Genomic DNA, 45,853 nt, shown 5'->3' with positions numbered 1-45,853 from the left:
AACCCAATTGAGCGGGTTTGGCTACATTTGAAGCAAGGGTTGAGATTTTCTTTACCCAAAAATATGGATGAGTTGCGGCTTTTGGTCAAGAATCGTCTCTCTGAAATGACTAAATCTGTAATTGCTTCTCTTGTCGGTAGAGATTCCATACTGGATGCCCTATCTGTTGCCTCTCTTTTGTGATTTGGTATTACAGAATCTATCAGCTCTATTGCGATAGATAGGTTTGTAATCTTAGGCTTTTTGAAAAGGCGATCGCTGTAGTTTGATATTTGCTAATTAAGATTTAGGCGATCGCTTTGTTTTAGCAGACTTGGGTGATTGAGCCTTTTTGGCTGAGAGTTTTTGGAGCTTTTGAACTTGTTTGAGGGTAAGTCCTGTAAATTGGGCGATTAGTTCTACAGAAATGTTGGAACGCATCATGTTTAGCGCGATCTGATTCGCTGTTTCAGCTTTGCCTTCAGCTTTGCCTTCAGCTTTGCCTTCAGCTTTACCTTTGGCAATACCTCTAGCCTCACCTTTGGCAATACCCTTAGCCTCGCCCTCAAGCAAGATTTCTTGATAAATAACTGATTCTTTCATGATTTCGCTCCTCAAAAGTCTTTGGATGATTTCTTTATTCAGGGCTATACCCGATATTATAGCGGTCGATGCGGCGACGTTACTTTGTACTTGTTTGTCTGTAATATTTTCAATTTGTCTTGCAACTTGTCTTAGGGTTTCTTCAGGATCTAAGGTTTTAGTTAGCACTGCAAAGGGGAAGAGTCCTTGGTATTGCTGAAATATTTCTGTAGGCTGTTCCCATAGTCTGATGACGTTAAATTCATGGTTGAGTTTACCAATCTTAAATATCGTTTCATGAACTATAGGGGATTGACTGGGGGTGAGGTAAATAACGACTTGATGTATCTGTCTTTCTGGAAATTTACGATATAACCTGAGTCGATAGTCAGCCATGCGAAAGGGAATATTTTTATTTGGCTCAGTCTGAAATTCGATGTGCAGGATGATTTCGGTTGATTCGAGAAATATCACGGAGTCGGCGCGGATTGGTTCGACGGACAATTCCGATGGTTCGATTTTGGTTAGGGCGATCGCTTCTCCTAATATCCAACTGGCAAAGTCTCTGGAAAAGCTTTCTGCTAAAAACTTACAGATGTTATCAATCATTGCGGGATTCTATCATTTACCCATTGCTCTCAAACTAAATCCTGTACTTTGCTGCTGATCGCTACAGGCTCAAAAAAATTTGGTATAAACTAGTGATTAGATGTTACTTAGGAGCTAAAACTATGATTGTTAAAACTATTTCTCTAACTGCGGTAAGTCTTGTGTCCGCTACGATGTTTGCATCGGCTGGCGCGATCGCCCAGATAACACCTGCACCAACTCTATCTGAGCAAACCTTACGTGAAGCGCAACAACAAGAAAGAAGCTCACTTAGCGTCGGTGGCAGTAACCTCAACTTATTGCAACTAATTAATAATATCAACCTTGCGGGTGGCAAATCCCCTGAGCAGTTTCGCGCAAATCAAGCTGAATCCCTTGACGAAGCTGTTTCTAATTTTAGAGATCAACAACGTCGTGAAGTGAAGATTTCAATTCCTACAGCAAATACTCAATCCAATTAATATAGCAAAGCAAGTTTTGCTTAGGACATAAAACCCAAAAAGAGAGTGGCGGCGCGAAGCGCCGCCACTCTCTTTTTGGGTTTTGGTTTGTACTAGCTAATTTTTGTTTTGCTATGCCTTTTTTTGTGGCGCGGCAAAGCCCCTTTTTTACTTCAGAGTTAAAAACTTTTCGAGAGCCGTAACCAGTGATGGCGGCCAACGTCGAATATTTTTGACCCAATTAATATCGCGATAGCGTGGATCAAGATTTTCTACAGAGACCCAATTGCTTTCGGCTTCACCTTGCTTATGATCAGCCCAAAGAGCCGCCGTTAAAGCCGCCCGTACATCCGTGAAGTTAGGATATTTGCGTAGAATATTCTTCATCGCCTTAATCGCTTCATCGCTTTTGCCGACCTCATACAAAGCGATCGCCTTATTCCCAAAAGCAGTACTAAAGCGCGAATTAACATTCATCGCCGTTTGATAATCAGCGATCGCTTCTTCCCATTTGCCTAGCCCTGCTTTTGCGTTACCACGATTGTTATAGGCGGCGGCATCTTGAGGATCTATTTCTAAAACGTGATTATAATCAGCGATCGCTTCTTCCCATTTTCCTAAGCTTTCCAAAGCTGCACCACGATTGAGATAGGGATCGGGGAAATTGGGTGCAAGATCCACTGATTTGTTGTAATCTGCAAGCGCCTCTTGAGGACGGTTTTGGCTCATTTTGGAGTTGCCGCGATTGCTCCAACCTGCGGCATTTTCAGGATAGAGCGTGATTAAATCAGTCCAATAGCCTTCTGCGGCTGTAAATTCTCCTGCATCTGTTGCATCAAAAGCTTTTTTGACCAATTCGTCAAGTTGCTTAGATTCAGCTTCGGTAATGTTGAGTTGCGCCTGTGCTGGGGCAGGATTCAAAAGTAAAAATAAGGCAAGAAAAAATGCAAATAGCGATCGCATGGGTATTGAATCCTTAGATAAAGCTTGACTACAGAATACGTAGTTGTTGCCATGATACTCAAAAATAAAAGGCGGTGCGAAGCACCGCCTTTTATAGCTCCATTATAAAACCCAAATAGTGTGAGGCGGCGCGAAGCGCCGCCTCACACTATTTGGGTTTTGATTTGTCCTGATACAGATGGCTATAGCTATATGAATAGGTAATTGCTAAAAATTCTAAGCGATCGCCATGGCTTTAGGTGCGAGAGCCGAAATCACTGCATCCGCATTAGCAGTCCAGCCAATAATGCCACCTTGAGCGCGAAGCATTTCAATGGTTGACGACTTAAATTCTGGGAAATAACTCGCAGTTCCATCTTCGATCAGCAGGCATTCATAGCCGCGATCGTTGGCTTCACGCATGGTTGTCTGTACACAAACTTCCGTAGTTACACCTGTAAATAGAAGATGGGTAATATTTTCCTTTTGTAAAATCTCTTCTAGATTTGTCCGACAAAAAGCACCTTTTCCAGGCTTAATGATTACAATTTCATTCTCTAAAGGTGTAAGTTCAGGAATAGGGTTATTCCCATCTTCACCAGCGATTAAGATTCGACCCATGGAGCCTTGATCGCCAATCTTGAGATGATCACCTTGACCACGATTGAGCTTAGAGGGAGGACAATCGGACAGATCAGGTGAGTGCGCCTCAATTGTATGAATGACTGGAAAATTTAGCGATCGGAAAGTTTCTAAAAGTTGTTTGACAGTTGGCACAATGCTTTGCAGTTGAGTGACATCATTGCCTAGGGCTTCACCAAATCCGCCATGCTCTAGAAAATCACGTTGCATATCGATAATCACGAGCGCAACCTTACTATCAGTTGGTAGCTCGTATTCATAGGGCTGAGCAGCGATCGCAGGCATAAGTTTTTCCTCAATAATTTGAGTACAGGGCTTGCAGCGCGTGGCCTGTACTAATGGATAAATACAAAAACACAAATACGTTATTTTATGTTTTTAAAACCCTGACTGGGATTGGTTTTCAATTCACAAAAGTGTCATCACACTTTTGTGAATTGGTATAAATTACTCGTGAATAATTACAGGCTTTTCCCAGACAATGAGAACTACACATCCTTCTTCACTAGAGACTTGGTGGCTAGTATCGGGAGGATTGATGATTACGGAACCTTTGGTATATTTGCCATTGGCATCGGCTTGCGAACCCGACAATACAAATATATGTTCGTAACCTGAATGGGAATGATGGGGAACCTTGGCTCCAGCTTCATAGCGGAGTAGAGCCGCACTTGCTCCCGTATCACTCTTATATAAAGGATAGATTTCGACTCCTTGGCGAAATGGCTCCCACAGTAGATCATCATAGCTAGGACGAGTAAGCAATTCGGGAAAGATCCGAACTTGTTGATTGATGATCATCGTTAATGTCCCGCCATCTTCTGCCCGATTTCCGCGAGATTGACTTCAGCACTGGTGCTTTCATAAACGAATTGACCATCACTCATCACTAAAATGCGATCGCTTAGTGTCAAAATCTCATCGAGATCTTCACTGACTAGGAGGACAGCAACGCCACGATTTCTCGCTTCGACAATTTGATTGTGAATATATTCAACCGCCGCAAAGTCCAAGCCGAATACAGGATTTGCCACAATCAATAATTTGATCTGCTCCGCAGATAGCTCTCTAGCGAGAACGGTACGCTGCACATTACCACCTGAGAGATTACCCACAGGAGTCTCAGGGGATGGAGTTTTAATGGAGAAGACCTTGATCAAATTCTTCGCAGTTTCGCGAATTGCTTTGAATAGTAGCAAAACTCCTGCCTTAGCTTGGGGAGGACGATCAAAGGTGCGTAAAGCCAAATTTTCGGCGACACTCATATGTGGCACACAGGCATTTCGCAGAGGTTCTTCAGGTAGTGAAAACACTTGATGGCTATACATTTCCTTGCGGGTAGCAGTATAGCGATCGCCATTAACAAAAATCTCACCAGCCGTGAGGATGCGCTGACCAGATAGAACTTCTACTAACTCCTTCTGACCATTGCCTGAGACACCAGCGACACCAACGATTTCGCCACTCTTGATTTGTAAGTTCACACCAGAGACTGCTTCTAAACCATTGTCGCGATCGGCATGGAGATTACGCGCATCGAGAACCAGATTATCTAGGGAAACTTCTGTTTTGACAACTTGACGAGCTTCCTTGGCTTCACCTAACATCATCGCAGCCATATCAGAAACTGATAGTTCTTTTGTAGAACCTGTTCCTGCGAATTTGCCTTTACGTAGCACTGTGACATCATCTGCAAAGGCTGTAATTTCGCGAAACTTGTGACTGATCATCAGTACGCTCAATCGACCTGCGGTCACTTCTTCCCGCAACAGCCCTAATACTTCATCAGCTTCTTGAGGAGTTAACACCGATGTGGGTTCATCAAGAATGAGGATGCGACTTTTGAGATAAAGCTGTTTGAGAATTTCTAACTTTTGCTTTTGACCAGCAGCCAGTTGTGAGATTGGGGTATTGAGATCGATTTTGAAAGGAGCCGAAGCCATAAATGCTTCCAGCTTTTCTAATTCATCTTTCCAATTGATGATCGTTGGTGTGTCAGGTCGCACCAGCAAAAGGTTTTCTGCAACAGTCATTGCAGGCACAACAGTAAAATGTTGATAAACCATGCCAATACCATAGTTATAAGCATCGCGGGGACTATGGATATCGCGGGAATGTTTATTAATCAAAATATCGCCATGAGTGGCACTATGGAAGCCCATAATGCACTTGACTAAAGTACTCTTGCCTGCACCATTTTCACCAAGTAAGGCATGAAAAGTTCCTGGGGCAAGCTTAAGTGATACGTTATCAACTGCCACGAAAGAACCAAATCTCTTAGAGATATTTACTAGTTCTAGTTCAGGCGGTAGGTGCGATCGCAGAGCATCAGCGGAGACACTAGATGGAATAGTCAAGGTTGGTATCGACTCTTTCATAGATTCTTCTTCAACCAGATTAGCAGCAAGATCGCTTTCAAGATCGTCAGGCATCGGTTTTTCCATAGCGCCGTATACTTATATGCATTTTTATAATTTAACTAGAAATTTTGCGCGATCGCTGTAGTCAATGTTTCAGAATCACTGACTGCACCGAATACGCCGCCTTGCATTTCGATCATTTTTAGCGCGGCAAGGTGGTTGCCATAGTCCGTTGCACCTGTGCAGTCTGACAACATTAGGCATTCATAGCCGCGATCGTTGGCATCACGCATGGTTGTATGGACGCAAACGTCGGTAGTAATCCCTGACAAAATAATATTTTGAATGCCATTGCGTTTCAAAAGTAGGTCGAGATCGGTGGCATAAAATGAGCCTTTCCCTGGTTTGTCGATAATCGGTTCACCTGCGATCGGGTAAAGCTCTGGAATGATGTCCCAACCTTTTTCGCCACGGACTAAGATTTTGCCACAGGGACCTTCATCGCCAATTCCTGCTCCAATTCTTTGCGATCGCCAGCGCTTGTTTTCAGGTAAATCTGATAAGTCGGGTCGATGCCCTTCGCGGGTATGAATGATTAAAAAGCCTTTTTCGCGAAATAGGGTCAGGACTTTTTTGATTGGCTCAATTGGGGCGCGGGTGAGTGAGAGGTCATAGCCCATTTTGTCTACATAGCCGCCGACACCGCAAAAGTCTGTCTGCATATCGATGATGATCAGAGCCGTATTCTCTGGTCTGAGGTCGCCGTTGTAGGGGTAGGGATAGGGCGTAGAGTTAATATGCATAAGTGATTTTTTTAAGATTAATACAAATTGCATTGTAGATTTGTATTAATTGTTGAGGATCTGGTTAGCCCAGACTGTTACTCAGAAACTTATAGCGATCGCAGCTTTCATCTGCCAAACAAAAATGAACACTTTTTATCCCGAAAATCGACAACAGTGGCGAGAGTGGTTAGATAAAAATCATGATATTGAAAGTTCTGTTTGGTTAATCTATTACAAAAAAGGCTGTGGCAAGCCTTCCATAACTTACAGTGATGCGGTAGACGAAGCGCTCTGTTTTGGATGGATCGATAGCAAGGTAAAGTCTATTGATGCAGAAAAGTATATGCAATTTTTTTGTGTCAGAAAGCCGAATAGTGTTTGGTCTAAGGTCAATAAAGAGAAAGTCGCTAGTCTGATCGAGAAGGGATTGATGACAAGCGCAGGATTGGAAGCGATCGCGATCGCTAAAAGTAATAGTTCTTGGAATGTTCTTGATGCAGTTGAAGCTTTAATCATTCCCGATGACTTGATGACAGCATTATCTTCCAATCTAGTGGCAAAAGAATATTTTTTGAATTTAAGTCGAACTGACAAGCGCAATCTTTTGCAATGGATAACCTTGGCTAAAAGGGAAGAGACGAGGCAAAAACGCATTAGAGAAATTGTATTTTCCGCTGAAAATCAAAGAAATCCCAAGCAGTTTTGAGGGTAAACACCAGTAAAACATCACTTATTCGTCACATATAGCCTAAAATTTTAATCACATTCGCAATTGGTTATCTCGCTCATGTCAGAAATAATTTCAGAAATTAAATTCGCGATCGAAGGTGATGGCGCGATCGCAGCGACGGAAGAATTATTAGCAATGGATGGAATTGAAGGTTCCTATGATGTGGATGAAGAGATTCAGCGCGAAGGTGTGATGGCGGTAATCGCTTCCATTGTCGGGATTGCGTCAGGAGCTTTAGCTATTGCTGAACAAATCCGTAAGTGGTATCAGGAATATAAACAAGGTAAGTCAGGCAAGAGGATCGCCAAGGTGTTGATTGTCGGGCGCAATGGCGATCGCCTCTTGCTAGAAAATGCGACAATCGAACAAATCCGTAAGGTTTTGGAGAGTTAAGTTTATGACTCAAGCAATTACGAAGTTGTCACTTTACGATCGCGATCAGCATTTATGGCTTGAAGAGGAGATCGCTAAGTTGCGGGTAAAGGATTTTCAGGGTTTAGATTTGGTTCATTTAATCGAGGAGTTGGAGATTGTGGCGGGTCGCGATCGGGCGGAGATTGAAAGCCGTTTAGGAGTGTTGTTGGCACATTTACTGAAGCGGTTGTATGTCCAGAGTGAATATGACTATCGAGGCTGGGAAATTACGATTCGGGAGCAGCGCCGCCATTTGAAAATTGCTTTGCAGCAGTCGCCGAGTTTGAAACGTTTTTTTGTGGAGGCTTTTGATCGCGCTTGGCAAGATGCTCTAATTGAAGTGCGCGAAGATTATCCTCAAGTTGCGTTTCCCGATCAATGGCAGTTTAGCCAAGATGTTGAGATTTTGCTTACTCAAAGGTTTTGGGAATAGTATATATAGATTAGCGTATCGCCTCTAAACCAGAAATATATGACTACGATCACGCCAGATTTACCTCAAGAGCAATACATTGTTGATGGCAACGGTAATAAAACAGCCGTGATTTTAAGTATTGAGCTATATGAGCAAATGTTAGAAGATATTCATGACTTGGCGATCGTGGCTGAGCGCAGATCTGAGACAGCGATTAGTTTGGCTGAGATGAAAAAGATGCTAAGTTCCCATGAACCTCTATCAAACTTACAAAGGTAAACGCCTTAATCGAATGGAAGCTTCATTTACTGAGATAACTGCACCGCTTTCTAATTCTGTTGCATAGTTCTCTAAGACAGATAATAAATAGGTATTAACTACTTCTCTACTGACATTGCCCAAGCGAAATAAAATTACGCTAGGTAAGCTTTCTCCGCTAATTGCTAGCAGTTGAGTAAAATCTAAATCCACTGTAAGCAGTATTCGCCCTTCTTGCCGAGCTTTTTCTAAAATATTTGGATCTGGCATCCGCTCTAGTTTTTGCTCGACCAGATGAATTGCATCATAACCGCTCTCACGTAAAAGTGCGATCGTGCGGGGAGAGATGCCCATATCACCTAAAAACTTCATACAGCTTGGGCGGTTTGTGGAAAGAAAATCACCCGTTCTTGAGTTAGCCATGCGGCATATTTTAGGGATTGTTGAATATCTTCGGGTTCGAGATATGGATAGTCGTTAATAATTTCTGTGATCGATAAACCATTGGCAATCAGGTTGATAACTAGAGAAATGGGTATCCTCATCCCACGGATGCAAGCCTGTCCAGCCATAATCTGTGGATCAAAGGTGATGCGATCTAGCCCAGTTAGAGTGGTCACGAGGTTAACCTCCTATGAATTTGGTTAAGAAGGTGAAAGGCAAAAAATAAAAGAAATGCTTTAATGAAATATAGCTTGCTCTAGCTTACCAGCAAAAAATTTTGCAAACAAATTGGGAGTGATTTGTGCAAATTCTTTATATCGAGTTGCATCCTAGCAGTGAGACTAAGGTTGAGTTGCGGTATCTAAAGCTGAATGGTCAGGGCTATGAAAAGCAGATCTTGCGGATTAGTGATATTGAGGATGCGATCGCTTTAGCTGAGCGGGATATTTATGTGTCTATGCCCGATCCTGTGGTGATCGGGAAGAAATTGTTTGGCTGGTTGGATGGGGATGGGCGATGGTTGAGTCGCGCTTTGGCGGATTGTCAGGGGGATTTGTTGGTATTGGCGATCGCTAATCTTGCCAAGTTACCGCATTTGCCTTGGGAGGTGCTGCACGATCGCGAGGGATTTTTGATCGATCGCACTTTTCCTAAAGTTGTGCCTGTGCGCTGGACTAAGGGAGAAGTGGCGGCATGTGAGCCAGCCGATCGCCCTTTGCGGGTGATGTTTATGGCGACTGATCCTGAAGGGGTGGAGCCGCGCTTGAATTTTGAGGGTGAAGAGGGGCGGATCTTGGATGCGACTCGTGATGTGGCGCTGACCTTGCGGGTGGAGGAGAGTGGCTGTGTGAGTGAGTTGCAAAAGACTTGGCGGCGCTATGGTGACAATCATTTTGATGTGTTTCATTTGACGGGTCATGCTTCGATAAATGATAAAGGAGAGCCGTTTTTTATTACGGAAACGGAGACGGGCGATCGCTATGATGCGAAGGCGGGTGAGATTGTTGATGCGTTGCGGTTTCGGTTGCCGCGTTTGGTATTTTTGTCTGGCTGTCGGACGGGTCAGGCGGGAGAGCAGGGTGCTACGCCTTCGATGGCGGAGGCTTTGTTAAATTTGGGATTAACGGCGGTGTTGGGTTGGGGTCGTCCGATTGGGGATGATGTGGCGACTCTGGCGGCGGCTTGTTTGTATGAGTCTTTGGCTTCGGCTAATAGTTTGGTAGAGGCGATCGCGGCGACCTATCAGAAGTTGCGAGAGAAGAATATTTCTAATTGGTATTTGTTGCGGTTGTATGGGCGCGGCAAGTTGGATGTGAGTTTGGCGGCGTTGGTGTTGCCGTTGGGCGATCGCCTGTTGCCATTGAGTTCGGAGATCGAGCAGTTATTTCTCGATCCTGATGATGCGACTACGCCGAGGGTGGTGCGGCGTGAGGATTTTGTGGGACGGCGGCGGATCTTGCAATCAAGTTTGCGGCGATTGCAGGGGAACGATCTGGGTGTGTTGTTGCATGGGATGGGTGGTTTGGGTAAGACGACGGTGGCGAAGCGGTTGTTGGAACGGATTGCCGATCCGCAAAACTCGAACTATGACACGATTTTTAATTTCAAGCAGTTTGATGAAGGGAAGCTGTTGCAGGATTTGGCGAGAAATTGCATTTCTGAGGCGGGGCATGAGATTCTCAATGGTAAGTTACCGCTAATGCAGAAGCTGACGAGGTTTCTCAAGGAGGGCATGAACGATAAGGATCGCTGTTTGATGTTTGTGTTGGATGATTTTGAGGTGAATCTGGAAGAGAATGCGTTTGGGGCATGGGTGCTGAAGTATGAGGTGGTGGAGCCTTTGATGGCTTTGGTGAGTGCGATCGCCCGTTCTGGTTTGCGCCATCGGTTGATTGTGACCTGTCGCTATGATTTTAATTTGCCCGACGTTGCGCTAAATGCAAGGCTGTTTCGCGTACCGTTGTTTTCGTTGCGGGGTGTGGATCTCAAGAAGAAGTGCGATCGCCTTGCGGGGTTTCAGTTGCCGATGTTGTCGCGTGAGGATGCGGAACCTTTGGTGGCGTTGCAAAAACAGGCGATCGCGGTGGCGGATGGGAATCCGAGGTTGTTGGAGTGGTTGGCGGCGATTTTGCCGAACGATCTGTTGACGGAGGGGCAAAAGCAGGAAGTTTTGGATCGGATGAATGCCAAGCAAATTGAGTTTCGCGAACATATTCTCGCGGAGACGTTACTGGCTCAGCAAAGTCCAGATTTGCAGGAAATGTTAAGGCTGGGTTTGGTGTTCGATTTGCCTGTGCCTGAGTTGGTGTTTGCGAAGGTATGTGAGGGAGTTGAGAATCTCAAGGTGCATCAAGTTCGGGCAAAGGCGATCGGTTTGTTAGAAGTGAATGGCGATCTCTATCGTGTGCCGAAGATTTTGGTGGAGTTGTTAAGTCCTGAGTTTACGCAGGAGATTTATGCAACAGCAGTAAGGGAACTCTATCGAGTTTGGCATCAAGAAGCTGAGTCTTTTACTGAAGAACAAGGTTTAGAAATTCATCGGTTGGCTTTGTTGGGTGATGAGAAAGAAATTGCTGTTGGTATCAATAAATCGTTAGCAGTTGATTGGATTAGCAAAAGTCGTTATCGAGAAGTTGTAAATATCTGCAAATCAACTTTTTCTATTATAGAAAGCTATAAAGTCTTACATGGTCTTGCTTATGCTGAAAAGAATCTTGGAATGATGGAAGATTGTATTCAGCATTATCAAAGAGCTTTGGAACTATGTCCTGATGATGATGAAGCTATCAAAGAAAAAGCAACGATAATTCATAACTTTGCAATTGTAAAAGCCCAACAGGGACAGGTAGACCAAGCGATCACCCTCTATCAGCAGTCCTTGGAAATCACAGATCGCATCGGTGAGGTGCGGGGAAAAGCCGCCACATTGGGAGCAATGGCAAACATTTATGCATCTCAAGGATTAGTTGAGAAAGCATTTGAACAATATCAGCAGGTTTTAGAAATTGCTCGGCAAATTGGTCATGTTCAATACGAAGCAACTGCATTGCACAACATGGCAGAAATCTATGTCCAACAGGGACAGGTAGAGCAAGCGATCGCCCTCTATCAGCAGTCCTCGGAAATCACAGATCGCATCGGTGACGTGCAAACCAAAGCCGCCACATTGCATAACATGGCAGGAATCTATGCCCGACAGGGACAGGTAGAGCAAGCGATCGCCCTCTATCAGCAGTCCTTGGAAATCACAGATCGCATCGGTGAGGTGCGGGGAAAAGCCGCCACATTGGGAGCAATGGCAAACATTTATGCATCTCAAGGATTAGTTGAGAAAGCATTTGAACAATATCAGCAGGTTTTAGAAATTGCTCGGCAAATTGGTCATGTTCAATACGAAGCAACTGCATTGCACAACATGGCAGAAATCTATGTCCAACAGGGACAGGTAGAGCAAGCGATCGCCCTCTATCAGCAGTCCTCGGAAATCACAGATCGCATCGGTTACGTGCAAACCAAAGCCGCCACATTGCATAACATGGCAGGAATCTATGCCCGACAGGGACAGGTAGAGCAAGCGATCGCCCTCTATCAGCAGTCCTTGGAAATCACAGATCGCATCGGTGACGTGCAGGGCAAAGCCGCCACATTGCATCAAATGGCGGGGATCTATACCCAACAGGGACAAATAGACCAAGCGATCTCCCTCTATCAGCAGTCCTTGGAAATCAAAGAAAGCATCGGAGACGTGCAGGGCAAAGCCGCAACCTTACATCAAATGGCAATTATCCATACCCAACTCGGACAGGTAGACCAAGCGATCGCCCTCTATCAGGAGTCCTTAGAAATCAAAGAACGCATCGGTGATCTATATGGCAAAGCCGCAACCCTGCATCAAATAGCAATAATCTATGCCCAACAGGGACAAATAGACCAAGCGATTGCCATCTATCAGCAGTCCTTGGAAATCCAAGAACGCATCGGCAACATTCAGGGCAAAGCCTCGACCTTGATCAAATGGCGGGTATCTATACCCGACAGGGACAAATAGACCAAGCGATCGCCTTCTATCAAAAATCCTTAGAAATCACTGATCGCCTCGACAATGTGCAGATCAAAGCCGTAACCTTGCATAACATGGCAGATATCTATGCCCTACAGGGACAAATAGACCAAGCGATCGCCCTCTATCAGCAATCTTTGGAAATTACCGATCGCCTTGGGGACGTAGAGACCCAAGCCACAACCTTGCATCAAATGGCAATTATCTATACCCAACAGGGACAGATAGACCAAGCGATCGCCATCTATCAGCAAGTCGCAGAAATCGATGAACTCACTGGCAACGTAGATGGCAAAGCCGCGACCTTGCATCAAATAGCAGGTATTTATATGCAACAGGGACAGGTAGACCAAGCGATCGCCATCTATCAGCAGTCCTTAGAAATCAAAGAACGCATCGGTGATCTATATGGCAAAGCCGCGACCCTGCATCAAATAGCAATAATCTATGCCCAACAGGGACAAATAGACCAAGCGATCGCCCTCTATCAGCAGTCCTTGGAAATCCAAGAAAGCATCGGTAACATGCAGGGCCAAGCCTCGACCTTGCATCAAATGGCGGGGATCTATACCCAACAGGGACAAATAGACAAAGCGATCGCCCTCTATCAGCAGTCCTTGGAAATCAAAGAAAGCATCGGAGACGTGCAGGGCAAAGCCGCAACCTTGCATCAAATGGCAATTATCCATACCCAACACGGACAGGTAGATCAAGCGATCGCCCTCTATCAGCAAGTCGCAGAAATCGATGAACTCACTGGCAACATGCAGGGCAAAGCCTATACCCTTGCAAATATGGGAGATTTACTAGCAAACAATGGTGATTTTCAAAGTGCGATTTCCTATCTCCAAGAATCTCTCACCATTCTGCAACACCTCAAATCCCCCGACGCAGCCACAGTTCAGAGTTGGTTAGAAGAAGTGAGAGCGATGTAAGGAAAAAGTAGAATTATTTTTAGCTTTTCTGAAGAAGAGAAACTGCTAGAAATGGTGATTTTGCTAGTAGATATTGACAGCCATGAAGAAGTCTATGAGAGCTTTGGGTGACTTAAGTAACTTCATAAAGGCATAATATAAAACTATACAAAAATCACAAAAAGATTAACTCATCCATCATGGCTACCGTTAACGACAACTATCTCAAACTCAAGGCAGGCTACCTATTCCCCGAAATTGCAAGACGGGTAAATGCCTTTATCGAGGCAAATCCTGACGCAAAAGTAATCCGTCTTGGCATTGGCGATGTCACCGAACCCTTGCCCCAAGCATGTCGTGAGGCTATGATCAAAGCCGTTGAAGATATGGGTGATCGCAATTCATTTAAGGGATATGGTCCCGAGCAAGGCTACGCATGGTTGCGTGAAAAGATTGCCGCAAATGATTTCCAATCTAGAGGCTGTGATATTGACGCTTCCGAGATTTTCATCTCCGACGGCTCTAAGTGCGACTGCGGCAATATTCTCGATATTTTTGGCGATGACAATATCATTGCCGTTACCGATCCTGTCTATCCCGTGTATGTCGATACTAATGTGATGGCAGGTCACACAGGCGACATCAACGAGAAAGGCGAATACGAAGGCTTAGTTTATTTACCAGTCACCGCCGAAAACAATTTCACCGCCGAGATTCCTACTCAAAAAGTCGATCTGATCTATCTCTGCTTCCCCAACAATCCTACAGGCGCGACTGCTACCAAGGAACATTTGCAAGCATGGGTCGATTATGCGCGGGCAAATGGTTCGATTATCTTCTTTGATGCTGCCTACGAAGCATTTATCACCGATCCTAGTCTTCCTCACTCTATTTATGAAATTGAAGGCGCTAAGGAATGTGCGATTGAGTTCCGTTCTTTCTCCAAGAATGCAGGATTTACAGGTACTCGTTGCGCCTTAACCGTTGTTCCTAAGAACTTGATTGGCAAGGCGAAGGATGGCTCTAACGTAGAACTATGGAAGCTCTGGAATCGTCGTCAATCTACGAAGTTTAATGGTGTTTCCTACATCGTCCAACGTGGTGCTGAGGCAGTCTATTCTGAAGAAGGTCAAACGCAAACTAGAGCCTTGATTGACTTCTATATGGAAAATGCCAAGATTATCCGCGAGAAATTGACCGAAGCAGGTTTAGCAGTTTATGGTGGTGAGAATGCTCCCTATGTATGGGTGCAGACTCCCGCAGGGCTAACCAGTTGGGATTTCTTTGATAAGCTCTTGCAAACCTGTAATGTAGTGGGAACCCCAGGTTCTGGTTTTGGTGCAGCAGGTGAAGGTTACTTCCGTATTTCAGCTTTCAACAGTCGCGATAATGTGAATGAAGCTATGCGCCGCATTCTCGACAAGTTCAAATAATCCAAAAGAAAGGTGGCATAAAATGCCACCTTTCTTTTGGAGCGATCGCAAATGTGACAATCAATTGAGCAAGTAGACCATTGCTTAAACCAAGCGTTAAACTGTCATAGAAAAACCTTTGAACTTGAGGGTGATACCTGTGAAAGCGAAGAATAATTTTAAAGCGATCGCCAATTACTTAAAACTGAAACCTCAGATTTGGCGATCTTTGCAGATATTCGTAGCTTTTGTAATTACCTTTCTGATCGCCGTTTCTCCTGCGTTGTTAAATGTCGTCGCACAGGAAAGCCGCTTCTCACTCAGGATTTTGCATACCAACGATCATCACGCCCATTTGGAACCTACCAAATATGGTGATCGCTTACTCGGTGGAATAGCTCGTCGCCGCACGCTCATCGACCAAATTCGTGCTGAGAGTAAGAACAATCAAGAACCTCTGTTGTTATTGGATGCAGGCGATATTTTTCAAGGGACTCTGTATTTTAATCAATATCTAGGACAGGCGGATCTAGATTTCTATAATGCCCTTAACTACGATGCTAGTACGATTGGCAATCATGAGTTTGATCGCGGTCAGCAGGTACTCGCTGACTTCATCGCTAAAGCCAAATTTCCCATCATTTCCTCAAATATAGACATCGCGCCCGAATCTCCTCTCTATGGCAAAGTTCGTCCTTGGCATGTGCTGGATATGCAAGGCGAAAAGATTGGGATGTTTGGTTTGACAACTCCAGACACCGCGATTTTAGCTAGCGTTGGTGATGGCGTGAAGTTTACTGACCCGATCGCCGCAGCAAAAGCTTCAGTGTCATCTCTTAAAAAACAGGGAATTAATAAAATTGTGGCGATAACCCACATCGGCTTTGAGAATGATGTCACCCTAGCGCGAAAAGTCCCTGACATTGATATCATCATCGGTGGTCATAGTCATACATCTGTCGGCAATATTCCCAATGCTAATCATCCCTATCCATTAGTGGAGAAGAATGGCACAAAAGAACCTGTGCTAGTAGTGACAGATTGGGAATGGGGTAAATATTTAGGGGATTTATCAGTGAGTTTTGATCGCGCAGGTAAGTTGATTGCTTGGGCGGGAAAACCCCATGTCCTTGATGCAAGTATCAAACCCAATCCAGAATTTGCCGATAAGCTCAAAGCCTATGCTGCACCAATTGAAGCATTGCGTCAAAAGATTATCGGTAAATCTTTGGTAGCGCTAGATGGCGATCGCGTCAAACTACGCACTAGCGAAACGGCTCTAGGTAACTTGATTGCCGATGCGATCTTGGCAAAAACAAAGGTAGATCAAGTTCAAGTCGTTCTAATTAATGCGGGTGGTATTCGCAATGGGTTCCCTTTAGGCGATATCACGATGGGGAATGTGTTAGAAGCGCTTCCCTTCGGCAATACAATTACGCGGGTGGAGTTAACTGGTAAGCAGTTAACAGAAGCCCTAGAGAGTGGTGTGAGTATGGCAGAGCAAGGAGAAGGACGATTTCCGCAAGTGGCGGGTATTCGCTTTGTTTGGGTTAGCAAACTTCCCGCAGGTAAGCGAGTTACGAAAGTAGAAGTAAAAGATGCTTCAGGCAAGTTCCAATTGTTAAATCCTAATCAAGTTTACAAGGTAGCAACAAATAACTTTCTTGCTTCTGGTGGTGACGGTTATCGCGTTTTTGCGGAAGGCAAAAATCTGCTGGAAACTGGCTATCTGCTATCAGATGCGATCGCTGAATATATCAGTGCTAGTTCACCCTTGCAGATAAAAATCGAGAATCGCATTGTGCGTCAGTAAATGTAATCTGTTGATCACAAACACTGAAGTGTTGCCACACTTTCGTGAATTGGTATTACTGATTGATGAGCGGCGCGATCGCGCCGCCCCTCCCAACCTCTTGTGCACTACCTGTAATCGCAATAGTTTAAAATGCAGACAATCTTAAAAGTCCTTTAACAGTTTTGTTTCGCATGATCGAGCCGCCCCAGTCAGTATTTGAGCAGCCAGAGCTACCCTTCACCAAATTTCGCAAGGCGATCGCCACTAAGGAATTTCTGATTACAGCGGAGGTGTCGCCACCCAAGGGCAGTGACCCCACCCATATGCTCGAACAAACGCGATCGCTTAAAGGACGTGTTCATGCTGTGAATATTACCGATTCCAGTCGGGCGGTGATGAGTATGAGTCCTGTCGCTGCATCAGTATTGATCCAGCAACAAATTGGGATTGAAACTGTATGTCAGCTTGCCTGCCGCGATCGCAATCGGATTGCGCTACAAGGTGATTTATTTGGGGCAGCCGCATTGGGCATCACCAATATTTTGGCTTTGACGGGCGATCCAGTCAAAGCAGGTGACTCTCCCGATGCGCGATCGGTGTTTGACTATGAATCGGTGCGCTTACTGCAATTAATCCAAAAACTAAATCAGGGGCTGGATGCCAATGGGAAAGCTTTGCCCCACCAAGGTACTGACTTTTTAGCAGGAGCCGCCGTCGATCCGCAGTCGCCAAGCTGGTCAGGTTTACAAAAACGCTTTGAGCGTAAGGTTAATGCAGGGGCGCAATTTTTCCAAAGTCAATTGATTACTGACTTTGATCGCCTTGATAAATTTGTGAATCAAATTGCTAATCAATCAGATAAACCGATTTTGGCGGGCATATTTTTGATTAAATCCGCTAAAAATGCTTTGTTTCTGAATAAATTTGTCCCAGGAGTACAGATTCCTGAGCATATTATCGATCGCCTCGCTAAAGCAAAATCTCCGTTACAGGAAGGCATGGCGATCGCTGCCGAACAAATCCAAACTGCACGGCAAATCTGCCAAGGTGTACATATCATGGCGATCAAAGCCGAACACTTGATTCCTGAAATTCTTGATCGTGCAGGTGTCGCCGTTCTCTAACTTTCGAGCGATTTACTAAGCAAATTGCTTAAATCTTCAGCATTTTCGGTTACCCTAGGGAATAACCCTAACTCACATCTATGGCAAGACGTAGATATTCTTCAACTCTGAACCAACCTCCCACTGAACCAAAGTCAAACGGTACAACCACTAAACTCGCGATCGCAGGCGCAATTTTTGCGGTCGGTATTGGTGTTGGTATTGCTTTGTCTACGCTCAATCCTACGCCGCGTACAGTTGATGCGATTCGTTTAGATAACCTTGCGCCTAGCCGTGATTTTTGCAATAACTATGGTGCATCAGCTATGGTGATGAGCAGCCGTGTCTATGTCACACTTAATCCTTTTAATGTGTTCATCAGTCAAGCTGAACCTGTGCCAGGGTGCGTAGTTTTGCCTAACAACTGGAATTTGCTATTACAAAAAAATGTAATTAAAGAAGCCGATATTCGTCAATGCAAAGACAGGATGAACACCTTTGGCTTTACAGGTGATCTAGAAAAAGCTCCTACTGTCGATTGCATCTACGAAAGCAAAAATGCTGCCGAAAAGTTTACGAACGGGTTACCCACCGCTCCGAGTCCTAGTCCTCAGCCATAAAAAATGCGCTAAGCGCACTTTTTTATGATCTCAAAGAAAAAGCGCCGCTTAGCGGCGCTTTTTCTTTAAAGATTTAGCATTCATCAAATGCTTCAAGATCTAATAAATGACGGTATGGCTCAGCTAATTCTGAACCTTTGAAGGCTAGCGATCGCAAAATATGCCAATCGTTCAAACTCTCAAAAGCACTGGCGTAGTCATCGCGCTCTAAACGATCTGCAATCGCTGCGACTTCCGCCGCAGTAAATTTGCTAGGATCAACTTCTGGAGCTTCGCCTACTACATCCTTGGAAGGGTTATCAACCATATCGCTCTATGACAGTCTCGTGAACGGAGAGAGAGGGATTCGAACCCTCGGTACGGAGTTACCTGCCGTACAACAGATTAGCAATCTGCCGCTTTCGTCCACTCAGCCATCTCTCCAAATTTATAAGGAATTATATCTTATCAGATAGCGTGCATAATGCAACCTAATTATTAAATTTAATAACTTTCACTTTGGGTTGCTTAATCTCAGAGAATTTCGCCGCTTTTGCCTCGATCTCCTGTAACTGTCCTAAAGCTAATCCACAAGGAAATCCATATTTTGCCTTGACCCGATCGCTTGCGATATTCAACGCAGTTCGCGATCGCTCTACAAAATCCACTAGGTCGTACTCGGTGTCTGGCTCAAAATATTCTTTAACAATTAAAGATGGTGAATAGCAAGAGTCTTGAGACTCATCTGGCCAAGTAATTTGAAAACGGACTTCAGGCATAAAATCTCCTCAAAATGATGGTAAACGGCGCTTTGCGCCGCCTAAGTGCCAATTACCAAAACCCGTAAAGTTGCGCCCCGCAGGGGCGCAACTTTACGGGTTTTGGTTTGCCTTAGCTACTTAATACCATTTTTGCATAATGTGTTGTATGCATCTGAGCCGAATTTTCCCATGTGTATTTTGTCAAAATTTCTTGGCTAGCTTGGACTAGAGACTGACTAAAATCGGGGTTAGTGACTAAGCGCATGGCTTGGGCGATCGCCTCAATATCACTGGGAGCAATTAGCACAGCCTGTTGTTCAGATAAAAATTCCGTAAAAGGCGGACAGTTAGAAGTGATCACTGGTAAGCCTGAAGCGATCGCCTCCATAATTACCAAGCCCCAACCTTCCTTAGCCGAGGGAAAGACAAAAGCACCAGCGCAGCGATAAAGTACTGGTAATTCAACATCGGTGAGAACGCCTGTAATGATTAGGGATTTGGCTATATCTAATTCCTGTGCGATCGCTAGAAATTGCTCTCGATAATCCTGATAGTCAAATAAAGTTGCTCCTCCCGCGATTACTAACTGCGCTTCTGGGCAGTCCACTAAAACCTGAGCAAAGGCTTGAATTAACTTAATTGAGTTCTTTCGTGGCTCAATCCCACCCACGGTTAAATAAATTGGTGAACCTGTTAAACCAAATTTTTGTTTGATTTGTAATTCTGTACCATTGCGATCGCTGGAAAATCTTTGCAGATTTATTCCGTTAACTACTCGCGGCGCATGGATTTGATAATGTTCATAAATTTGGGTTTGCCAGCCTGCACTTACACATAGACATAGCTCAGCTTCTCGAATAGAACGATCCTGACAAGCCTGTAAATAGGGATTGTTGTAATCTTCAATATGGTGAATGGTGCGGATAAAGTGGGGAATGCGTCCCTGCGATCGCAAAATTGCTAAAGCATTGGCACTGATGCAGTCTTGAGCATGATAAATATCATAATCAAGGTTTGAGTTCTGCAAGTAATCCACAAACTCCTGAATACGTTGCTGGATTAGCTGATCGATTTCCTGTGGTGCAGGTTTGGCAAGAATTGGTTGAACTTCACAGGACAAATGGCGATCAAATCCTGAACCATCTTTATCTAATGCGTAGATACATACTTGATGTCCTAATGCTTGCAATGCTTCTGCAAGTTCGAGGGTATGGATCACGCTCCCTCTTGGCTTTGTGGAATAAGTGAGTAAAGCTATGCGTAATTTAGAAAACTGCGGCATGGATTATATTTTATGGGCAATGTGAAATGCAGAGTAACATCAAGTTAATAGCAAAAAACACTGTCAAGGCAAAATATGAATTACGATGCGATCGCGATCGGTGCAGGGCTATCGGGCTGTAGTGCTGCTATTCAACTAGCAAGGCTGGGCTATCGCGTCCTGTTGCTAGAGCAAAGCCATTATCCGATGCATAAACTCTGTGGCGAGTTTCTATCCGTTGAAGTAACTGAATCATTTGAGCATCTAGGCATAATGGAACAAGTTCGCAAAGTCGGCGCACAGCCAATTCATCGGGCTTACTTGACTACCTCTGGTGGTGCATCATTTCGGAGCAAGCTCCCTAGTACAGCAATGGGCTTGAGCCGCTATCAATTAGATTTAATGCTATTTCAAAGAGCGCAAGCGGTGAACGTAACTTGCATTGACAACACCAAAGTTACAGGCGTGACAGGAAATCTAGCAGAAGGATTTACCGTGAATACTACTAAAGGAGAATTCTCTGGAAGGCTAGTATTAGGAGCATTTGGTAAACGTTCTTCCCTCGATCGCACTCTGAATCGTTCATTTATCCAAAAGCGATCGCCTTGGGTTGCTTACAAAGGACATTTTACAGGTGTGGATATTGCTGACGTGATCGAATTGCATAGTTTTCCTAATGGCTATTGTGGACTATCGCAAATCGAAACAGGGGAAATCAATGTCTGTTGGATTGCCCATGAGCGCGTAATGAAAGAACTAATGCATCCAGAGCTAGATATTCCTGAATCCTTAGCTAAGAATCCTGTCCTCGCCGATCGCTTCCACAATATGCAAAGAGTTTCGCCATCGCTGCAAGGCTTAAGTCAGATTAGCTTCGCGCTCAAAGAGAATTTCTATAACGACATCTGCATGATTGGCGATACAGCGGGAATGATCACACCGCTATGTGGGGATGGGATGGCGATGGCGTTGCGATCTGCCGAAATAGCAGTTCCCCTAGTTAGTCAGTTTCTGGAACATCAAATTAGTGAGATCGCCTTTAAACAACAATATGCGATCGCATGGCGCAAAGAATTCCAAACCCGCTTGCAACTGGGGAGGATCATGCATAATTGCTTTGTTCAGCCACCACTGGCAAATATGGGCGTGAGCCTATGTCAAATCGCTCCTGCTTTAGGAAATTGGATTATCGGTGCAACTCGCGGCAAACCAAATCCTCTAGTCAGTAGTGACTTTGCCAGTAATGCGCTCTCCTAAGGCAATGCCGACACCTGCAATTAGAAAAGAGATCGCGGTTAACACGATCACATTGGCTGTTGAGAGCATGTCCTCCGCAGGTTTAGGAACTAGATAACCAAAAATGGCGATCGCCCCTGATAGACCACCAAAAAATGTGCCGACAGTCAAACCACTAAGAGATTTGGGAACCATTGTGAGGGCAAAGGCAATCATGCCATTGTTCACAGCACTGAGGCAGGTGAGCATCAATAGAATGCTGATGATGGCGGCGATCGCACCATAGCCAAATGATAAAAAGCCCAAACCTGCGGCAATGCCACCCAAGCTAACAATCATGAATCGCTTGTTATCAATTAGCTTCGAGATTCTGCCTGTCAATAGAGCTACTAAACCTTGAGCAATAAATACCGAACCCATTAACACCTCAAAGGATAAACCCGTAAACCCTGTAATATCAGCTCTGATCGTGCGTGGTAATACACCCCCCATCAATAAGCGGATGCCTAAGCCAATCGCTGCTCCAACCAGCATGACGATCGCTAAGTTGAGCCAGCATTCTCGAATGGGTAATGGTTCATTTTTTTCTAATTCGGGATTGAGATTTTTGGGAATGTAGATCATCGCACTTCGCAAGCTTGCCACACTGGCAAGTAACACAATTGAGGCGATCGTAAAAGTCACGGGTGCGCCCAGCCCTACAATAAATTTCGTCGCTAAGGGTCTGATCGAACCAACAAAACCACCAACTAGGGTTAACACACTGCCTGCAAGCGGTAATTTAGTCGCCCCTGCAAAGATTCCCAGCAAGCACATAACTGGACTGCGAAAAGTCGCCATAACGATCGCCCAGAGAATCGCTAAGCTGATCAAAAGTACGCGTGTAATTTCGCTTGATCCACCAAAGATCACCACACAGGGTAAGCCAATAAAAAAAGCCGTCGCCGCGATCGCTGCGGCAACAATGAAAGGCATTCGGGAGCTATACCAACGCTGCCAGCGATCGGACAGACCACCAAATAATGGCTCAACGATTACGCCGATCGCGCTTTCGATGACCAGTATCAGTGCTGTTAATTGTTGTGCTTGACTGGTGGGATAACCAAAAACCTGCTCGATAAACTTTGGCAAATAAATACCGTAGGCAATCCAAGTTAGAGACATGGCTCCCTGAACTGAGGCTAAGCCCCATACTTGGAGCCAACGCACTTGGTTAGATGCTTGATCTGATGGTGGGGCGATCGCCATAAAGCTCTCCTCATTTTGTAGCAATTTTAATTAAAGAGAGTTGCAATGCGACTCTCTTTAATTAAAATTCTTGAGGATATTGCACAGCAACATCCTCAAGAATTTTGTGTTTAATTACATCGCTTTGCGATGCAATTAAAATTGGGTGCAACCTTGCATCGAGATCCTGCCGTCGGGCATCGTTGCACGACAGAGATTCGCTTGGCTCAAATCCACATTAGTTACATTCGCATTGGTGAGGTCAGCACGATACAAATCTGCACCTCTAAGGTTTGCACCTGTCAAATCTGCACCATAGAGGCTCGCATTCCGCAAAGAGGCATTAGTAAGATTTGCGCCATTGAGCTTAGCGTAGACCAACTCAATATCAATCAAATTAGCGTTTTGCAAATTAGCCTCGGTTAAATCAGCATATTTCCAGCGACTATTCCGCGCATTTGTCCCTGACAAATTTGCTTGGATCAAATCGCTATGAATCAAGAAAGTATTTCGCAAATCTGAATTACTGAGATCCGAGCCACGAAAATCAGCATAGTACATGGTGCTAAATGACAAAATTGCACCAGAGAGCGCACTTTTTCGTAGATCCGCCACGTCAAGGAATGATTCGCGTAAATTTACCCCATTTGCCGCAATACCGCTCAGTTCGCAGCGCTGACAAGTACGATGTTCCAACAAAGCTTGAAGATGTTGCTTATTTTGAGCTTGTACGCTCGATGTGATCCCAATAGTCATGAAACTAGCCACAAGAGCGCTAGCGATCGCAGTCACGGTATGAGTAAAGGCTGTAGACTTCATAAAAAAGTACCATTATTTTAGCTATCCCTCTTTAATTGTTATCATACGCTCCCTCTATACAACACCGCAAAATGTAACAAACCATAAAAGTAACGTAAGGAAGATTTCTTACAGCGCTTTAACACCCAAAGCCGTAAAGTTTCGCCACGCAGGGGCGAAACTTTACGGCTTTGGGTAATTTATATATCGGCGCTGGTGTGATGATTTTGTATACTTATAGTATTTGTTAATGTTTTGTTATGGATCGTACTGAATGTTCGAGCAGTTTCTAGAAACGAATAATTTTTCTTTTCGACCAGAAGTCATTCCCATTTTGGGAGTACTAATTCTGCTAGAGGCAATTCTATCGGCAGATAATGCGATCGCTTTAGCGGCGATCGTGCGGAGTTTGCCAGATCCCAAGCAAGAAGAATGGGCGCTGCGCTATGGATTGATCGGGGCGTTTGTGTTGCGGGTCGTGTTAATCTTTACGGCGACATGGGTAATTAAATATTGGCAATTTGAACTAGCTGGTGCTGTATATTTGCTCTGGCTTTCGGGCAAATTCTTCTTGGAAAAGTCCCAAGAAGGCCATGATGCTCAGCATCCAGTGCGAATGGCTGATAAATTATGGCAAGTTGTGGCTCTAGTTTCTTTGACAGACTTGGCTTTTTCATTGGATAGTGTGACGGCGGCTGTGGCAGTAGCACAAGAGACTTGGCTCGTACTTATTGGGGGTGTAGCGGGGATCATTACATTACGGTTTCTGGCAGGGCTATTTATCAAGTGGCTTGCAGAATTTACCCACCTTGAGTCCGCAGGTTACCTAATCGTGTTGCTGGTAGGTTTGCGTCTATTTATTAAAGTATTTTCTGATAGTCTAGTGCCGCCTGAATGGTTGATGCTGACTTGTATTGGACTAGTATTTCTCTGGGGATTTTCTAAGCGTGAGCCAACAGATGAGCTTGAAGCGATCGCTGAGCAACCAAAATAATTTATCGAGAGGAAAGCTTTGCGATCCTCTCTTTTGTCTACAATAATCAAGACGGAAAAAGGAAAAATAGCCAGATGTTTGAATATCCTGAAGACCTTAAATACACCAACTCCCACGAATACATTCGGCTAGAAGATGACACCGCCATAGTGGGAATCACTGCTTTTGCGATCGATCAGCTAGGTGATATTGTGTTTCTCGATCTTCCTGAAGTGGGGACAAGGGTAGAAAAAGGTCAAACCTTCGGAACAATTGAGTCAGTTAAAGCTGTAGAAGATATCTATTCACCTGTAACAGGCACAGTGATGGAAGCGAATACGGGCTTAGTGGATGAGCCTGAAAATATTGGCAATGATCCCTATGGTGCATCGTGGTTGCTCAAGGTGAATCTCGAAGATGTAAGCGAACTAGATGGCACAATGTCCGCGAGTGAATATCGCAGTAAGGTAGAAGGACAATAAAAAAGGCTGCACAAAGTGCAGCTTTTTTTATGCTTGAAAATAAGCAGTTACACCAAAAATCAAAAAGAGAACTCCACCAATTCCTGTAATTACGCGCTCAGATATGCGTCCTGCCACCAAACGACCGCCAATCACAGCAATCACCGTACAAATGCCATGACCTAAAATCGCACCCAAGGTCACAAAAACTGGATCGTTCGCAGCTGCTAAAGCGATCGTGCTAATTTGTGTGCGATCGCCCCATTCGGCTAAGAACGTCATCACAAAAGCCTGTATCCAAATGCCAATCTGGGGATAACGCGCTAACATTTTGCCGAATAGGGGAATAGCTATTTGTTGTTTTTGTTCTTCAACAGTCTCTTGAGCTTCCTTGACAACTTCCTCGGTTGAATTGGGAGACATGCGGATGGCATCGATAATTAGCTTCACGCCAAAAATTAAAAATAAGGCGATCGCCCCATAGTGAGTGTAAGTCTTTGGTAATAAAGATACGGCTTGCCCCAACAGAACTGAGAGTACTGTCATCAGGGCTAGTGCTGATAACACTGATGAAAATACGGTGCGGTGGTCATAGCGCATCGACAAGATCACAGCGATAAAAAAAGTTTTATCCCCTAATTCTGAAATAGTAATCAGCAGTAAACTCGCTGTAAAAGCTTGTAACAATCTCTTAATTCTCTCGATAGTTAATACCAATTCACGAAAGTGTGACAACACTTTTGTGAATTAAAAACTGGTTTTCAAGTTAAGAAATGGCTACGCTATTTCTTAACTTGGTATGACTTCGATTATAAGTCTTTTTGAGAGATTTCTTACTTATTTGCTAATAGATAGAAATCGTTAAAAGTATTGTGGGATAAGCATTTCTCTCTTAATTCTAATTGTCTTTTAATCTTGGTGGTAACTCAATTGTAAAAGTGGAACCTTGATTAACTACACTTTCTACAGAAATAGTGCCACCCATCAGCAAGACAAGCTGCTCAGTAATCGCTAAACCTAGCCCAGTCCCCCCATGCTTGCGGGTGGAAGACTGATCGACTTGACGGAATTGCTCAAAAATTGTGCGCTGAAACTCAGGCTCAATCCCAATGCCTGTATCGCGAACAGAGATCAGAATATTTGATATTGCAAAAGGAGAAGTTGGTAATTCCTCACTAGATGTCGGCGCAATAACGTCAGACAAAGGCTTCTCTAGCAAAGGATCTTGCATTTCCGAAGCATATTTTAGCTCAACACAAACTTCGCCACTATCAGTAAATTTAATAGCATTAGAAACTAAGTTAGTAATAACTTGCTTAATCCGAATTGAGTCATGATAAATGGCACAAGTACCAATATGATTTTCAAACACAAAATTGAGAGATTTGATATTGGCTAGTGGTTGTAGGCTTTCGCAGGTGTGATGAATCAGTTCGTCAAGATTAAAGATTTCGGGATGAGCTTCCATTTTTCCTGCTTCAATTTTCGATAGGTCGAGAATATCGTTAATCAAGTCCAGCAGATTTTTGCCATTACGAAGAATGCGTTCTACCATATCAATTTGGCTGGTAGAGAGAGCCTCGCGACGCTGACGTAACAACACTTGTGAAAAGCCAATAATTGCATTCATGGGTGTTCGTAGTTCGTGGCTCATATTCGCAAGGAACTGACTCTTGAGTTGGGTTGCCTCTAGCAACTGAGCGTTTTGAGCTTCGATTTGGTTGATTAATTGGGCATTACCGATCGCGATCGCTGCTTGAACTCCAAAGGAAGCCAACAGATTCAAATCTTCGCGAGAACTAGCTCTCTCTAAATGAAAATGCCCGATCGCTAACACCCCTAAACGACCAGAACGGCTAGATTCAATCGGAACACATAAAGCACTTTTAACGGGTAGATCTTCAATTAGATGTGATTCCCCTGCTTTGATTTCAATGGGAATTCCTTCTTTAAATACCTGTGCAATTAGATTTTGAGCATTCAAATCAAAGGATTTTTGCAGAGGTAAATCATTGGGTAAACCCTTTGCTGCTGATAAAGTCAGGCGATTCTCCTTGGGATTGAAGAGGGCAATCACACAGATTTCTGCCCACATGATCGCGTCACAGGTTGCCTCTACGACTGATTCTAAAAGAACGTCAAGATCTTGTAACTGTTGATTAATCAAGTTGGTGAGCCGTTGCAAAATACTCATTCGCTTTTGCTGCTCGATCATGATCTTGTTGGTTTCCTGCATCACCTTATCGCGATAGCGCTGCTCCGTCACATCTCGCAAAATCATTACACTGCCAATTAGCTCTGACTCTGTGCCGACCAGCGGTGCAGCCTTCGTACTGAGAATGATTTCATTCCCTTCAGGAGGACGCAACACCACTTGATCTTCCACCACTTCGCCTGTGGACATGGCGCGAAATACAACGAGATTCGCTAAATCAACGGGTTCACCATCTTGATGTCTGATGTCAAATTGTTTGACAATCTCTTCCATCGACTTGGCAATTACAGGTGATGCGGGTACACCATCATTTATGGCATTAAAACTGAGGATTTTGCGTCCTGCGGAGTTAATTTTGAGAATGCGTCCCGCAGGGTCGCTGAGTAATACGCCATCGGCAAGCTGCTCGAATACCGTAGTTAGTTCTTCGCGCTGACGGGCGATCGTTTCAATACTCTGGGCATTGCTAATTGCTGTGGCAAGACGACGACCAATCGATTGGAGAATATTCCGTCCGCGATCAGAGAGAGGTGTAAGACTGCCCAAAAATAGAACACCTACAAGGCTGCTTCTGAGCATCAGGGGATATGCGGAAAGACTTTGAGGCAGCAAATCACCAACGGGAGTCCGATAAACCAGTGTTTGTCCCTTCAGGCGATCGCCTTCCCAAACAATTGCTTCTTGCAGTTGTCCTGACTGCCCGATGATTCCTTCACCTAGGGAAATTTCTGTCATGGCTTGACTAGTTTTATAGCCCCATTCGGCAGCTAGGACTAGACAGCCTTCAGGTCGTGTGGTTGGAGTTTCCCAAAGGTAAATGCTTCCGAGTTGTGCGCCTGTAAGTTTACAGATTTCCTCTAAACTCGCTTTAATTAGTTTGTATTGATCGGTGGTATTTACTAAAACGCGATCAAGGGATTGCAGAGCAAATTGAATGTCACGGGCTTCTAAGGTGGCAGTTTTGGTTTCTAGATGCGCCGCCATCCGATTAAAGACCTTAGCAAATTCCCCAATTTCATCAGCTCGATTTAACTGCGATCGCGCGGCTAAGTTACCTGTAGATAGTTCTTCGGCTGTTTCTGCTAGCTCTGATAGCGGTGGTTGAATACTGCGAATAATGGATATGGCGACAAACAGCCCCGAACCTAACCCCGCAGAGAAAATCACGATCGCTAGCCATGTAGTGAAGGCTTCTAATTCGGGTGTGCCTTGTTGGATATGCAGCAACAAGATCAAGGTAGCTGTGGCTAGCAGCGAGATACTTGTGGTCAGCCCAAAAATCAAGCGATTGACTAAACTTTCACGGCGGGGCAGGTTGGCATTGGTCATGGAGCTTTAGTTTAGTTTGGCGATCTAATCTGATTTTAGTACTTTTAGTCAAGTTGCTTAAAGGCGATCGCCCAAGAATATAGCTCAATCCTCTGCTGATGAAGGTAAACGGCGACGGGTGGATGCGATCGCTTCTTGTAATTTTGCCTGAAGCAATTCTTTGGGTGGTAGCACGGTGAGATATTCTGCAACGTGGATACCACTTTTGTCTAGTTCGAGCAATTCAATTTGTTCTTGTTTTTTACCTGCACATAAAATGATTCCCAAAGGTGATTGTTCATCACTCTCTTGGTCATATTTGGCAAGCCATCTTAGATACAATTCCATTTGGCTTTTGTATTCGTGGCGAAAGTTGCCGAGTTTGAGGCCGATTGCGACAAGGCGTTTGAGTTTGCGGTTATAGAACAGCAGGTCAATATAAAAGTCATCGTTATCGATTTGGATGCGTTTTTGTCTTGCGATAAAGGTGAAGCCTGCACCAAGTTCTAGTAAAAATTTCTCGATATCCCGCAAGATGGCATCTTCGAGATCTTTTTCATGGTAGCGATCGCTTATATCTAAAAAGTCGAGGATGTAAGGATCTTTGAGCAGTAAGTCTGTGGATATTTGCTGCTCTTGACGCAGTTGTTCTAAATGATGACGAATGGGGGCTTCAGGTTTGTGTACAAGTTCGGCATTTCTAATTAGATCAATGGCGGCACGTTGTTTAGCTGCGTCAATAAGCTGACTAATTTCGCTAAAGAGTTTTTGTGCTGTTTCTTGGATATTTGGAGTAATTTGCGGTGGGGTGCGATCGGCTGCGTTCATTGTTGCTGCTAGTTAAGATGCTTTAGCATTTGGTACAATATACCCAAATTTTTAGTAAAAGCTAGGATAATTCGCTTGTCTCAAGAATATTTAATCTATTGCGATGAATCAATTGATAATGGCAAATATTTCTCTAATTTTTATGGTGGTGTTTTAGTTCGTTCTTCGGACTTGGATCAAGTGCGAAAAATTTTGCAGGATCGAAAAATAGAACTCAATTTACTTAAAGAAGCAAAATGGTCAAAGGTTACAGATCAATATTTAAGTAAATATCTTGGGCTAATGGAAACATTTTTTGACTTAGTGGAAGTTGATAAGGTCAAGACTAGGATTATGTTTACGCAAAATAGTATTGTTGCTAAAAGCTTACGTTCTGAGCAATTAGAGAATGAATATTTTTTGCTATATTATCAGTTTGTAAAGCACGCTTTCGGTTTGCAATATTCTAATCCAACAAATTTACCTATTCAAGTTAGGCTCTATTTTGATGATTTGCCTGACACTAGAGAGAAGGTTGCAAGTTTTAAAGCGTATATTGCAGGGCTGAATCATTTCCGCCAATTTGAGGAGGCAAATATTAAAATTTCTTTGAATCAGATAGCTGAAGTAAAGTCTCACGATCATGCAATTATGCAATGTTTAGATGTTGTTTTAGGTTCAATGCAGTTTCGGCTAAATGATAAGCACAAGGAAAAGCCAGAAGGTTCAAGGTTTCGGGGTAAGAGAACCATTGCAAAGGAAAAGCTATACAAGTACATTAGTCAGCGCATTCGTAAAATATATCCAAACTTTAATATTGGGGTAAGTACGGCGCGAAGTGATGTGAGAAATTCTTGGTTACATCCCTATCGTCATTGGTTATTTAAGCCGAGGGAGCATGAAATTGATGTGTCAAAAACTAAGTAATTTAGGCAATCAAAAGCCCCGCCCTTGCTATGTCATTGGACTAATCTTTTTAGGGATTGTTTTTAGACGTATCCCAAGTGGAACTTGAGACTTCGCAAAGGGAAGGGCTATTTATACAATAGCACGTTTTATATTTAACTTGCTTGCTGGGTTTCGATGTGTTGCCAATATTTGATTTGTCCGTCTTGATGGCAGTGCAGGATGCCGAACCATTCTAGGCGTTCGAGATTTTCGGAAATTGCATTTTTATATCTATTCCCGTTTTTAAATTGGGCGGCGATTTGGGCGATCGTCCAAGGGTTGTTGCTGGTGCGGAGGAGGTCGCGTATGGCGGCGAGTTGGTCTTTGGGTTGTTTGGGGAAGGTTTTGACTTCGGCTGGGGAGATCGCTACTTCTTCACTTTCGCCAACACCTTCGATGATGGTTTGGGTGCGGACTTCGTTGGGTGCTTGGTATTCGGGACGGAGCCAGCGTATATGTCCGTTACGTTCTTCTTCGGCGCGTTGGGCGTTGAGGGTGACTAGGCGATCGAGGATGATTTCGGTGAGACTTTCACCCGATAGGTTGTCAAGCCCCCTAAATCCCCCAATACTGGGGGACTTTGACTGATTGGAGGGTTCTGTTCCCCCCAGAATTGGGGGGCTAGGGGGGCTATCAGTTGATTGAGAGTCGGTAAGACCCTCACCCGATAGGTTGTCAAGCCCCCTAAATCCCCCAATACTGGGGGACTTTGACTCATGGAATGGTTCTGTTCCCCCCAGAATTGGGGGGCTAGGGGGGCTATCAGTAATCTGATGGAGAGAAGATGGTTTCAAATCTTCCCATCCGTAGGCTTCTAGTACAGCGTTGTCTAGTTCGTCGTGGATTTGTTTGAGGGTGGAGACTAGGGCTTTGTTGTTGTATTCTCGATCTTTGTCGGTGAAGTCTTCGCCTTTGCGGAGTTTTTCGAGGAGGTTATACATTCCTGTTATCGTGATTTCGGGATGTTGGGCTTGGACTTGTTTGCGATGGCGATCGAGTCTTTCGCCTAGTTGTCGAATTTTTTCTTTTTGTTCTAATGTTGCATCTGGGAAAGGGAATGCTTCAAAGCAATGAGATTTAATATATCTAGGACGATCTTCAAGGGTTGCACCAACAGCTAAAGCCCAAGTCAAATGTATATAGCTACTTAGAATTCCAAGATGATAAGCATCTTCAATTGCGATCACAACAATACTAATTTCCGATCTAACGTCAGAGTCTAAAAAAGTAAAAACACGATGCTTAGATGTGAGGACTGTAGCAATGTAGCGATTAATTCCTGCGATTGAGTTTCTTACTTTTTCATTACTACGTCTTGGCAACCACCAATACTTTCTCAACTTTGGATCAGGATTTGTTTGTCTTTCGGGATAAACTCTTTCAAATAGATGTTGATAGATTTTAGGAAAATCTTGAATTAAAGTATTTTCGGATAGATCTAGAGTGTCAACTATCCAAAGATTTCGGCATCTATCAGTTAAATCACGCCCATTCACTACAGGAAAAATAAGTGACTTACTACTTGGTTCAGAAGTAATTAATTGTTGATATTCTTGCTCATCTAATAAAAATCCACGTCCACCAACCGTTAAACCAGTATTTGCAACTTTTGAATTTGCTTGTAAAGAGATTGCTTTCGTAACAGAAGCTCCTATTGTCAAATTTGCCTGAATCTTACCAATGCTACTCTTAAAATCTAATTGAATTTCCGTATCTTCAGAAGCATCAAGATACTCTTCTCTAATTACTTCCAACAATCTTCCATCACTATTTCTTAGTACTCCTGCTGTCATTGAAATGCGTACATTAGCATCGTTTACACCATCTACCCAAGGATGATCTGGAATAGCAAAAATAAGAGAAATTGATTCTTTGCCTGCTTCAAGATGAGTTTGTGTCACTCGTCGATTATAAGTTTGACGTAAAGAGTTAGTCGATATAAATCCAAAAGCTTTAATCTTGTTTTGACGAGTTAAGTGAGCAGCTTGATCCCACCAATACATTACTAAATCAGCAGAGTCTGGAATGTCTTTATGAGTTGCTCTCAAGGCTTGGACATAGCCATCTCCAAGCGCTTCACGCATATTTATTTTTCCAATAAAAGGAGGATTAGAAACGATGTAATCAGCCTCTTGCCACACCGCAGGACGCGGATTTATGTAGCGATAGATGGGAACCTGATCCGACGGATCAGGCACATCCTCACCCGTCACAGGATGCCTCATCGTCCGCCCACCCCAACGACTCCGAACCTTACCCGTCTTCGCATCCACATCAAGCTCCCGCCCATCATAAGCCAACACCGCATCCCGAAACTCGATATTATGAAAATCCTGCAAAATTGGCTCAGGTGGAGGCGTAGTCCCATAACGTTTAAAATGCCACTGCAAATAACCAATCCAAATCACCAACTCCGCGATCGCTGCCGCCCTTGGATTAATCTCAATACCCAAAAATTGCGAAGGATTCACCTGCTTTCGCCCCGCCAAACGCGGATCGAACTCCTCTAATAAATCCGTCGTCACCTTCCCCAACACATCCAAAAGCCGCATCTGCACCTCCTGCTCCAACGTCTTGATCAAATCCAACGTCACATACAAGAAATTGCCAGAACCGCAAGCAGGATCGAGAATCTGCACCCCTTGCAAACGCTCCAAAAACGCCCGAATCTCCACCGCCGCCTTATCCCTTTGCGCCTTAGTTGGTTCCTCCTGCCCATCCTTCAGCACCAAAAGTCGATTAACCTCTGTCTCAACCAAAAGCCACTCCTCCCGCAAAGGTTCCATCACCACAGGACGCACCAACCTCTCCACATACGATCGCGGCGTATAATGCGCCCCCAATCGACTGCGCTCCTTCTTTTCTAAAGCCCGTTCCAACAAAGTCCCAAAAATCGCAGGCTCCACCTCGCGCCAATCCTTTTGCGCCGCCTCATACAACACCTCTAGCTGCTCCCTCGGCAAATCAAAGGCGATCGCATTCGCAAAGAAACTGCCATTAAACTGGGGAATCGCATCAAAATTGAATTTCCCACCCGTATTCATCACCTTCCACAAATCCTCAATCTCAGCTTTAAATCGATTCGGTTCAGGAATCCAGCGCTCCTGTAACGCCCGCGTAAAAATCTCCCCCTGCAACAACCGCACATCCTCCGCAAACATCGTAAAAATGCAGCGCATCAAAAAATTCGCCACCTCCTGTGGTTCCTTACCCTGCTCCTCTAGCCACTTCGCCAACTTCGCCAAAGTCCCCGCCACCTCTCGCGTCACCCGCGCCCGATACTTCTCAGGATTCAGGCTTTGCGGATCGCTAAAAATTGCCACAAAGCGATCGAAAACCTTCTCATCCAATAGGCGATCAAGCGCAATTACTTCCCGCGCTCCATAGCCGCCATAGTTGCCACTAAAGCTCATCCATAGCTCAAAATGCGAACCAATATCACAAGTCATCAAAAACGGCGGCTTGCTATTTAAAAACGGCGTATAGCTCAAAGCCTGATAAAAAGCCTTCTCCATCATCCGCAAATAACTCTCAGTCCCCCGCTTCGGCGAACTTTGCTTAGGCTTATCACTCCCCTGTTTCGCTTCAATTAAGAAATGTCCCTCCCGATGGAAATCCACAAAATTTGTCTTGATTCCTTCCTTATGAAAAACCTTAATCTCCTTATCAAAACAGTAAGGATCACCCTGCATAGTCCCCTTCGGAATCGGACGCTCCACACCCAACGCCACACACAAATCATCAAAAAAAGTCTGATAATTAGCCCGCTCATTTCCCTGTGAGCCTTGCCATTTAGCTAAAAATCCCTGAATATTAGTGCGATCGCGATCGTTCATGACAACTACTGAAACTTTCGGATGATTCTAGCATTTTTGTATCCAAATCAGAGCGATGTCCTTTTGCAAAGATTAGCAGAGATTATTTGATGCGATCGCCCCTTGAAATATCGTTTCTAGTTAAAGTTCTAAATACCTAACCAAAATCTGTTGTATCTCTTCCAATTGATTCGGATCTACTTGACCAAGACATTGAATCAATCTTCGTTTATCAAAAGTCATCGGATCGACACAGACCACAAAACTATTACTGCTAAGTCCATTTGTAATAGAAGGAACCAAAGGCACAATTACTGGAAGTAAGCGATCGCTAGGATTAGCAGAAGTAATCGGTAACACAGTTACCTTACTACGCTGATTAAAAGCAGTACCAGAGATAATCACCGCAGGACGCGTTTTGCGAATTTCTGTACCAATCGAAGGATCGAAACTAACTAACCAGATACTTCCCAATCGATAATCGCCGCTTGCTGCCATGCTGCATCCTCATCATTTGTCAATTCATCCAACAACAAACAAGCCTCAACCATCGCCTGCTTTTCCTGCTGCTTCCGCCATGCTTGCAGTAACCCCTCAATGAGCCGACTACGATTTTCTACGCGATCATCAACGTAATGGACTAACTCATCTGGAAGAGAAATAGATACTTTCATAACTATTTTGTACTACTCACAATACTACTGATGGTAGCACAAAACAAAAAGCGATCGCCTTTTGGAGAGATGCTTAGTGCGATCGGATTAAAAAGAGCGATCAGCCTAAATCTATAATGCCAGCAAAATTACCCGTGAGACTAAAATTAATAGCGCCAATGGCAGACTCCATCGCAAAAAATTTGTTATTTCCGCAACCACATATTTGCCACCAAAAAATCTTTCCATTGCTGGATTCATGATCGTAAAGTTGATGGATAAACCTAAAAACTGGAAGGCAAATCCCAACCAAAGAACTTGAAAAAATACATTGTCGATACTTAATGCTGGATATCGGATCGATATAGTGAAACTGAGCGCCACCATCGTCAAAATGCTGCCTGACCAAGCGGAAATTCGTTTGTCCAAGTCAGCATTACTCCATAGAGCGATGATGGTTGGTACGAGCAACACTAAAGACAGAGGGATAAATACTCCTGGAATATGACTAGTCGGAATCCGTTTTACCATAGTTTGGGCTACTAATTGAGGATGGGATTCTCCATCTAAACCCTTAAAGTTAGAGAATAAGAAGTTAACATCACCAGTATGCCAACCTGATAATTGAATTTCCTGCGGTATACCAGAAAAATCAATGTCATCCTGAGTCTGCCAAAAAACAACTTTATTACTGTTGTACCTAGATATCAGGCGAATTGGTAAAACCTGTTGATCAAAAGGGAAATCCGCCAACTTATACTTAGCTTCAAACGTAGCAGTTAATCGCTGAAGATATACGACAGAACCATTAGCGTTTAAATATAATTCTGATTCAGATTTTAGTGGCTTTTCCGCCAAATTAGCGATCGCGATTTGGGGATTCCAGATATTAGCGAGCTTAGCGATCGCCTCTTCGGCAATGAAACTCTGTTCAGTAACACCCGTGTTTTTGGGATCAAAAGCTTGATTAGGATTCTGCCAACGTAAACGTAGATCAATATCTGCGGAGAACGTACCCGCAGCATCAGTTATTTTTGAGATGTTGTTAATCACTAAAGCAACCTCGACCTTAATCGGCTTTGGGACATTGCTTGGAAAAGCATTATTCGGCACAGTGACATTTGGCTTCACAGCAACAATGGGAGCAGATTCTTGAGAATAGCCACTTGCGGCTCCTATCCCTACAATCAATAGTAAGCAAAGCCCTAGCGTAAATAGAAAACGACGGAGATTAATCATTGATTTTTAGCTATTCTTGCTCTATCCATTAATGTCTTGTTTTAATCCAATTAATCTTTGTTGGATTAGTTCCAAACTTCTAGCAATTTTCCCAACTTCATCCCGACGAGAGGCAAGATCATCTATAGGTTTAGCAACATCATCGATCGCCATACTCGTGATGCAATTACCAACAGCAATCATCGGTCGCATCAATAATCCATTAAATAAAATCGTCGCTGTTCCACCTAAAATGATTACAGCAAATAATGAAATGACCATAGCATTAATGAGAACAGCATTAGCCTGTCTGGTTAAGCCTTCAAAGCTTTTTCCAGCAACAACTACACCTATTTTCTTGCCTTTAAAGTCTAGTAGTTGTACTAGAGCAATACCATAGTCAAAACCATCAATTTTTTGCAATTTTAAAGTCGTATCGTTGACCTTCCGCAACAAATCAGGGGAAACGAGCGATCGCACCACACTCCAGTTAGTAGAACTTTCATTGCGTAAGCCCCCAATCACGCGATCGCTTTCGGGTGCAGGAAGTCCAGTCGCGACTTTCGTCATTAGATCGTTGTCAATAAATACTCCCAATTCAAAACCAGTTACTTGTTTGACCGCATCTAAAACACCGTTAAAACTCATGCCGACCTCAAAACTACCAATCGCCCCTTGAGCATCAGCTATTGGTACAACCCCACGAATATTTAATCCATGCCGACTTATTTCAACCCCACTTTGCGGTTCCTGTTTTTGATTGGTGATTAAGACTGTTTCGCGAAAACTACTCATATCTTCGCCATATTTTTTGAGGTAAAATAAACGCAAAAATGATGTTGCTGGTGCTAAGTGGAAATGGGCTTCACGAACATCATAGCGATCGCGTTGAATCACAAAAGCGGGTAGAAGTATCTGAGCTAATTGATCACGATCTCTTGCCCGAAAAGCCTGTTGCACTGAAGGAAGTGATGCAACCATTTCTGCCCTAGACAAAGCTTTTTTTGTGTGCTCCTCAGTATATTTTTGAATTAAAGTAACCGTTGTGTTTAGTTCTGCTTTTTGATTATTCTCAATTGATTGTAAAGCAGTGGCATAAAAGAATAATGACAATGACAGCGATGTAATCAAAGCAACTAAAGTAATCAGTAATGGAACTTTAATCCTTAACTGCATGAACCCACCCGAGAAAATTTCAAAATAATTTCCGCAATTATAACAGCTAATTTCCACGTAACCTTAGCTGTTATATTCTCTTGCTAAATGTCAATTCAGCAATTCTCATTATAAAAAAGCAATCTCTATAATGAGAATTGCTGACATCAATTCTCGAAAGTAAGTAATACCAATTCACGAAAGTGTGGCAACACTTTTGTGAATTGAAAACCAAACCCAGTAAGAGTTTTAAAAACACAAAATGGCGTAGCCATTTTGTGTTTTAGTATAACTATTTTGAACTTTGGGATGATACTAAGCTCAGCTAATACTCATGCAAACAAGTGTCGGTACATTTGTCTGCATGGGTATAGGGCTAAAAATCATTTGAGGCTTAGTATTTCAAGTCAAGTTTCAAGATTCCAGAAATACGCCCATCTTGCGGAACTTTTGATAACGTAGCTCTTGTAAATCTTCCACAGGCAATTTACTTAAGCGATCGAGATTTTCGACTAGGGCAGCTTTGAGATTTTCCGCCGCCTGTAGTGGCAGACGGTGCGCCCCACCCAAAGGCTCATCAATCACATAATCGACAATGCCCAAACGCTTCAAGTCAGGAGCCGTGATTTTTAACGCTTCCGCCGCCTTGCCAGCCTTTGCCGAGTCGCGCCACAAAATTGCTGCACAAGCCTCAGGAGTCGCCACCGTATAGACCGAGTTTTCAAACATCATGATGTGATCGCCAATGCCAATCCCCAAGGCTCCACCCGATCCGCCTTCACCAATCACTGTGCAGATAATTGGTACACCTAGACCAAACATTTGTCGTAAATTTGCGGCGATCGCCTCGCCTTGTCCCTGCTCTTCCGCCGACACTCCAGGATATGCCCCAGGGGTATCAATCAAGGTAATAATTGGCAATTTAAAGCGATTTGCATGATCCATCAATCGCGCCGCCTTGCGATACCCCCCTGGGGAAGCCATGCCAAAGTTACGGGTCATGTTGTCCTTAGTGTCTCGCCCCTTTTGATGCCCCAAAATTACCACAGGGCGATCATTGATTCTAGCGATACCACCTACTAATGCTGGGTCATCATTGCCTCTGCGATCGCCATGTAGCTCCATCCACTCATCGGTAATGGCTTGCACATAGTCAAGGGTGCTAGGGCGACGGGGATGCCTTGCGATCTGCATCCGTTGCATCGCACCTAATCCCGAAAAAATCTCTCGCCGTAAAAGCTCGGCACGCTGCTCTAAAAGCTGGATCTGACCAACCATATCCACATCGTTGTCATTCGCGAGTTCGCGGATTTGGGCGATACGGTTTTCTAGTTCAACGATGGGCTTTTCAAAGTCAAGCAGGATTTGGCGATCGGCCATGATGCAATTTTGTATAGTAGATACCAATTCTCAGATTAGCAGACAAAGGGCTAGTTAGTAGCGTTTGTAAAACCCATATCAAATTAGAAAGCTTTCATATCTTATCGATTGACAGCGTTTACTAGACGCTTAGTTTCACCTTTTGCTTCTGTGAGTAGATCATTCCAATCATCTGGAGGGTGACCATTTTCGAGCATCTTTTTAAAAACTCGATAGGCATCTGTATTGCTTTCATAGGATCGCTTAGAACCCTCATCATTTACCCAAGCAAAAATAATAATTTTGCTCTCCAGATGATATCGAAAAAATAATCGGTACTGCTGAAAAAATTTTGCTCGAAACCAATGCTTATACTCGCTGCCAAGCGTCGCACCTTGGCGATATTCGCTACGGGTGGGATCTTGAGGAATGACATCAAATGCTAATTTAGCGATCGCCGCTAAACGCTTTGTAGCATTTTTCTGATGGTAATCATTGGGATATTTCTGTAGTAATCCTTCGACTTGTTGTAACAGTGATTCCAACTGATCTAGAAAAAGAGAATGGGCAAATATGTTCCATCCATTGATTACTAACGGCTGATTGGTAGACAAATCTATTCATCCTCATCCGTAAGGGGCGCATCCAGATCTATCTCTATATCAGCCACTAAAGCCTGAACACGACTTACTAGAGCGGTGCTTAAAACTTTTACATGTTGAGGATTTTTTTCGATATCTTGAGCAAGAAAATTCAGAAATTGTCCAATGATGGGATCGCTATCGGTTTGGTCAGCACGCGAAATTACAACCCGACCATCCGACTCAATCGTGTAACAGATTTTATCCCTTTTATTTAATCCCAACGCTTTACGAATCGGATCAGGAATGGTGGTCTGATAGCGATCGGTAAGGGTAGATTCTGAACATGGGGCTAGGGTGACAGTCATAGCAATTTTTAAATCTGTCGATATAATGCCTTCTCAAAAGTAATGCAGTTGCATTGTCTTGTCAACGCTTAAAAAATAGACAATCTGAACATCTATTGGCTCCAATGTACTGTTAAGAGCCTTTCTGCAACTAACGGATTATTGCCTTATGAAAAAGCAACCAAATTAACCAGCCAATTTGGTGAATTATCACAATTGCCCAAAACACAACTTGATACGATTTTTTGCGGTTTTTATGATGCAGTTGATGTTGGGCTATAAATCCTCCTAACCATCCACCGATTAGCTCAAATAAATGTAGTGTTGCTTCTGATGTTCTCCATTTTCTATTTTCTGCCCGATACTTGTCATCTGCATACAAAACAAATGTGATCGGATTTATTCCAACGTAAAGAATAAGAGGGATTAAGTTCACTAGCGGCAGTATGGGGGCTGTTCTCCATGCGAAGTGAATAGAGCCAACCAACGGTAAAATTGATATTAGCAACATCCTTATGAATGGGAAAACAGATTTTTGGTTGGTTACTGATGGTTTCCCCTTGTTTTTTGCTCCTAAAATGAAAGCATTACTCGCACAAACTTTGCCATTTTTAGCGGCAACATAGTAATAAATTGTGTCTCCTATCTGTGGGCGACGATTTGAATCTTTAATTTCAGAGATATGTAGAAAAATATCTTGACTTCCATCTACAGACTGAATAAAACCAAATCCCTGATCATCTTTCCATTTTATAAGCTGCCCATTCCGCAAGCCAGATTTCATTCAGCAATACCATAGTTATCTAAAGATTACAATTTACCATATAGGTACAAAGGTTTGTTTCCCTGCCGAAAGCAGGGAAACAAACCCATACTTCACTAGACTGATATTTTCAGAAAAAACTTGCTAAGGAATGAAAATTAATTAACTTGTGCAATTAAAACCAAAATTTGTAGTGGCGGGCGAAGCCCGCCACTACAAATTTTGGTTTTAATTAATTTTCATTCCTAACAATAGGAAGAACGCAATAGGTTCTAAAACTGTATAGTTAAATAAAGGTTTTGATTAAGAAATGTGATGGCGCTAACACTCGATGCGGATGTAATTGTAATTGGCTCAGGGATTGGTGGCTTAGTCACCGCGACGCAATTGGCGGCGAAGGGGGCAAGCGTAATTGTCCTAGAGCGCTACTTGATTGCGGGGGGGAGTGGCGGCTATTTTGAGCGCAATGGCTACCGCTTTGATGTGGGCGCATCGATGATCTTTGGCTTTGGCGATCGCGGTACGACAAATCTCCTCACCCGTGCGCTAGCAGCGGTGAATATGAAAATGGAGACAATTCCCGACCCTGTGCAGATCCATTACCATTTGCCAAACAATCTCGAAATCGAAGTACATCGTGATTATGAACAGTTTATTAAAGAATTAGCCGATCGCTTTCCCCATGAGCGTGAGGGGATTCGTAAGTTTTACGATGAATGTTGGAAGATTTTTAATTGCTTAAATGCGATCGAGTTGCTGTCCCTCGAAGAATGGCGCTACTTGATGCGGGTATTTTTCCAGAATCCTTTTGCTTGCTTGGGGTTAGCTGCTTACTTACCGCAAAATGCAGGGGATATTGCTAAGAAATATATTCGCGATCCTGAGTTGTTGCAATTCATCGATATGGAATGCTATTGCTGGTCGGTGGTTCCTGCCGATCGCACGCCTGCAATTAATGCAGGGATGGTCTTTAGCGATCGCCATTATGGAGGAATTAACTACCCCGTTGGTGGTGTGGGTAAGATTGCCGAAAAATTAGCGGAAGGGTTGGACAAAGCGGGTGGTGAAATTCGCTATGGGGCAAGAGTGACCCAGATTATTCCTAAAGCAAAGTCTGGTAAAGGTGCGATCGGTGTGAAGCTAGCGAATGGTGAAATTCTCTATGCTAAGAAAGTCGTTTCTAATGCCACACGCTGGGATACCTTTGGGAACTTGCTCAAGGATGAACCTTTGCCCAGTGGAGAAAAAGGATGGCAATCACGCTATCAAAAGTCCCCTAGTTTCTTGAGTTTACATCTCGGCGTGGAAGCTTCTGCTATTCCTGATGATGCAGCTTGTCACCATATCTTGCTCGAAGATTGGAATGATATGCAAAAGGAACAAGGCACAATTTTTGTCTCAATTCCTACATTACTCGATCGCTCCCTTGCACCAAATGGTCATCACATTGTGCATACCTTTACACCTAGTTGGATGAGTGAGTGGGAAGGTTTATCTGCTTCGGAATATGAAGACAAGAAAAATGAAGCTGCTAGAAAATTATGCGATCGCCTGTTAGCGATTTTCCCGAAACTAGAAGAGTGTATGGACTATCAAGAAGTCGGTACACCCCGAAGCCATCGCCGTTTCCTCGGTCGTGCCGATGGAACCTATGGACCAATCCCTGCGGGTAAGCCTTTAGGACTTTTGGGAATGCCTTTTAATCGGACTTCTATTCCCGATTTATATTGTGTGGGTGATAGTACTTTCCCAGGTCAAGGTTTAAATGCTGTAGCATTTTCTGGATTTGCTTGCGGTCATTTGGTTGCTTCTTCTTTGGGACTAGTCTAATGATTTTCATTGGGCAAGATGCCAAGCTCCTCAATCTTTATAGGTGAAATCAAGAATATTATGAATTACCGAAATTACATCACGATTGAACCAAATAAGCGCAGTGGTAAACCATGTGTGCGTGGTTTGCGAATTACAGTTTATGAGGTGCTTGAGTACCTAGCATCTGATATGACTGAGGCAGAAATACTCGAAGATTTCCCCGACCTAACACGAGAAGATTTTAAAGCTTGTATTGCATACGCGGCTGACCGCGAACGTCGGTTTATGACAGTGCCAATATCCGCATGAAATTATTTTTGCTTTGGATAGAATCTAGATCGCATTCAACAAACCTTTAGCAGATAGGTTGTTAGTGTGATCGTCTAGAATTCACGATTCATAGTACTAGCAATCACCTAAAGCAAATCTTTTAAAACGTATATCGTTGAGGCGATCATATTTAACTTAGAGTAAAATTTGTGACTTGTCTTTAGTAGCGAAATTAACCCACATTTATGTATGAACATTTAGAACCTCTTAAGCAAAAGTTGTTACTATTGAGTATTTCCACCCCACCCTTTCCGTGGAAGTTTGTGGCATCAGTGGCTATAGGTGGTTTACGTTCAGTTGGTTTTGATAGAAACTCTGATAGCCTTCTAGTCGTATCTTCTCAAGGGCGAGGTGTTCTCGATTGCATTACAGGAACGAAAACAGCCAGAGATTATAATGAATACTATAAAAACGAAGTATGTCTGGAAGCTGAAGGTATTGGTACTTTGAGTAATAAAATTATAAGAATGTCTGGTCTATTTGGAGGTGGATTGCCTGTTAGTACCGAAGACGGATGGAGACTTGAATCAATTACCCTAAGATGGCCAGAACAAATGATTATTTTAATTCCCCCAGATTCATCTATCTATGATAATCCTTCTAGTTACCCAAATACCATAACTAAAGTTGCCGAAGAATTATGTATTATGGCTTATGGATTTTCTAATACTGGACAATCATTAATCGTAGCTACAACTAGTGAGATAAATATTTTCAATAGAGTGGCATTATGAAGAAATGTTTACGTATAGCATTTCGGAGTTTGATGGATAGATTGAAAGTTAATAAAAATTGAAGAAATATTGTTTTTTACGGCAATCTTTCTGCAATTTGGGTGAGATTAACTGCATAGCCGCCTGTGACAAAATAAACAACATCAGCGATCGCACCAATTTTACGACTCAGACTACCAAGGTGATCGCCTACAGTAAAATCTTTAGCTGATGGATAATTAAGGCGATCTTGATTGGCTTAAAGTAAGATCTAATTTTGTCTAGATATTCCTGATGAGTATGAGTATATGGAACCAGAACTAGTAGATTTACTCAAGAAAAAAGTACTACCATTGCTAGGAACCTCTTAATAGAAGCTATTTTTAAAAATTTCCTGATTTCATATCACCAAGCATCCATCTTCCATATAAATAATGCGATCGGCGAGATCAAGGATGCGATTATCGTGAGTCACAAGGAGAATCGTACAGCCTTGCTGTTTGGCTAATTTCTCCATAATCTCCACTACATCGCGCCCCGATTTTTTATCCAAAGCCGCTGTAGGCTCATCAGCAAGAATTATTTTTGGTTGTCCCACCAAAGCACGGGCGATCGCTACTCTTTGTTTTTGTCCTCCCGACAGATCACTAGGATAGTAATCCAATCGATGAGATAAACCCACAGAATCTAAAACATCTCGAATCCGTCGATCTGCTTCTTCCTCTGTCACATCATGGAGTTCTAGTGCCATTTCCACATTTTGATAAACCGTGAGGAAGTTCAAGAGATTATGGGCTTGGAAAATATAGCCAATATTGCGACGAATCAGCGTCATTTGGTCAGGAATAGAATTAAGTAATTCCTGTTCGAGAATCTTAAGACTACCTTCTTGAGGCGATCGCAAACCGCCCATGAGCGTGAGCAAAGTCGTTTTCCCCGAACCCGAAGGTCCCGTCATAATCACAATCTCCCCGCGATCGATTTGCAGATTTATATCAAACAAAACCTGCTTACGGAGAACATCCTGACCGTAGTAGTGATTTAGTTGCGTTACGGAAATAGCAAATTGCGAGGACATTGTTTTGGAATTACGAATTATCAATTACGAATTATCAATTACGAATTACGAATCAAAAAATGTCCGCAGGATCGGCTGTTTGAATTTTTCTTACAGCTACGGCGGCGGAAACGGAACACATAATGGCGGTTAGGACGAATACAAACGTAATGCGTCCTGCATCCATTGCCATTGGTAAGAGAGTGGCGATATGGGTGATTTCATAAATACCCCATGCCATCGCTGTAGCGGGAATAAAGCCTAGGACAGCGAGGATGAGGGATTCTTGGAAGACGACTATTAATAAATAGCGATCGCGGAATCCCATCGCTTTGAGGGTGGCGTATTCGGGTAAATGGTCGGTGACATCGCTATAGAGAATTTGATAAACGATCACGGCTCCGACGATAAAGGCGATTACGACACCGAGATCAAAGGTATAGCCCACAGGCGTACTTGCATTCCAAAAGGCTACTTCGGCTTTAGCGAAATCTTGTTTCGTCATGACTTTGACATCGTTGGGAAGGAGCGATCGCAATTCTGCTAGGACTTTATTGACATCGGCATCGGGCTTGATCTTGACTACGCCAATATCGATTAGTCCGCCTTGGCGCGATCGCACCATGCGTAAAAAGTTAATATCGCTAGTGACGAGATGGGCATTAATGCCGAAGGTGGGGCTGAGTTGAAATAGTCCACGCACTTGAAATTGGCGTTCGTCAATTTCCGTAACGATGGATTCGCCTGTTTGAAAGTTTTTGGCGATCGCCCCAAATTCATTCCGCGATCCAGAATTAAAGAGCAATGTATCGGGTTCGCGCAGTTTTTGGCGATTCTCGGCAACTCCTTTGATATTTAAAACCTGATGTTCGGGATTAATGCCAATAGCATAAATATCCCAAATTTCTCTGTTATAGGGATTGCGCCATTGAATGAAGTTGAGATAAATCGGACTCACTGACTGCACTCCCGATAAGCCTGCGGCTTGGTAAAGGCGGCGATCTGTAAAGCGATCGAGGGAAATTAGCGATCGGTAGCGACTGCTCAAAATGACAATTTCGCCATTGATGCTGTGATGGAGTTCTACGGCACTGCTAAATAATGCGCCGCGAAATCCCATTTGTAAAAACATCAGCACATCCGCAAAACTAATTCCTGCGATCGCTACGAGTAAACGCACGCGCTCTTTCCGCAATTGCAACCAAGAAAGAAAAAGTGGTTTCTTCTTTTTGGATTTTGCTTTGACATCTATGCTCTTGTCTATAATTTGGGTCATAATTTTCTAGGTTTTAACTGATGTTGCGTGGAACTCAGATGATGAATATCTTGCTAGTAGCGAAGCAGGGCAACCACGGGGGGATTGCCCCTACAAAAAAAACAAAGGTTTCTGTAGATACTGTCTTGAGTACTAAAAAGTCAAGAGGGAATTTGAACAAAATTAGGATCGAAAGAACGCTGAGACTTGAGAACGCCAAAGACCTGTCGCAATAGCTTGTGCATGACCGCCCCAATGACAGACATTTTGGACTTACCCTTAGCCGTAAGGCGATCGCAGAAAGCGGCAATAGGGGA

Annotated in this window: 45 protein-coding genes, 1 tRNA gene and 2 pseudogenes; 19 read left to right on the top strand and 29 right to left on the bottom strand. The window is 43.6% G+C overall.

Annotation, left to right across the window (positions count from 1 at the left end):
• A pseudogene (locus tag H6G05_RS25185) lies at positions 1–183 on the top strand (hypothetical protein); the annotation flags it as partial.
• A gap of 96 nt (positions 184–279) precedes the next feature.
• Here H6G05_RS25185 and H6G05_RS20890 read toward each other — a convergent pair.
• A complete protein-coding gene (locus tag H6G05_RS20890; RefSeq protein ID WP_190581096.1) occupies positions 280–1,170 on the bottom strand; it encodes an Rpn family recombination-promoting nuclease/putative transposase in 891 nt (296 codons plus the stop codon).
• A gap of 122 nt (positions 1,171–1,292) precedes the next feature.
• On the opposite strand from H6G05_RS20890, the gene H6G05_RS20885 reads away from it, so the two are divergent.
• On the top strand, positions 1,293–1,631 hold the full coding sequence (locus H6G05_RS20885) for a hypothetical protein (protein WP_190581094.1): 339 nt from the start codon (positions 1,293–1,295) through the stop codon (positions 1,629–1,631).
• Positions 1,632–1,778: 147 nt separating this feature from the next.
• On the opposite strand, the gene H6G05_RS20880 is transcribed toward H6G05_RS20885, so the two are convergent.
• The 5 genes from H6G05_RS20880 to biuH form a co-directional block, all read right to left on the bottom strand.
• Positions 1,779–2,573: a tetratricopeptide repeat protein gene (locus tag H6G05_RS20880; protein ID WP_190581092.1), complete on the bottom strand. Its 795-nt coding sequence runs from the start codon at positions 2,571–2,573 to the stop codon at positions 1,779–1,781.
• A gap of 216 nt (positions 2,574–2,789) precedes the next feature.
• On the bottom strand, positions 2,790–3,479 hold the full coding sequence (locus H6G05_RS20875) for a cysteine hydrolase family protein (protein ID WP_190581090.1): 690 nt from the start codon (positions 3,477–3,479) through the stop codon (positions 2,790–2,792).
• 162 nt (positions 3,480–3,641) lie between these two features.
• Complete coding sequence (locus tag H6G05_RS20870) at positions 3,642–3,995, bottom strand: cupin domain-containing protein (RefSeq protein WP_190581088.1); 354 nt, start codon at positions 3,993–3,995, stop codon at positions 3,642–3,644.
• Positions 3,996–3,997: 2 nt separating this feature from the next.
• On the bottom strand, positions 3,998–5,638 hold the full coding sequence (locus H6G05_RS20865; protein WP_242025705.1) for an ABC transporter ATP-binding protein: 1,641 nt from the start codon (positions 5,636–5,638) through the stop codon (positions 3,998–4,000).
• Positions 5,639–5,673: 35 nt separating this feature from the next.
• The gene (gene biuH / locus H6G05_RS20860; protein WP_190581086.1) at positions 5,674–6,357 is read right to left on the bottom strand and encodes a biuret amidohydrolase; all 684 of its coding nucleotides are present in this window, start codon (positions 6,355–6,357) and stop codon (positions 5,674–5,676) included.
• 124 nt (positions 6,358–6,481) lie between these two features.
• Here biuH and H6G05_RS20855 point away from each other — a divergent pair, with 124 nt between their 5' ends.
• From H6G05_RS20855 to H6G05_RS20840, 4 genes are all read left to right on the top strand, one after another.
• Positions 6,482–7,045 carry a YdeI/OmpD-associated family protein gene (locus tag H6G05_RS20855; protein WP_190581084.1) on the top strand — a complete coding sequence of 188 codons (564 nt, stop codon included), beginning with the start codon at positions 6,482–6,484 and terminating at the stop codon, positions 7,043–7,045.
• A gap of 81 nt (positions 7,046–7,126) precedes the next feature.
• On the top strand, positions 7,127–7,462 hold the full coding sequence (locus H6G05_RS20850; RefSeq protein WP_199310691.1) for a hypothetical protein: 336 nt from the start codon (positions 7,127–7,129) through the stop codon (positions 7,460–7,462).
• A 4-nt stretch (positions 7,463–7,466) separates the two neighbouring features.
• On the top strand, positions 7,467–7,916 hold the full coding sequence (locus H6G05_RS20845) for a DUF29 domain-containing protein (RefSeq protein ID WP_190581082.1): 450 nt from the start codon (positions 7,467–7,469) through the stop codon (positions 7,914–7,916).
• Positions 7,917–7,955: 39 nt separating this feature from the next.
• Complete coding sequence (locus H6G05_RS20840) at positions 7,956–8,177, top strand: type II toxin-antitoxin system Phd/YefM family antitoxin (RefSeq protein WP_190581080.1); 222 nt, start codon at positions 7,956–7,958, stop codon at positions 8,175–8,177.
• Here the strand turns inward: H6G05_RS20840 and H6G05_RS20835 are convergent.
• A complete protein-coding gene (locus H6G05_RS20835; RefSeq protein WP_190581078.1) occupies positions 8,166–8,528 on the bottom strand; it encodes a DUF5615 family PIN-like protein in 363 nt (120 codons plus the stop codon). The genes H6G05_RS20840 and H6G05_RS20835 overlap by 12 nt on opposite strands.
• Complete coding sequence (locus tag H6G05_RS20830) at positions 8,525–8,776, bottom strand: DUF433 domain-containing protein (RefSeq protein ID WP_322096412.1); 252 nt, start codon at positions 8,774–8,776, stop codon at positions 8,525–8,527. Before H6G05_RS20830 ends, H6G05_RS20835 begins: the two co-directional genes overlap by 4 nt.
• A gap of 125 nt (positions 8,777–8,901) precedes the next feature.
• Here H6G05_RS20830 and H6G05_RS20825 point away from each other — a divergent pair, with 125 nt between their 5' ends.
• From H6G05_RS20825 to H6G05_RS20800, 6 genes are all read left to right on the top strand, one after another.
• Positions 8,902–12,648, top strand: a complete 3,747-nt coding sequence (locus H6G05_RS20825) for a tetratricopeptide repeat protein (RefSeq protein ID WP_190581075.1) — start codon at positions 8,902–8,904, stop codon at positions 12,646–12,648.
• Positions 12,615–13,595 carry a tetratricopeptide repeat protein gene (locus tag H6G05_RS20820; protein ID WP_190581073.1) on the top strand — a complete coding sequence of 327 codons (981 nt, stop codon included), beginning with the start codon at positions 12,615–12,617 and terminating at the stop codon, positions 13,593–13,595. The genes H6G05_RS20825 and H6G05_RS20820 overlap by 34 nt, the downstream gene beginning before the upstream one ends.
• A 179-nt stretch (positions 13,596–13,774) precedes the next feature.
• Positions 13,775–15,007 carry an LL-diaminopimelate aminotransferase gene (locus H6G05_RS20815; RefSeq protein ID WP_190581071.1) on the top strand — a complete coding sequence of 411 codons (1,233 nt, stop codon included), beginning with the start codon at positions 13,775–13,777 and terminating at the stop codon, positions 15,005–15,007.
• 139 nt (positions 15,008–15,146) lie between these two features.
• On the top strand, positions 15,147–16,799 hold the full coding sequence (locus H6G05_RS20810) for a bifunctional metallophosphatase/5'-nucleotidase (RefSeq protein WP_199310689.1): 1,653 nt from the start codon (positions 15,147–15,149) through the stop codon (positions 16,797–16,799).
• 173 nt (positions 16,800–16,972) lie between these two features.
• Complete coding sequence (locus tag H6G05_RS20805) at positions 16,973–17,905, top strand: methylenetetrahydrofolate reductase (protein WP_190581069.1); 933 nt, start codon at positions 16,973–16,975, stop codon at positions 17,903–17,905.
• A gap of 80 nt (positions 17,906–17,985) precedes the next feature.
• Positions 17,986–18,504 (top strand): DUF3172 domain-containing protein, encoded by a 519-nt coding sequence (locus H6G05_RS20800; protein WP_190581067.1) that lies wholly within the window; start codon positions 17,986–17,988, stop codon positions 18,502–18,504.
• A gap of 73 nt (positions 18,505–18,577) precedes the next feature.
• Here the strand turns inward: H6G05_RS20800 and isiD are convergent, their stop codons facing one another.
• From isiD to H6G05_RS20780, 4 genes are all read right to left on the bottom strand, one after another.
• Positions 18,578–18,811: a protein IsiD gene (isiD, locus tag H6G05_RS20795; RefSeq protein ID WP_190581065.1), complete on the bottom strand. Its 234-nt coding sequence runs from the start codon at positions 18,809–18,811 to the stop codon at positions 18,578–18,580.
• A gap of 24 nt (positions 18,812–18,835) precedes the next feature.
• A tRNA-Ser gene (locus H6G05_RS20790) sits at positions 18,836–18,927 on the bottom strand.
• 47 nt (positions 18,928–18,974) lie between these two features.
• On the bottom strand, positions 18,975–19,262 hold the full coding sequence (locus H6G05_RS20785; RefSeq protein WP_190581063.1) for an MSMEG_0570 family nitrogen starvation response protein: 288 nt from the start codon (positions 19,260–19,262) through the stop codon (positions 18,975–18,977).
• 112 nt (positions 19,263–19,374) lie between these two features.
• Positions 19,375–20,526 (bottom strand): MSMEG_0565 family glycosyltransferase, encoded by a 1,152-nt coding sequence (locus H6G05_RS20780; protein WP_190581061.1) that lies wholly within the window; start codon positions 20,524–20,526, stop codon positions 19,375–19,377.
• 75 nt (positions 20,527–20,601) lie between these two features.
• Here H6G05_RS20780 and H6G05_RS20775 point away from each other — a divergent pair, with 75 nt between their 5' ends.
• Positions 20,602–21,762, top strand: coding sequence for an NAD(P)/FAD-dependent oxidoreductase (locus H6G05_RS20775; protein ID WP_190581059.1), 1,161 nt, complete (start codon positions 20,602–20,604; stop codon positions 21,760–21,762).
• Here the strand turns inward: H6G05_RS20775 and H6G05_RS20770 are convergent.
• The gene (locus H6G05_RS20770; RefSeq protein ID WP_190581057.1) at positions 21,724–22,989 is read right to left on the bottom strand and encodes an MFS transporter; all 1,266 of its coding nucleotides are present in this window, start codon (positions 22,987–22,989) and stop codon (positions 21,724–21,726) included. The genes H6G05_RS20775 and H6G05_RS20770 overlap by 39 nt on opposite strands.
• 135 nt (positions 22,990–23,124) lie before the next feature.
• The gene (locus H6G05_RS20765) at positions 23,125–23,787 is read right to left on the bottom strand and encodes a pentapeptide repeat-containing protein (RefSeq protein ID WP_190581056.1); all 663 of its coding nucleotides are present in this window, start codon (positions 23,785–23,787) and stop codon (positions 23,125–23,127) included.
• Between the two features lie 253 nt (positions 23,788–24,040).
• Between H6G05_RS20765 and H6G05_RS20760 the strand changes: the two genes are divergently transcribed.
• Positions 24,041–24,760, top strand: coding sequence for a TerC family protein (locus tag H6G05_RS20760; protein WP_190581054.1), 720 nt, complete (start codon positions 24,041–24,043; stop codon positions 24,758–24,760).
• Between the two features lie 74 nt (positions 24,761–24,834).
• On the top strand, positions 24,835–25,221 hold the full coding sequence (gene gcvH, locus H6G05_RS20755; RefSeq protein WP_094535819.1) for a glycine cleavage system protein GcvH: 387 nt from the start codon (positions 24,835–24,837) through the stop codon (positions 25,219–25,221).
• 27 nt (positions 25,222–25,248) lie between these two features.
• Here the strand turns inward: gcvH and H6G05_RS20750 are convergent, their stop codons facing one another.
• The 3 genes from H6G05_RS20750 to H6G05_RS20740 form a co-directional block, all read right to left on the bottom strand.
• Entirely contained in the window at positions 25,249–25,887 is a 639-nt protein-coding gene (locus H6G05_RS20750) for a TMEM165/GDT1 family protein (protein WP_190581098.1), read from the bottom strand.
• Positions 25,888–26,098: 211 nt separating this feature from the next.
• Complete coding sequence (locus H6G05_RS20745) at positions 26,099–28,744, bottom strand: ATP-binding protein (RefSeq protein ID WP_190581052.1); 2,646 nt, start codon at positions 28,742–28,744, stop codon at positions 26,099–26,101.
• A gap of 84 nt (positions 28,745–28,828) precedes the next feature.
• Positions 28,829–29,551 carry a PDDEXK nuclease domain-containing protein gene (locus H6G05_RS20740; RefSeq protein ID WP_190581050.1) on the bottom strand — a complete coding sequence of 241 codons (723 nt, stop codon included), beginning with the start codon at positions 29,549–29,551 and terminating at the stop codon, positions 28,829–28,831.
• 75 nt (positions 29,552–29,626) lie between these two features.
• On the opposite strand from H6G05_RS20740, the gene H6G05_RS20735 reads away from it, so the two are divergent.
• On the top strand, positions 29,627–30,457 hold the full coding sequence (locus H6G05_RS20735; protein ID WP_190581047.1) for a DUF3800 domain-containing protein: 831 nt from the start codon (positions 29,627–29,629) through the stop codon (positions 30,455–30,457).
• A 134-nt stretch (positions 30,458–30,591) separates the two neighbouring features.
• Here H6G05_RS20735 and H6G05_RS20730 read toward each other — a convergent pair whose 3' ends face one another.
• The 9 genes from H6G05_RS20730 to H6G05_RS20690 all read right to left on the bottom strand — a co-directional run bounded on the left by H6G05_RS20730 (position 30,592) and on the right by H6G05_RS20690 (position 40,390).
• Positions 30,592–34,314 carry a class I SAM-dependent DNA methyltransferase gene (locus H6G05_RS20730; protein WP_190581045.1) on the bottom strand — a complete coding sequence of 1,241 codons (3,723 nt, stop codon included), beginning with the start codon at positions 34,312–34,314 and terminating at the stop codon, positions 30,592–30,594.
• 120 nt (positions 34,315–34,434) lie between these two features.
• A complete protein-coding gene (locus tag H6G05_RS20725) occupies positions 34,435–34,791 on the bottom strand; it encodes a type II toxin-antitoxin system PemK/MazF family toxin (RefSeq protein ID WP_190581043.1) in 357 nt (118 codons plus the stop codon).
• Positions 34,749–34,967, bottom strand: coding sequence for a ribbon-helix-helix domain-containing protein (locus tag H6G05_RS20720; protein WP_190581042.1), 219 nt, complete (start codon positions 34,965–34,967; stop codon positions 34,749–34,751). The genes H6G05_RS20725 and H6G05_RS20720 overlap by 43 nt, the downstream gene beginning before the upstream one ends.
• A gap of 111 nt (positions 34,968–35,078) precedes the next feature.
• Complete coding sequence (locus H6G05_RS20715; RefSeq protein WP_190581040.1) at positions 35,079–36,185, bottom strand: ligand-gated ion channel; 1,107 nt, start codon at positions 36,183–36,185, stop codon at positions 35,079–35,081.
• A 21-nt stretch (positions 36,186–36,206) separates the two neighbouring features.
• A complete protein-coding gene (locus tag H6G05_RS20710; RefSeq protein WP_190581038.1) occupies positions 36,207–37,340 on the bottom strand; it encodes a cache domain-containing protein in 1,134 nt (377 codons plus the stop codon).
• 393 nt (positions 37,341–37,733) lie between these two features.
• Positions 37,734–38,699 (bottom strand): acetyl-CoA carboxylase carboxyltransferase subunit alpha, encoded by a 966-nt coding sequence (locus H6G05_RS20705; RefSeq protein ID WP_190581036.1) that lies wholly within the window; start codon positions 38,697–38,699, stop codon positions 37,734–37,736.
• A 101-nt stretch (positions 38,700–38,800) separates the two neighbouring features.
• Positions 38,801–39,292: a type II toxin-antitoxin system YhaV family toxin gene (locus tag H6G05_RS20700; protein WP_190581034.1), complete on the bottom strand. Its 492-nt coding sequence runs from the start codon at positions 39,290–39,292 to the stop codon at positions 38,801–38,803.
• 2 nt (positions 39,293–39,294) lie between these two features.
• Complete coding sequence (locus H6G05_RS20695) at positions 39,295–39,627, bottom strand: type II toxin-antitoxin system PrlF family antitoxin (protein WP_190581032.1); 333 nt, start codon at positions 39,625–39,627, stop codon at positions 39,295–39,297.
• 130 nt (positions 39,628–39,757) lie between these two features.
• Positions 39,758–40,390 (bottom strand): DUF1294 domain-containing protein, encoded by a 633-nt coding sequence (locus H6G05_RS20690; protein ID WP_190581030.1) that lies wholly within the window; start codon positions 40,388–40,390, stop codon positions 39,758–39,760.
• 294 nt (positions 40,391–40,684) lie between these two features.
• On the opposite strand from H6G05_RS20690, the gene crtH reads away from it, so the two are divergent.
• From crtH to H6G05_RS20675, 3 genes are all read left to right on the top strand, one after another.
• Positions 40,685–42,199 (top strand): carotenoid isomerase, encoded by a 1,515-nt coding sequence (gene crtH, locus H6G05_RS20685; protein ID WP_190581028.1) that lies wholly within the window; start codon positions 40,685–40,687, stop codon positions 42,197–42,199.
• A gap of 60 nt (positions 42,200–42,259) precedes the next feature.
• Positions 42,260–42,490 carry a DUF433 domain-containing protein gene (locus tag H6G05_RS20680; RefSeq protein ID WP_055077691.1) on the top strand — a complete coding sequence of 77 codons (231 nt, stop codon included), beginning with the start codon at positions 42,260–42,262 and terminating at the stop codon, positions 42,488–42,490.
• A 206-nt stretch (positions 42,491–42,696) separates the two neighbouring features.
• Complete coding sequence (locus H6G05_RS20675; RefSeq protein ID WP_190581026.1) at positions 42,697–43,245, top strand: hypothetical protein; 549 nt, start codon at positions 42,697–42,699, stop codon at positions 43,243–43,245.
• A gap of 379 nt (positions 43,246–43,624) precedes the next feature.
• Here the strand turns inward: H6G05_RS20675 and H6G05_RS20670 are convergent, their stop codons facing one another.
• The 3 genes and pseudogenes from H6G05_RS20670 to H6G05_RS26060 all read right to left on the bottom strand — a co-directional run.
• A complete protein-coding gene (locus H6G05_RS20670; RefSeq protein WP_190581024.1) occupies positions 43,625–44,302 on the bottom strand; it encodes a DevA family ABC transporter ATP-binding protein in 678 nt (225 codons plus the stop codon).
• A 52-nt stretch (positions 44,303–44,354) separates the two neighbouring features.
• Positions 44,355–45,557: an ABC transporter permease DevC gene (gene devC, locus H6G05_RS20665; protein WP_190581022.1), complete on the bottom strand. Its 1,203-nt coding sequence runs from the start codon at positions 45,555–45,557 to the stop codon at positions 44,355–44,357.
• Positions 45,558–45,697: 140 nt separating this feature from the next.
• A pseudogene (locus tag H6G05_RS26060) lies at positions 45,698–45,853 on the bottom strand (IS110 family transposase); the annotation flags it as partial.

The organism is Phormidium tenue FACHB-1050 (genome assembly GCF_014696925.1).
In the GTDB taxonomy this organism is placed as follows: domain Bacteria; phylum Cyanobacteriota; class Cyanobacteriia; order Pseudanabaenales; family Pseudanabaenaceae; genus Pseudanabaena.
Note: the sequence above shows the minus strand (reverse complement) of the source record. Positions and strands in the feature narration are given on the sequence as shown.

What these genes read in the sequence shown, in the direction of transcription:
- H6G05_RS20710 (WP_190581038.1), bottom strand. Translation starts at nt 37,340, where the DNA reads ATGCAGTTAAGGATTAAAGTTCCATTACTGATTACTTTAGTTGCTTTG.
- H6G05_RS20780 (WP_190581061.1), bottom strand. Translation starts at nt 20,526, where the DNA reads ATGCCGCAGTTTTCTAAATTACGCATAGCTTTACTCACTTATTCCACA.
- H6G05_RS20815 (WP_190581071.1), top strand. Translation starts at nt 13,775, where the DNA reads ATGGCTACCGTTAACGACAACTATCTCAAACTCAAGGCAGGCTACCTA.
- H6G05_RS20875 (WP_190581090.1), bottom strand. Translation starts at nt 3,479, where the DNA reads ATGCCTGCGATCGCTGCTCAGCCCTATGAATACGAGCTACCAACTGAT.
- H6G05_RS20730 (WP_190581045.1), bottom strand. Translation starts at nt 34,314, where the DNA reads ATGAACGATCGCGATCGCACTAATATTCAGGGATTTTTAGCTAAATGG.
- H6G05_RS20800 (WP_190581067.1), top strand. Translation starts at nt 17,986, where the DNA reads ATGGCAAGACGTAGATATTCTTCAACTCTGAACCAACCTCCCACTGAA.
- H6G05_RS20705 (WP_190581036.1), bottom strand. Translation starts at nt 38,699, where the DNA reads ATGGCCGATCGCCAAATCCTGCTTGACTTTGAAAAGCCCATCGTTGAA.
- H6G05_RS20870 (WP_190581088.1), bottom strand. Translation starts at nt 3,995, where the DNA reads ATGATCATCAATCAACAAGTTCGGATCTTTCCCGAATTGCTTACTCGT.
- H6G05_RS20675 (WP_190581026.1), top strand. Translation starts at nt 42,697, where the DNA reads ATGTATGAACATTTAGAACCTCTTAAGCAAAAGTTGTTACTATTGAGT.
- H6G05_RS20840 (WP_190581080.1), top strand. Translation starts at nt 7,956, where the DNA reads ATGACTACGATCACGCCAGATTTACCTCAAGAGCAATACATTGTTGAT.
- H6G05_RS20715 (WP_190581040.1), bottom strand. Translation starts at nt 36,185, where the DNA reads ATGATTAATCTCCGTCGTTTTCTATTTACGCTAGGGCTTTGCTTACTA.
- H6G05_RS20720 (WP_190581042.1), bottom strand. Translation starts at nt 34,967, where the DNA reads ATGAAAGTATCTATTTCTCTTCCAGATGAGTTAGTCCATTACGTTGAT.
- H6G05_RS20690 (WP_190581030.1), bottom strand. Translation starts at nt 40,390, where the DNA reads ATGAAATCTGGCTTGCGGAATGGGCAGCTTATAAAATGGAAAGATGAT.
- H6G05_RS20885 (WP_190581094.1), top strand. Translation starts at nt 1,293, where the DNA reads ATGATTGTTAAAACTATTTCTCTAACTGCGGTAAGTCTTGTGTCCGCT.
- H6G05_RS20745 (WP_190581052.1), bottom strand. Translation starts at nt 28,744, where the DNA reads ATGACCAATGCCAACCTGCCCCGCCGTGAAAGTTTAGTCAATCGCTTG.
- H6G05_RS20865 (WP_242025705.1), bottom strand. Translation starts at nt 5,638, where the DNA reads ATGGAAAAACCGATGCCTGACGATCTTGAAAGCGATCTTGCTGCTAAT.
- H6G05_RS20775 (WP_190581059.1), top strand. Translation starts at nt 20,602, where the DNA reads ATGAATTACGATGCGATCGCGATCGGTGCAGGGCTATCGGGCTGTAGT.
- H6G05_RS20820 (WP_190581073.1), top strand. Translation starts at nt 12,615, where the DNA reads ATGGCGGGTATCTATACCCGACAGGGACAAATAGACCAAGCGATCGCC.
- H6G05_RS20770 (WP_190581057.1), bottom strand. Translation starts at nt 22,989, where the DNA reads ATGGCGATCGCCCCACCATCAGATCAAGCATCTAACCAAGTGCGTTGG.
- isiD (WP_190581065.1), bottom strand. Translation starts at nt 18,811, where the DNA reads ATGGTTGATAACCCTTCCAAGGATGTAGTAGGCGAAGCTCCAGAAGTT.
- H6G05_RS20850 (WP_199310691.1), top strand. Translation starts at nt 7,127, where the DNA reads ATGTCAGAAATAATTTCAGAAATTAAATTCGCGATCGAAGGTGATGGC.
- crtH (WP_190581028.1), top strand. Translation starts at nt 40,685, where the DNA reads ATGGCGCTAACACTCGATGCGGATGTAATTGTAATTGGCTCAGGGATT.
- H6G05_RS20785 (WP_190581063.1), bottom strand. Translation starts at nt 19,262, where the DNA reads ATGCCTGAAGTCCGTTTTCAAATTACTTGGCCAGATGAGTCTCAAGAC.
- H6G05_RS20855 (WP_190581084.1), top strand. Translation starts at nt 6,482, where the DNA reads ATGAACACTTTTTATCCCGAAAATCGACAACAGTGGCGAGAGTGGTTA.
- H6G05_RS20835 (WP_190581078.1), bottom strand. Translation starts at nt 8,528, where the DNA reads ATGAAGTTTTTAGGTGATATGGGCATCTCTCCCCGCACGATCGCACTT.
- H6G05_RS20740 (WP_190581050.1), bottom strand. Translation starts at nt 29,551, where the DNA reads ATGAACGCAGCCGATCGCACCCCACCGCAAATTACTCCAAATATCCAA.
- H6G05_RS20670 (WP_190581024.1), bottom strand. Translation starts at nt 44,302, where the DNA reads ATGTCCTCGCAATTTGCTATTTCCGTAACGCAACTAAATCACTACTAC.
- H6G05_RS20680 (WP_055077691.1), top strand. Translation starts at nt 42,260, where the DNA reads ATGAATTACCGAAATTACATCACGATTGAACCAAATAAGCGCAGTGGT.
- H6G05_RS20765 (WP_190581056.1), bottom strand. Translation starts at nt 23,787, where the DNA reads ATGAAGTCTACAGCCTTTACTCATACCGTGACTGCGATCGCTAGCGCT.
- H6G05_RS20845 (WP_190581082.1), top strand. Translation starts at nt 7,467, where the DNA reads ATGACTCAAGCAATTACGAAGTTGTCACTTTACGATCGCGATCAGCAT.
- H6G05_RS20880 (WP_190581092.1), bottom strand. Translation starts at nt 2,573, where the DNA reads ATGCGATCGCTATTTGCATTTTTTCTTGCCTTATTTTTACTTTTGAAT.
- H6G05_RS20890 (WP_190581096.1), bottom strand. Translation starts at nt 1,170, where the DNA reads ATGATTGATAACATCTGTAAGTTTTTAGCAGAAAGCTTTTCCAGAGAC.
- H6G05_RS20725 (WP_190581043.1), bottom strand. Translation starts at nt 34,791, where the DNA reads ATGGCAGCAAGCGGCGATTATCGATTGGGAAGTATCTGGTTAGTTAGT.
- H6G05_RS20695 (WP_190581032.1), bottom strand. Translation starts at nt 39,627, where the DNA reads ATGACTGTCACCCTAGCCCCATGTTCAGAATCTACCCTTACCGATCGC.
- H6G05_RS20760 (WP_190581054.1), top strand. Translation starts at nt 24,041, where the DNA reads ATGTTCGAGCAGTTTCTAGAAACGAATAATTTTTCTTTTCGACCAGAA.
- H6G05_RS20805 (WP_190581069.1), top strand. Translation starts at nt 16,973, where the DNA reads ATGATCGAGCCGCCCCAGTCAGTATTTGAGCAGCCAGAGCTACCCTTC.
- gcvH (WP_094535819.1), top strand. Translation starts at nt 24,835, where the DNA reads ATGTTTGAATATCCTGAAGACCTTAAATACACCAACTCCCACGAATAC.
- biuH (WP_190581086.1), bottom strand. Translation starts at nt 6,357, where the DNA reads ATGCATATTAACTCTACGCCCTATCCCTACCCCTACAACGGCGACCTC.
- devC (WP_190581022.1), bottom strand. Translation starts at nt 45,557, where the DNA reads ATGACCCAAATTATAGACAAGAGCATAGATGTCAAAGCAAAATCCAAA.